The sequence below is a fragment of the Cellulomonas sp. genome (assembly GCF_017744555.1).
Classification (GTDB): Bacteria; Actinomycetota; Actinomycetes; order Actinomycetales; family Cellulomonadaceae; genus Cellulomonas.
Genome location: NZ_JAGIBD010000002.1, coordinates 202045 through 258324, shown reverse-complemented (window position 1 = coordinate 258324; position 56280 = coordinate 202045). Strand labels below are relative to the sequence as shown.

53 protein-coding genes (2 of these 53 cut by a window edge) are annotated in these 56280 nt (G+C 74.0%); 18 read left to right on the top strand and 35 right to left on the bottom strand.

The features are described 5' to 3' along the window. From J7523_RS03395 to J7523_RS03320, 16 genes are all read right to left on the bottom strand, one after another. Positions 1–355, bottom strand: partial view of a TIGR00725 family protein gene (locus tag J7523_RS03395; RefSeq protein ID WP_291882250.1) — the 5' portion only. The gene continues 140 nt to the left of window position 1, outside the view; only the first 355 of its 495 coding nucleotides appear in the window; the start codon lies at positions 353–355; its stop codon lies beyond the left edge, outside the window. 5 nt (positions 356–360) lie between these two features. Further along, a complete protein-coding gene (locus J7523_RS03390) occupies positions 361–978 on the bottom strand; it encodes an L-threonylcarbamoyladenylate synthase (RefSeq protein WP_291882247.1) in 618 nt (205 codons plus the stop codon). 28 nt (positions 979–1006) lie between these two features. Then, the gene (locus J7523_RS03385) at positions 1007–3055 is read right to left on the bottom strand and encodes an elongation factor G (RefSeq protein WP_291882245.1); all 2049 of its coding nucleotides are present in this window, start codon (positions 3053–3055) and stop codon (positions 1007–1009) included. Positions 3056–3212: 157 nt separating this feature from the next. Beyond that, entirely contained in the window at positions 3213–4163 is a 951-nt protein-coding gene (locus tag J7523_RS03380; RefSeq protein ID WP_291882243.1) for an FKBP-type peptidyl-prolyl cis-trans isomerase, read from the bottom strand. A 128-nt stretch (positions 4164–4291) separates the two neighbouring features. Continuing rightward, positions 4292–5986: an alpha-amylase family protein gene (locus J7523_RS03375; protein WP_291882240.1), complete on the bottom strand. Its 1695-nt coding sequence runs from the start codon at positions 5984–5986 to the stop codon at positions 4292–4294. A 99-nt stretch (positions 5987–6085) separates the two neighbouring features. Then, positions 6086–9616: a TM0106 family RecB-like putative nuclease gene (locus tag J7523_RS03370; RefSeq protein WP_291882237.1), complete on the bottom strand. Its 3531-nt coding sequence runs from the start codon at positions 9614–9616 to the stop codon at positions 6086–6088. Positions 9617–9692: 76 nt separating this feature from the next. Continuing rightward, entirely contained in the window at positions 9693–10361 is a 669-nt protein-coding gene (locus J7523_RS03365; protein WP_291882235.1) for a hypothetical protein, read from the bottom strand. Between the two features lie 5 nt (positions 10362–10366). Continuing rightward, complete coding sequence (locus J7523_RS03360) at positions 10367–10618, bottom strand: hypothetical protein (protein WP_291882233.1); 252 nt, start codon at positions 10616–10618, stop codon at positions 10367–10369. Continuing rightward, positions 10615–11283, bottom strand: coding sequence for a hypothetical protein (locus J7523_RS03355; RefSeq protein WP_291882231.1), 669 nt, complete (start codon positions 11281–11283; stop codon positions 10615–10617). The genes J7523_RS03360 and J7523_RS03355 overlap by 4 nt, the downstream gene beginning before the upstream one ends. Further along, positions 11280–11894 (bottom strand): hypothetical protein, encoded by a 615-nt coding sequence (locus tag J7523_RS03350; protein WP_291882228.1) that lies wholly within the window; start codon positions 11892–11894, stop codon positions 11280–11282. Before J7523_RS03350 ends, J7523_RS03355 begins: the two co-directional genes overlap by 4 nt. Positions 11895–11924: 30 nt before the next feature. Further along, a complete protein-coding gene (locus J7523_RS03345; RefSeq protein WP_291882225.1) occupies positions 11925–13328 on the bottom strand; it encodes a hypothetical protein in 1404 nt (467 codons plus the stop codon). Next, positions 13325–13615 carry a hypothetical protein gene (locus J7523_RS03340; RefSeq protein ID WP_291882222.1) on the bottom strand — a complete coding sequence of 97 codons (291 nt, stop codon included), beginning with the start codon at positions 13613–13615 and terminating at the stop codon, positions 13325–13327. The genes J7523_RS03345 and J7523_RS03340 overlap by 4 nt, the downstream gene beginning before the upstream one ends. A 70-nt stretch (positions 13616–13685) precedes the next feature. Next, the gene (locus J7523_RS03335) at positions 13686–13982 is read right to left on the bottom strand and encodes a WXG100 family type VII secretion target (protein WP_291882219.1); all 297 of its coding nucleotides are present in this window, start codon (positions 13980–13982) and stop codon (positions 13686–13688) included. Positions 13983–14178: 196 nt separating this feature from the next. Then, a complete protein-coding gene (locus tag J7523_RS03330; protein ID WP_291882216.1) occupies positions 14179–15459 on the bottom strand; it encodes a glycosyltransferase in 1281 nt (426 codons plus the stop codon). Continuing rightward, the gene (locus J7523_RS03325) at positions 15456–17660 is read right to left on the bottom strand and encodes a glycoside hydrolase domain-containing protein (protein WP_291882213.1); all 2205 of its coding nucleotides are present in this window, start codon (positions 17658–17660) and stop codon (positions 15456–15458) included. The genes J7523_RS03330 and J7523_RS03325 overlap by 4 nt, the downstream gene beginning before the upstream one ends. Positions 17661–17817: 157 nt before the next feature. After that, positions 17818–18636: a hypothetical protein gene (locus J7523_RS03320; RefSeq protein ID WP_291882211.1), complete on the bottom strand. Its 819-nt coding sequence runs from the start codon at positions 18634–18636 to the stop codon at positions 17818–17820. 196 nt (positions 18637–18832) lie between these two features. Here J7523_RS03320 and J7523_RS03315 point away from each other — a divergent pair, with 196 nt between their 5' ends. The 4 genes from J7523_RS03315 (at position 18833) to J7523_RS03300 (ending at position 22606) form a co-directional block, all read left to right on the top strand. Then, positions 18833–19939, top strand: coding sequence for a Gfo/Idh/MocA family oxidoreductase (locus tag J7523_RS03315; protein ID WP_291882210.1), 1107 nt, complete (start codon positions 18833–18835; stop codon positions 19937–19939). 51 nt (positions 19940–19990) lie between these two features. Then, positions 19991–21148, top strand: coding sequence for an FAD-dependent monooxygenase (locus J7523_RS03310; RefSeq protein ID WP_291882207.1), 1158 nt, complete (start codon positions 19991–19993; stop codon positions 21146–21148). Between the two features lie 44 nt (positions 21149–21192). After that, positions 21193–22167 (top strand): TIGR03557 family F420-dependent LLM class oxidoreductase, encoded by a 975-nt coding sequence (locus J7523_RS03305; RefSeq protein WP_291882204.1) that lies wholly within the window; start codon positions 21193–21195, stop codon positions 22165–22167. Between the two features lie 73 nt (positions 22168–22240). Then, positions 22241–22606, top strand: coding sequence for a hypothetical protein (locus J7523_RS03300; RefSeq protein ID WP_291882202.1), 366 nt, complete (start codon positions 22241–22243; stop codon positions 22604–22606). Between the two features lie 252 nt (positions 22607–22858). On the opposite strand, the gene J7523_RS03295 is transcribed toward J7523_RS03300, so the two are convergent. Then, the gene (locus J7523_RS03295) at positions 22859–23269 is read right to left on the bottom strand and encodes an ATP-binding protein (RefSeq protein WP_291882200.1); all 411 of its coding nucleotides are present in this window, start codon (positions 23267–23269) and stop codon (positions 22859–22861) included. 151 nt (positions 23270–23420) lie between these two features. On the opposite strand from J7523_RS03295, the gene J7523_RS03290 reads away from it, so the two are divergent. From J7523_RS03290 to J7523_RS03270, 5 genes are all read left to right on the top strand, one after another. Continuing rightward, positions 23421–24539: a VIT1/CCC1 family protein gene (locus J7523_RS03290; RefSeq protein ID WP_291882198.1), complete on the top strand. Its 1119-nt coding sequence runs from the start codon at positions 23421–23423 to the stop codon at positions 24537–24539. Between the two features lie 153 nt (positions 24540–24692). Further along, positions 24693–25436 carry a hypothetical protein gene (locus J7523_RS03285; protein WP_291882196.1) on the top strand — a complete coding sequence of 248 codons (744 nt, stop codon included), beginning with the start codon at positions 24693–24695 and terminating at the stop codon, positions 25434–25436. A 76-nt stretch (positions 25437–25512) separates the two neighbouring features. Continuing rightward, on the top strand, positions 25513–26403 hold the full coding sequence (locus tag J7523_RS03280) for an ABC transporter ATP-binding protein (RefSeq protein WP_291882194.1): 891 nt from the start codon (positions 25513–25515) through the stop codon (positions 26401–26403). Between the two features lie 92 nt (positions 26404–26495). Next, complete coding sequence (locus J7523_RS03275; protein ID WP_291882191.1) at positions 26496–27488, top strand: iron-siderophore ABC transporter substrate-binding protein; 993 nt, start codon at positions 26496–26498, stop codon at positions 27486–27488. After that, entirely contained in the window at positions 27485–29587 is a 2103-nt protein-coding gene (locus tag J7523_RS03270; protein WP_291882188.1) for an iron ABC transporter permease, read from the top strand. The genes J7523_RS03275 and J7523_RS03270 overlap by 4 nt, the downstream gene beginning before the upstream one ends. A 4-nt stretch (positions 29588–29591) precedes the next feature. Here J7523_RS03270 and J7523_RS03265 read toward each other — a convergent pair whose 3' ends face one another. Continuing rightward, positions 29592–29972, bottom strand: a complete 381-nt coding sequence (locus tag J7523_RS03265; protein WP_291882184.1) for a hypothetical protein — start codon at positions 29970–29972, stop codon at positions 29592–29594. Between the two features lie 180 nt (positions 29973–30152). Here J7523_RS03265 and J7523_RS03260 point away from each other — a divergent pair, with 180 nt between their 5' ends. Next, positions 30153–31052 carry a siderophore-interacting protein gene (locus J7523_RS03260; RefSeq protein WP_291882318.1) on the top strand — a complete coding sequence of 300 codons (900 nt, stop codon included), beginning with the start codon at positions 30153–30155 and terminating at the stop codon, positions 31050–31052. A gap of 21 nt (positions 31053–31073) precedes the next feature. Here the strand turns inward: J7523_RS03260 and J7523_RS03255 are convergent, their stop codons facing one another. The 4 genes from J7523_RS03255 to J7523_RS03240 all read right to left on the bottom strand — a co-directional run bounded on the left by J7523_RS03255 (position 31074) and on the right by J7523_RS03240 (position 34792). After that, a complete protein-coding gene (locus tag J7523_RS03255) occupies positions 31074–31850 on the bottom strand; it encodes a hypothetical protein (protein WP_291882181.1) in 777 nt (258 codons plus the stop codon). Then, positions 31847–33355, bottom strand: a complete 1509-nt coding sequence (locus J7523_RS03250; protein WP_291882179.1) for a hypothetical protein — start codon at positions 33353–33355, stop codon at positions 31847–31849. Before J7523_RS03250 ends, J7523_RS03255 begins: the two co-directional genes overlap by 4 nt. Positions 33356–33452: 97 nt before the next feature. Further along, positions 33453–34373 (bottom strand): permease prefix domain 1-containing protein, encoded by a 921-nt coding sequence (locus J7523_RS03245; protein ID WP_291882176.1) that lies wholly within the window; start codon positions 34371–34373, stop codon positions 33453–33455. 26 nt (positions 34374–34399) lie between these two features. Then, the gene (locus J7523_RS03240) at positions 34400–34792 is read right to left on the bottom strand and encodes a PadR family transcriptional regulator (protein ID WP_291882316.1); all 393 of its coding nucleotides are present in this window, start codon (positions 34790–34792) and stop codon (positions 34400–34402) included. Positions 34793–35018: 226 nt separating this feature from the next. Between J7523_RS03240 and J7523_RS03235 the strand changes: the two genes are divergently transcribed. Next, positions 35019–35516 (top strand): VanZ family protein, encoded by a 498-nt coding sequence (locus tag J7523_RS03235; protein ID WP_291882173.1) that lies wholly within the window; start codon positions 35019–35021, stop codon positions 35514–35516. Between the two features lie 27 nt (positions 35517–35543). Here the strand turns inward: J7523_RS03235 and J7523_RS03230 are convergent, their stop codons facing one another. Beyond that, positions 35544–36029, bottom strand: coding sequence for a nitroreductase/quinone reductase family protein (locus J7523_RS03230; protein ID WP_291882169.1), 486 nt, complete (start codon positions 36027–36029; stop codon positions 35544–35546). Further along, positions 36026–36502 (bottom strand): hypothetical protein, encoded by a 477-nt coding sequence (locus J7523_RS03225; RefSeq protein WP_291882166.1) that lies wholly within the window; start codon positions 36500–36502, stop codon positions 36026–36028. Before J7523_RS03225 ends, J7523_RS03230 begins: the two co-directional genes overlap by 4 nt. 126 nt (positions 36503–36628) lie before the next feature. Between J7523_RS03225 and J7523_RS03220 the strand changes: the two genes are divergently transcribed. Further along, a complete protein-coding gene (locus J7523_RS03220; RefSeq protein ID WP_291882163.1) occupies positions 36629–37426 on the top strand; it encodes a TetR family transcriptional regulator in 798 nt (265 codons plus the stop codon). 11 nt (positions 37427–37437) lie between these two features. Here the strand turns inward: J7523_RS03220 and J7523_RS03215 are convergent, their stop codons facing one another. From J7523_RS03215 to J7523_RS03195, 5 genes are all read right to left on the bottom strand, one after another. Continuing rightward, the gene (locus J7523_RS03215; protein ID WP_291882160.1) at positions 37438–38055 is read right to left on the bottom strand and encodes a LysE family transporter; all 618 of its coding nucleotides are present in this window, start codon (positions 38053–38055) and stop codon (positions 37438–37440) included. 80 nt (positions 38056–38135) lie between these two features. Continuing rightward, positions 38136–38768, bottom strand: coding sequence for a response regulator transcription factor (locus tag J7523_RS03210; RefSeq protein ID WP_291882155.1), 633 nt, complete (start codon positions 38766–38768; stop codon positions 38136–38138). Next, complete coding sequence (locus J7523_RS03205) at positions 38761–40164, bottom strand: histidine kinase (protein ID WP_291882152.1); 1404 nt, start codon at positions 40162–40164, stop codon at positions 38761–38763. Before J7523_RS03205 ends, J7523_RS03210 begins: the two co-directional genes overlap by 8 nt. A gap of 43 nt (positions 40165–40207) precedes the next feature. Next, on the bottom strand, positions 40208–40612 hold the full coding sequence (locus J7523_RS03200; protein ID WP_291882150.1) for a hypothetical protein: 405 nt from the start codon (positions 40610–40612) through the stop codon (positions 40208–40210). A gap of 133 nt (positions 40613–40745) precedes the next feature. After that, positions 40746–41201 (bottom strand): MarR family transcriptional regulator, encoded by a 456-nt coding sequence (locus J7523_RS03195; protein ID WP_291882148.1) that lies wholly within the window; start codon positions 41199–41201, stop codon positions 40746–40748. Between the two features lie 85 nt (positions 41202–41286). On the opposite strand from J7523_RS03195, the gene J7523_RS03190 reads away from it, so the two are divergent. From J7523_RS03190 to J7523_RS03165, 6 genes are all read left to right on the top strand, one after another. Continuing rightward, the gene (locus J7523_RS03190; RefSeq protein WP_291882145.1) at positions 41287–41973 is read left to right on the top strand and encodes a hypothetical protein; all 687 of its coding nucleotides are present in this window, start codon (positions 41287–41289) and stop codon (positions 41971–41973) included. Beyond that, positions 41970–42443 carry a nitroreductase/quinone reductase family protein gene (locus J7523_RS03185; protein WP_291882143.1) on the top strand — a complete coding sequence of 158 codons (474 nt, stop codon included), beginning with the start codon at positions 41970–41972 and terminating at the stop codon, positions 42441–42443. The genes J7523_RS03190 and J7523_RS03185 overlap by 4 nt, the downstream gene beginning before the upstream one ends. 129 nt (positions 42444–42572) lie before the next feature. Then, positions 42573–43889 (top strand): sensor domain-containing protein, encoded by a 1317-nt coding sequence (locus J7523_RS03180; protein WP_291882140.1) that lies wholly within the window; start codon positions 42573–42575, stop codon positions 43887–43889. 29 nt (positions 43890–43918) lie between these two features. Then, a complete protein-coding gene (locus J7523_RS03175; protein WP_291882314.1) occupies positions 43919–44566 on the top strand; it encodes a response regulator transcription factor in 648 nt (215 codons plus the stop codon). A gap of 101 nt (positions 44567–44667) precedes the next feature. Further along, positions 44668–46380 carry a GMC family oxidoreductase gene (locus J7523_RS03170; protein ID WP_291882137.1) on the top strand — a complete coding sequence of 571 codons (1713 nt, stop codon included), beginning with the start codon at positions 44668–44670 and terminating at the stop codon, positions 46378–46380. 103 nt (positions 46381–46483) lie between these two features. Then, complete coding sequence (locus J7523_RS03165; RefSeq protein ID WP_291882135.1) at positions 46484–47317, top strand: hypothetical protein; 834 nt, start codon at positions 46484–46486, stop codon at positions 47315–47317. A gap of 6 nt (positions 47318–47323) precedes the next feature. Here the strand turns inward: J7523_RS03165 and J7523_RS03160 are convergent, their stop codons facing one another. The 6 genes in view from J7523_RS03160 to J7523_RS03135 are tightly spaced (at most 42 nt apart) and all read right to left on the bottom strand, a layout consistent with a single transcriptional unit that may run on beyond the window. Continuing rightward, on the bottom strand, positions 47324–48505 hold the full coding sequence (locus tag J7523_RS03160; RefSeq protein WP_291882133.1) for a winged helix DNA-binding domain-containing protein: 1182 nt from the start codon (positions 48503–48505) through the stop codon (positions 47324–47326). Between the two features lie 42 nt (positions 48506–48547). After that, complete coding sequence (locus tag J7523_RS03155; protein WP_291882131.1) at positions 48548–49186, bottom strand: VTT domain-containing protein; 639 nt, start codon at positions 49184–49186, stop codon at positions 48548–48550. Then, complete coding sequence (locus J7523_RS03150) at positions 49183–51459, bottom strand: PQQ-binding-like beta-propeller repeat protein (protein ID WP_291882127.1); 2277 nt, start codon at positions 51457–51459, stop codon at positions 49183–49185. The genes J7523_RS03155 and J7523_RS03150 overlap by 4 nt, the downstream gene beginning before the upstream one ends. Then, a complete protein-coding gene (locus J7523_RS03145) occupies positions 51456–52730 on the bottom strand; it encodes a PQQ-dependent sugar dehydrogenase (protein ID WP_291882125.1) in 1275 nt (424 codons plus the stop codon). Before J7523_RS03145 ends, J7523_RS03150 begins: the two co-directional genes overlap by 4 nt. Continuing rightward, positions 52727–56020 carry an amino acid adenylation domain-containing protein gene (locus J7523_RS03140; RefSeq protein WP_291882123.1) on the bottom strand — a complete coding sequence of 1098 codons (3294 nt, stop codon included), beginning with the start codon at positions 56018–56020 and terminating at the stop codon, positions 52727–52729. The genes J7523_RS03145 and J7523_RS03140 overlap by 4 nt, the downstream gene beginning before the upstream one ends. Further along, positions 56017–56280: the 3' end of an amino acid adenylation domain-containing protein gene (locus J7523_RS03135; protein ID WP_291882120.1), read on the bottom strand. The gene runs 4173 nt beyond the window's last position; the window shows 264 of its 4437 coding nt (coding positions 4174–4437); its start codon lies beyond the right edge, outside the window; it ends in the stop codon at positions 56017–56019. Before J7523_RS03135 ends, J7523_RS03140 begins: the two co-directional genes overlap by 4 nt.

Genomic DNA, 56280 nt, shown 5'->3' with positions numbered 1-56280 from the left:
CCGGCACGCCCGTCCGCAGGGCGAGCGCGACCTCGGACAACGTCCCCCACGACCCGCCGACGCTCACGACCACGTCGCTCGACCGCACGAGCAGCGCGTTGCGCATCTCGCCCATGCCCGTCGGCAGGGCGACGGTCAAGGACGAGGACCCGTCGGCACGGTCGGTCCCCGGCAGGAGCCCGACGACGACGCCGCCGAGCTCCCGGGCCCCGTCCGCGACCGCGGCCATGACGCCACCGAGCCCGCCGCACAGCACCACGTGCCCGCGCGCGGCGAGCCCACGGCCGAGGTCACGGGCGAGCGTCGTCCCTCGCTGGTCCGCCGCACCGGGCCCGACGACGCCGACGTACGCCACGGGCGTCAGAACCGGTCCGGGTCTCCGGCGCCCACCCGGACGACCTCGGGCGCGCCCTCGGTCCAGTCGACGACCGTCGTCGGCTCGCGCCCGCAGTCGCCCGCGTCGAGCACGGCGTCGAGCTGGTGGTCGAGCTCCTCCTTGATCTCCCAGCCCTCGGTCATCGGGTCCTCCTGCCCGGGGAGCAGCAAGGTCGAGGACAGCAGCGGCTCGCCGAGCTCGCGCAGCAGGGCGGTGACGACCGGGTGGTCCGGGATCCGCACGCCGACGGAGCGCTTCTTCGGGTGGGCCAGCCGGCGGGGGACCTCGGGGGTCGCGGGGAGGATGAACGTGTACGGGCCGGGAGTCGCGGCCTTGATCGCGCGGAACGCGCTGTTGCTGAGCTGCACGAGGTGGCCGAGCTGGGCGAAGTCGGCGCACACGAGCGTGAAGTGGTGCCGGTCGTCGAGGTGCCGGATGCGGCGGATGCGGTCGGCGCCGTCGTGGTTGTCGATCCGCGAGCCGAGCGCGTAGCAGGAGTCGGTGGGGTACGCGATGACCCCGTCGTTGCGCAGGATGTCGACGACCTGGGAGATCGACCGCGGCTGCGGGTTGTCGGGGTGCACGTCGAAGTAGCGCGCCATGGGTCAAAGCCTAGGCAGGACGCGCTCGTCACGCCGGGACGAGGTGGTCCGGGCAGATCTCGTAGTGGTCGGGCGCCATGGTCAGCTCGGCGCGGCCGCCGGTGATCGAGCGCAGGTCGAGCACGTACCGGGCGAGCTCCGCCTCGGGCACGGTCGCCTCGATGCGGACCGAGCCGTCGTCGAGCGACGTGGTCGCGCTGATCCGGCCGCGGCGGGCGGACAGGTCGCTCATCACGTCGCCCTGTGCGCTGCTGGGGACGACGACCTCGACGTGGCTGATCGGCTCGAGCACGAGCGTGCCGGCCGCCTGCAGCGCCTCCCGGACACCGGTCGCGGCCGCCGTGCGGAACGCCATGTCGGACGAGTCGACGGAGTGCGACTTGCCGTCGTACACCTCGACGCGCAGGTCGACGACGGGGTACCCGTGCGGGCCGCCCGACGCCATCGCCTCGGTGATGCCGCGCTGCACGGCCGGCAGGTACCCGCGCGGGATCGCGCCGCCCACGACCTTGTCGACGAACTCGAAGCCCGACCCGTGCGGCAGCGGCGACACCCGCAGCTGCACCACGGCGTACTGCCCGTGCCCGCCGGACTGCTTCTTCACCTTGCCTTCGGCCTCGACCTCCTTGCGGATCGTCTCCCGGTACCCGACGGGTACGGGCGACGTCGTCACGTGCACGCCGAACACGCGCGCGAGCCGTTCGAGCGCGACGGTGAGGTGCGTGTCGCCGAGGCCGCGCAGCACCGTGCGGTCGGTGCTCCGGTCGACGCTGAGCGTCGGGTCCTCGGCCGTCAGGCGGGCGAGGGCCGCGGACAGGCGGTCGTCGTCGGACTGCGTGACCGGTTCGAGCACGAGCGCGTAGACGGCCGGACGGTCGCGAGGCGGCACGGCTGTCATGGACGCGCCCGGGCCGGTGCGGTCGGCCAGCAGGCTGCCCGACGGCGTCCCGGTGAGCTTCGCGACGGCCGCGACGTGGCCGGCGGGCACCGAGTCGACGGGCAGGTGCTCCTTGCCGCGCAGGCGGAACAGGCCCGGGATGCGCTCCTCGGTCTTCGTGGTCGTGTTGACGAGCTTGTCGCCCGGGCGGACGGTGCCGGACAGCACGCGCAGCATCGTCACCTGCCCGACGAACGGGTCGGCGAGCGTCCGGAACGCGTGCACGAGCACCGGGCCCGTCGGGTCGGGGGCGACCTCGACGTCCGTCGAGCCGGCGCGCACCTTCTTCGGGCGCTCGTCGGCCGACGGCCCGAGCTCGCACAGCAGGTCGGCCAACCGGTCGACACCGACCCCGGTCACGCCCGAGACCGCCAGCACGGGGAACGCCTCGCAGTCGCGGACCTCGTGCGCGAGCGTCCGTTCGAGCTCCGCGGTGGTCGGCACCTCGCCCGACAGGTACCGCTCGAGCTGGTCGTCGTCGTGCGCGACGATCTCCTCGGTCACCTCGTCGTGCAGCCGGTGCTCCTCGTCGGCCAGACCCGCCGGCAGGGCCTCCGTGTGGTGGCGACCGTCCGGGTCGTACGCGAGACCCTCCTCGCTGAGCACGTCCGCGACCCCGGTGAACGCCTGCTCCTCGCCGAGCGGCAGCTCGAGCGGCACGAGCCCGTCGCCGAACGCGGCCCGGAGGTCGTCGAGCACGTGCCGGAAGTCGGCGCGCGCCTTGTCCTCCTTGGTGATCACCACGAGCCGCGGCAGCCCGAGGTCGGCCACCTGCCGCCAGGCGCTCAGGGTTCCGGCCTGCACGCCGTCGACGGCACTCACCACCACGAGCGCGAAGTCCGCCGCCGCGAGCGCGGCGTCCAGCGCACCCGCGAAGTCGGCCGACCCCGGGGCGTCGAGCAGCGTGACGTCGTACGTCAGCCCGTCCGGTGCCGTCCACGGAAAGGGGGCGACGCCGAGGGACAGGGAGATGCCGCGCGCGATCTCCTCGGGCTCGTGGTCGCTGACCGTCGACCCCTCCTCCACGCGACCGGGCCGGGAGATCGCCCCGGCCCGATGGAGGAGTGCCTCGACGAGGGTGGTCTTGCCCGCACCCGCGGCGCCGACCAGGGCCACCGTTCGGGTCGTCGCCTGGTCCATGCTCGCTCGCTTCGTCGCTCGCTGCTCCCACTGAATGGGACCTTGGCTCACAGTAGCCAGCAGTCCCGGGGGACGGCAGGTCGGAAGACCTAGGAAGGCCCGGGGTCGCTCGTCCCTGCGCGGGACGGCGACCCCGGGCCTCCGGGGATGGTGCTGGTTACGCGGCGTCGAGGATGTCGATGACGAACACGAGCGTCGAGTTCGGCGGGATCGTGCCCTTGTCCTCGTCGCCGTAGCCCTCGCTCGGCGGGACGACGAGGAGCACCTGGCTGCCGACCGTCTGGCCGACGAGGCCCTTGTTCCAGCCGGAGATGACCTGCCCCTGGCCCACGTTCTCGACGGGGAACGTCGACCCGCGGTCCCACGACGAGTCGAACTTGGTGCCGTCCCAGAGCCAGCCCGTGTACTTGACCGTGACGGTCTGACCCGCCTCGACGGCCGGGCCGGCGCCCTTGACCAGCGGCTGGACGACCAGGTCGGCGGGCGCGGCGCCGGCCACCGGCGCGATCGACGGGGCGCCCGTGTCGTCGAGCGTGATCGTCGGGAGGCCCGCGACCGGCGGGACGGCCTCGCCCTCGGCCCGCGCCGGGATCGTCTTGGCGTCGACGATGTCGAGCGAGTACACCTGCGTGGTGTCCTGCGCGGCGAGCGCGAGCAGGATCCGGGCACCGACGTGCGAACCCTTGATGACGTCGTCGAGCTCGGTGATCGTCGTGGCCCCGGCGGTCAGCGTCTGAGGCTTGCCCTCGGTGTACGTCGAGCCCTGGACGGAGCCGTCCTTGCCGTCGACGACGACCATGTGGACCGAGAGGTTCTGGCCGTCCTTGATCGCGTCGCCGTCGCCGTCCTCCACCATCCGCGCGACGAAGCCCGTCACGTTGAACGGCTTGCTCGGCAGCGTGATCGTCGGCTCCTTGCCGGCCTCGCCCTCGAGCTTGACCTTGGCGAGCGCGGCCTTGTCGGCGGCGGCGTCGACTCCCGCGGAGGCGGACGCGGACGCCGTCGGCTTGTCGCCGCCGGAGTCGCCCGAGCACGCGGCGAGCGAGAAGGACAGGGCGAGGGCGAGCGTGGCGGCGGCGAGGCCGCGGGCGGTGGTCGTGCGGCGCACGAAGGTCCTCCGTCGGATGGGGGTCCCGCCCGTGTGGGGCGGCGGACCCACGCACGGTACGCGAGATTCCTGGGGATCTGCTGAGCAGATCGTGAGGGGTTCCCGCCGAAACGATTCGGTGCCCGTGGTCAGAGCAGACGGCGGTCGCCGTCCCGCACCACGCGCAGCCACCGGTAGCCGTAGCCGCCGAGCTCGACCTCCGTGCGTCCGTCCTTCGCGACCGCGCACGACCCGTCGCGCAGCAGGTCGACGAGCTCGACGGTGTCGTCGCAGTCCTCGAACCGCAGCGGCACCATGACCGGCTGGTCGGACAGGTTGTGCAGCGTGATCGTCGAGCCGTCGCCCCACGTGCTGCGGTGCGCCAGGACCGACGGGTGCGGCTGCGCCAGGACCTTCGCCTCGCGCGCCCAGCCGAGCTCGGGGCTCTCGCGGTAGCGGCGGATCAGCAGCTGCACGAAGTTGAGCAGCGAGTCGGGGTCGCGGCGCTGGTCCGCGACGTTCACGTGCTCAGGCCCGTACCCGCCGTCGGTGAGCTGCCGGACCAGCTTCCGCTTCGGAGCCCGCGACCAGCCGCCGTTCTCGCCCGACGACCACTGCATGGGCGTCCGCACCGCGAGCCGATCCTCGGCGGACAGGTTCTCGCCCATGCCGATCTCCTCGCCGTAGTACAGGACCGGCGTGCCGGGCAGCGAGAAGAGCAGCGAGTAGACCATCCGGAGCCGCCGCGGGTCGCCGCCGAGCATCGTCGGCAAGCGGCGGCGCAGGCCACGGCCGTAGAGCTGCATGTCGGGGTCGGGGCCGAACGCGGCGAAGACCTCCTTGCGCTCGTCGTCGGACAGCTTGTCGAGCGTGAGCTCGTCGTGGTTCCGCACGAAGGTCGCCCACTGCGCGTCCCGCGGGATGGTCGGCCGCTGCTCGAGCGCGTCCGCCAGCGGTGTCGCGTCCTGGCGGGCCATCGCCAGGTACAGGTGCTGCATGCCGATGAAGTCGAACTGCAGGTTGAGCTCGTCGCCGTCGGACGTGCCGTCGCCGTCGCTGTCCCCGAAGAACAGCGCCTGCTGGTCGTACGGCAGGTTCACCTCGCCCATGAGGATCGCGTCGCCGGCCCGTCTCGTGAGGAACGTCCGCAGCGACTTGAGGTAGTCGTGCGGCTTCGCGACGTCGTCGTACGGCGTCTTGGCGGTGTCTGCGAGGAAGAAGGGGACGGCGTCGACCCGGAACCCCGACAGGCCGAGCTCCGCCCAGTACCCGATGTTCTTCGCGATCGCCTCCCTGACCAGCGGGTTCGCGGTGTTGAGGTCGGGCTGCTGGCGGTAGAAGTGGTGCCGGTACCACTCGCCCGTGCGATCGTCCTTCGTCCAGATGCCCTCCTCCTTGTCAGGGAAGACGGCCTCGTTCTTCGTCGACGGCGGCTTGTCCGACCGCCACACGTAGAAGTCGCGGAACCGGTTGTCCTTGCTCTTGCGCGCCTCCTGGAACCACGGGTGCTTCTCCGAGGTGTGGTTGACGACGAGGTCGGCGATCACCCGGATGCCGCGGTCGCGGGCCGTCCGGATCAGCTCGACCAGGTCGCCCGGCGTGCCCAGCCGCGGGTCCACCGCCGAGAAGTCCACGATGTCGTAGCCGTCGTCCACGCTCCCCGTCGGGTAGAACGGCATGAGCCACAAGCACGTGACGCCCAGGTCGGCCAGGTGGTCGATGCGCTGCACGAGGCCCGGCAGGTCGCCGATGCCGTCGTCGTCCCAGTCCATGTACGTCTCGATGTCCAGGCAGTAGATGACGGCGTTCTTCCACCACAGGTCGCCGGTGTCGGTGATCCTCACGGGGGCGCTCCTCGTCGATCGGGGGTCGGCTTGGCAGGTCGCGGGCGTGACGACCGTGTCTACCGGCTCCGGGCGCGCTTCGCCCGGTGAGTGCGCTCGTCAGTGGATCGTCAGGCCCAGGAACGCGCCGAGCTCGGCGAGCTGGGTCGGGCCGGTCGGGAGGTAGTCCGTCAGGGCGCGCGAGCGGATGACGACCGCGCACCACTGGGCTCGGGAGATCGCGACGTTCACGCGGTTGCGGTTGAGCAGGAACTCCATCCCGCGGGGCACGTCGTCGGCGGACGAGGCGGTCGTCGTCACGATCACGACGGGAGCCTCCTGCCCCTGGAACCTGTCGACCGTGCCGACCCGGACGTCACCGAGGCCCGCCTTCTCGAGCGCACGGCGGACCGTCCACACCTGCGCGTTGTACGGGGCGACGACGAGCACGTCACGCGGCGCGAGCGGCCGGTCGACGCCCGCGCGCGGGTCCTGCCAGCGGCGACCCACCAGGTCCCGGACCGTCCCAAGCACGGCCGCCGCCTCCGTGGGCGAGGCGACGGAGTGACCCTCGTGGTCGACGAGCACCGTCCGGACGCCCGGCGCCACGCCCTCGAGGGACCGTCGGGCCGTGTGCTCGACCGACGTCAGCCGGTCCTCGTACGACAGGCGCGACACCGCCTCCGTGAGGGCCGGGTGCATGCGCCACGTGCGGTCGAGGAAGTAGCCGAGCTCGTCAGGCAGCGTGTCGTGGCCGTCCGCGAGCCAGCCGAGCGCCGACCGGTCGACCGGGACCGGGTGGCTGCCCTTGCTGACCTGCGGGAGCTGCTGCGGGTCGCCGAGCAGCAGGAGGTTGCGGCCCGCGACGGACACCGCGACGGTGTTCGCGAGCGCGAACTGGCCGGCCTCGTCGACGACCACGAGGTCGAGGCTGCCGCGGGGGATGCGGTTCTCGTTCGTGAAGTCCCAGGTGGTGCCCCCGACGACGAACCCGCCGGCCTGCCGGCCGTAGAACGCGCCGAAGTCGCGGTCGTTCTTGAGCGGCTGCCACACGGGGTCCGTCGGCGGGTGCGTCGTGTACTTCTTCGCGATGCGGGCCGGGTCGAGGCCGGCGCCCGCGACCGACCGCAGCATGTTCTCCACGACGGCGTGCGACTGCGCGACGACCCCGACCTTCCACCCCTGCGCCGCGAGCGCCGCGATGACGTGCCCGCCGGTGTACGTCTTGCCCGTGCCGGGCGGGCCCTGGACGGCGACGTACGACCGGTCGAGGTCGAGCACCGCGGACGTGATCGCCTCGGGGGTGCCGATCGTGCCGATCGTGCTCGCCGTGTCGCCCGGGGTGTCGGGCCGGGGGAGAGGCAGGCCGCTGCGGGTGCGCGGCGGGACCCGGCGCAGGATGTCGACCGCGGGGTGGGTCGGGAACGCGGGCAGACCGTCGGCGACCGACTGGGCGACGGACCGGATGGCGGCCGCGATGCCGTCGGTCCGCGGCGGCTCGGCGGGACCCAGCGCCATCGGCAGCGCCGGGGTCGGGGTGTCGGTCGTGGCGAGCGCCTCGGACACGAGCACCACGTCCCGCGTGCCCGACGGCGACTGCGGGTCGGGCTCGGTGCGCGTGCCGAGCACCGTGACGTTCGACGTCCAGCCGCGGTGGCCGCCCGACGACGTCTTCGCGAACGGTGGTGCCGGGTCGTACAGGGCGTACGCCTTCTCGCCCTCGCGCAGGTCGCTGCCGGGTTCCAGGTGCCCGACGAACCGCAGCTCACGGCGGTTCGCCCGGCCGCGTGGCGGCACGTACCAGTCGCGGACCACCGTCGGCGGCTCGTCGGCGAGCAGGGTCGACCGGGGGTCGAGCCAGTCCGCCGGGTCCGACTGCAGGCGGTCGAAGTGCGCCCACCAGAAGGGCTTGTCCTCCCGCCGGTGGTAGCCGAGCGCGGCGGCCAGCAGCCCGAGGGCCGTGCCGTCGGGGCCCTCCGTCTCCTCGGCGGACTTGGTGAGCCGCACGACGAGCTCGTCGGTCTCGTGCTCGTCGACCTCGTCCCGCTCCGTGACCGGCCGGGCCGCCGGGACGACCCCCCGCTCGGCGCCGCGCGCCACCAGCCAGTCCCGCAGCCGCAACGTCGACACGCAGTCGTACCGGTTGTAGTCCGCGATGGCGTCGAGCCGCTCCTGCCACGCCTGCTCGTCGCCGCGCTCGCGCTCGGCGCAGGCCTCGGCGTACTCGACGATCGAGTCGCCCGCCGTCGTCACCTCGCCGTCGCGGCCCTCGTCGCCCATGTACAGCGGTTCGAGCTTCTTCAACGAGTACGAGCTGCTGCCCACGCGCAGCCCGCGGCGGACCGTCGCGTACAGGTCGACGAGCACGCCCTCGCGCAGCAGCTGGTCGACGGCCTCCTCGCCGACGCCGTGCCGTGCGGCAAGGCGCAGCAGCGCCGACCTCTCGTACGGGGCGTAGTGGTAGACGTGCATCGCCGGGTGCTCGCGGCGCCGCTCGGCGACGTACGCGAGGAACTCGACGAGCGCCTGCTTCTCCTGCGCCCGGTCGTGCGCCCAGAACGGCCGGAACGTGCCGTCGGCCTCGACGACCCCGAACAGGTACTCCAGACCCCACTGCGCGGGCTCGTCGGGCGGCGTCGAGTCGTCCGTCCAGAGCGGGTCACCTTCGAAGTCGAAGAAGATGTCGCCCGCGTCCGGGGCCGGCAGGTCCGCGACGGCACCCGGGTCGACCAGGTCGAACACCAACGGCTCGTCGTGCGGCTCGCCCTGCCTGACCTGCAGCGCTGCCTGGGCGCGCAGCCCTGCGAGCGTCGCTGTGCCGATGCCGTCGACCGCGGCCGTGCTCGTCGCGAGCGCGTCGATCGTCGTCACCCCGGCCGTGTGCAGCCGGGCCCGTTGTGTCGAGCGCATGCCCGCGACGAGCAGCAGGTCGCGGTGCCGCTCGACCTCCGGCGCACACACGTCGCACCGGCCGCACGCGCGATAGCGCGCGTCGCCCCAGTGCGCTGCGGTTCCGCGGGCCACGTGCGCGTCGAGCAGGCGCTCGAGGCGGCGCCGCCGGTCCCGGTAGACGGGCAGCAGGTCCGCGAGCCGGTGCCGCGACGTCGTGCGGTCGCCCAGCACCAGGTGGACGGCATCGTCCGTCGGGACCCCCGCGGCATGGAGCTGGTCCGCGTAGGCCGCGAGCTGCAGGAGCGCCGTGACCTTGACCGTGCGGGCGAGCTTGGTGTCGTGCACCTCGTACCGGCCGTCGTCCGTGCGGACCAGGAAGTCGGCGTACCCGGTGAACCGGCCGTCGAAGAACCCCGCCTGGTAGACGACGTCCGCCCCGGCGGCCAGGACGGCCATCGTCCGCTCGTGGGTCGCCGTCAGCGACTCGCGGTCGGCGCGCGCTCGGCGGAGCGTGACGACGCCGCGTCCGGTCGCCTCGTCCCACGGCCCGAACCGGTCGAGGTAGCTGCGCAGGATCGTCCGCTCGTGCTCGGTGCCCAGGGCGGCGACCCGCTCCAGCATCGCGTCCGCCGCCGGGACGACCGGCGGACCCCAGCCGAGCCGCCCGTCGAGCGACCGGACCACCGCGAGCTCGCAGGTCGCGGCGTGCGACAGGTCACTCGGGCTGAGCACCAGCGCGCCGTCATCGAGCAGCAGCATGGGCCGAGGGTAGGCCCGGGCGGGGACACCGCGCTGGGCGAGCGGACCACCGCTCCGGCACGGCTCGGGCGGCCGCCTACCGCTGTGCCACGGGTCGCGTCCGCAGCGCCGGCCACGGCAGGTCCGCCGGACGGACGAGACGGATGGCGTCGGCGATGCGCCGGCTGCCCGTGAACGAGAAGGACGCGAGGTCGAAGCCCGTGTCGAACGAGTAGAACGTGAGCCGCCGCCCGCCTCTGAGCTGCAGGTACAGCTCCTGGGTCAGGGTGGAACCGATGGAGCCCATGCCGCCCGAGATCTCCGCGAGACCGGTCCAGGGCAGTCGCACGACCAGTCGCCGCGACGGCCAGCCGCTCAGGTCGAGGCCCGTGTCGGTCACGGCGAGCACGAGTGCGACCTCCTTCGACGGGAGACCCAGGAGGATCGCGGACTCCTTGTTCATCGTCACGGTCGTCGCGAACGGTGTGGCCGGGTAGGTGGCGCGGATCCATGCGTGCCGCCTGCGCTGGTCGTAGGCGCCGATCCGCATCAGGGTCACGGACAGCGCCAGCATCCCGAGGACGCCCCACGCGTACGGCCTCGCCCGGTCGGGATTGACGTGCAAGCCCACGCCGATCGGGATCGACAAGACCGCCAGGCAGAACGCGTGCCAGCGGAACTCCCTGCTGCGGAAGAACTTGGTGAGGAGGGAGGCTTCGATCCCCGTCGGATGCGCGTCCCACGCCGGTCGACCGTCGCCGAGCATCACCATCACCGGGTTCCGCCGATCCACATGACGAGGAAACCGACGAGCATCGTGACGACGCTGGCGCCGAACCAGCGCAGAGGGCGGTGCCCCCTGCGGATGAGAGCACTCGCTCCCAGCGAGACGGAGACCAGCAGGAGCACCCCGAGGATCGCGACACCCGTGCCGACAGCGCTCAGTGCAGACGGAGCGTCAGCGTCGGCCGCATACGTGCTGGTGGTCGGGGCGGTGGACAAGACCGTGGCCAGGTTCTTCATGCCGGTGTGGATCGCTTTCTGGTGGGGGTCGCGCTGCCGGTCACCGGGGTGACCGACGCGACGACGGTGTCGAACAGAGGCAGGAGGGCTTCCCGGGCCTCGACGAGGGGGCTCGAGAACGTGAGGGAGACGAGACCGGCGCCGTCGCCGAGGTCCAGCCAGTAGTCGGCCAGCAGCATCGGGACGTCCTGCGCGCCGATTTCCGCCGCACCCGACGCCGTCCTTGTCCGGCGGAGCACCGGGCCGTGCGGCCCCTGAGCGGCGTCGACCGTGTCGGAGGTGGCCGGTTCGGCACGCAGCGCCGCCTCGACGTTCGCGAGCGTCTCCCTCGCTCGGTCGCCGGCGAGGGCCCGGTAGACCGCCACGGACGCAGGGATCGGGACCGGCCCGGCCCGCGTCAGCGAGATCGCCAAGAGCTGCCCGCCGAGGGCGGCCGCGTCGATGGCGACGACCTCCAGGTGCCGCCGCAGATCTGCACGCAGTGCGGCCAGCTCGTCGCCGCGGCCCAGCTGCTGCCCGACGAGCGTCGCGATCGACCGGCGTCGTGCCGCCTCGTCTCGCAGGTCGACTGCCCACCAGGTCGCGGGCAGGACGACCCTGACCCCGGCGACCTCCTGCGGCCGCGCGAGTGGAGCATCCGGATCGACGACGTACTGGGCGGTCACCGCTCGCTCAGTCTCAGGACGACGCCCTTGGCGATGCTGCCGACCTGCGCAGATGCGGCACCCGCCAGGTCGAGGTCGTCGACGACGGCCTCGATGCGAAAGACCTCATCGCATCCTTCGGGAAAGATCGTGCAGCGGATCTGAGCGACCATCGGGTCGGCGGTTCGGAGAAGTCCGCCAAAGCGACGACGCGGAGCGCTGCTCGTCACGAGCCCCTCAACTGCGACGGGGCCGGCGTCGACCTCGAGCGTCGTGAAGGTGCTCGCCTCAATCGTCACGCCAGGTGCTGGATCGAGTTTGCGCGCCTCGGCGAGGTACTCGTCGCGCGTTGGGCGTGTTCCCTCGGGCCAGCCGATACGCCAGCAACCGCCCAAAGCCTGGACGGCGCCCGTGGTTCGATCAGGCACCCAGGCCAACAGCGCTACCAGGGTCCCGACGCCCTCAATCTTCGACTCGGCGCCAAGGATCGCGCGACGGACGAGCTGCTGTCCCTCGCGTGTGTCTGCGAGCTGTGCGGGCGCGGTCCTCGCCTTCGCCTCGTGCTCTCCGGCTCCCCACAGTGCCCAGGTGCTCGGTACTGCTACTCCGCTCCACGTGATCCAGGTACCCATGGCTCTACCGCCCGTCCTTCTCGTGCGCATTCACTTCGCGAGCTCGAGACCCGCGACGGGGTCGGAGCCGACCAGAACGTACGCGGCGCTCGCGCCGAGCACGGCCTCGTCCAGCGCGATAGCAGTGCCAACCGTGCCAAGGGCCCGCTGAGTTGCCGAGTACGCGCTGCTGAACGCTTCGTTCCCGGACAGAGTGTTCGCCGACTTGTTCAGGTTCGTGAGGGCCTCGGCCGAGTCGGCGTCCCCGATCACGGCGCCCAGCATCTCGGTCCTGTCCGGGGTGAAGGTCTTGGGCTCCACCTTGCCGACCTTGGCGAACGTCTCTCCCAGATCGGAGGTGATGGCCGACGGCTTGAGCGTGCTGAGCATCTCGCGGAAGCCGGCCGCGCTGAGTGCCTTGGTCACAGGCCCGTCGGCCATCGCGGCTGGCCCGACTGCCGTGAAGCCTTCGATCGCCTCGGTCGGCTTCCCCAGTGCATCGACGTTCGCCCCGAGATCCCCCGCTACCTCTGCTGCGCGTTCCGCCTTCGCCGTTGCCTCGGCAGCCCTGGCGCCTCGGATGGTGATCTTGAGCCCGGCCCCGACCACGCGCCCCAGCCCGAAGGTCATGAGGCCGAGCGCGCCGAAGGTCACGTCGAGCCAGTCGCCCTCTCCGGAGAACAGCAGGACGATGTCGGCGACCAACGCGATCGCACCAGCGATCAGCGCGACGGCGCCGAGGACTTCACCGACGATCGGTATCCAGCAGGTCGCCAGGGCGAGCACACCGGCCCACATCGAGATCGCCCCGAACACGTCGGAGACCCAGTGGGTCACGTGCAGGGTGTTCCGCCAGAAGCTGTCGCGCAGCCCGTCGTCGCCGGTGACCCCCTGGATCGCCGCGACGGCGCGAGCCGCCGCGACGTCCCGGTCATGCACTGCATCGGCGAGGCGCTGCCGTGCGCGGTCCAGGCGCCGGTCGGCGGCGGACAGCCCCGCGCGCAGGGCGGCGAGCCCAGGGTTGTCGACCGGGACGAGGGACGTGCCGCCGGCCGAGGTGGCGGCGCCAGAGCCGTCCCAGTCGGTGGTGCGCATCGTGTGGTGCGCCTCGTCGATGGCCCGCTGCGCGGCCTTGGCCTCGGCGAGCGCGGCGAGTGACTCCGTCTGGGCGCGGTCGAGGGGGTTGGCGAACGCGGCGAGGGCGTCGGCGACGGCCCGGTACCGCTCGTAGGCCTTCTCGATGTCCGCCGCGACAGCCTTGGCCTGCGTGTGGACCTCGTCGAGGGCCTGTGACTCGTGGCCGTCGCTGTCGAAGGTGGACTTGAGGCCCGCTGCAGCGCCGGCAATGGCCTCGGCGATCGTGGCGTACGCACGGCTGGCCTCGAGCACCTCCGCCGGGTCGCCGGGCACCGGGTCGAAGCCGGCGAGCGGGTACCAGGACAGCGGCCGGCTCACGCGTCACCGCGCAGCACGGTGGCGAACTGGGCGTCGAGGCCGTCGAACCCGACGGCGATCTGCTCGCACACTTCGGCGAGCGCAGCGATCTGCTCGACCATTCGGGCCCGGGCGTCGTCCCACTCGTGCGCGAAGTCGTGCAGGCAGTCCCCCAGCGGTCCGCCGCCGACGGCGTCCGCGACCCGGTCGCTGTGCGCGTTCGCGTCGTCGAACTCCGCGGCCACCGTGCGCAGGCTGACGCCTGCCATCCGCACCGCTCGGGTGTCGACCCTCAGGTGTTCGCTCACCGCTCCACTCCTCGCATGGTCGAGGTGTCGCGCCCGCGACAGGGGGACGGGCGCGACACCGGTCGGTGGGTCAGCCGCGCAGGCCGGAGGCGAGCTGGGTGTCGGCGTCCTCGAGGGTGGTGGCGGCCTTGCGCAGGTAGTCGCCGAGGCTGCTCAGGGCGGCGACGGTGTCGGTGGCGCCCTGGGTGAACTGGCGGTAGGACTCGCCGAACGCGACGGAGGCCTGGTCGGTGACGAACCCCGACGAGATGAGCGACTCGATGAACGCCTTGAGCTCGTTGAGCTTGGTGGTGATCTCGTCCTGGCCGTTGGTCAGGCGCGTCGCCGCGTCCCGCATCTCCTGGTACGACACGTTCAGGTTGGCCATGGCCGGTTCCTCCGCCTGTGGGGGTGGCCCCGGGCCGTCCCGGAACCCGGCGGACCCGCTCCGCCGTCCCCGGACAGTAGGGCAAACCGGACAACCGACGACCAGGGTTGTCCACAGGCTCCCGAGGTTCACTCGCGCGAGCGGGTCGCCCCGGTCACGGGCGACGACGCACCAGCCACGACGCCCCGGACGGCCGTCAGCCGATCGACGACCCCGCCAACGAACGCACCGCGTCCACGGCCGTGAGGATCCCGTCGAGCACCACGCCCCGGTCGAACTGCAGCGCGAACTCCCGCCCCCGCGCCTCCCAGTCGGCGCGCTCGACCGCAGACATGCCGAGCGCCCGGTCCAGAGCGGCGGCGATCGCGTCGGGAGCGGACACCGGCACGATGAGCGCGGTGTCCCCGACGGCCTCGAGGATCCCCCCGGTGTCGGTCGTGATGACGGGCCCACCCCCGGCGAGCATCTTCTCCGCGAGCGCGATGCCGAACGTCTCGACGAACTCGGGCCGCGGCTTGCTGGGCAGCACGAACGCGGCGCAGCCGGCCATGAGGTGGGGCTTCTCGTCGTCGGACACGTCGTCGAGGAACCGGATGCGGTCGGCCGCGGGGGAGTCGGCCGCGAGCGCGCGCAGCCGGGTCGCGTCCGGCCCGTTGCCCGCGATCACCAGCGTGAGCCCGGCGCAGGCCGGAGACCGTGAGAACCCGGAGATGAGGTCGTCGACCCCCTTCGCGTGGGCGAGCCGCGACAGGAACAGCACGTACCCGTCGCGCTCCAGCCCCCGCGCGGCCAGCACCGGACCGTCGTCGGGCCGGTTCAGGTACAGCCCGACGTCGATCGCCGGGTACGAGACGGCGACGCGCGACCGGAGGCGCGACGCGAACGTCGTGCCGTGCCGGGCGTCGACCGCCTCGGCCTCCGCGACCACGAGGTCGCGCGTGTACCGGGAGACCGCGAGGCACACGTCGTGGTCGAGGTACCCGGCGAGCACGTGCGCGGCGGCGCCGAACCGGTCGGCCTCGACGCACGCGCGGACGACGTTCGTGACGTCCGACCCGACGGCCTCGGCGACGGTCACGACGTTCACCGGCAGGCCGGTCCGCCGAGCGACGTGCACCGCGTCCGCGACGGCCGTGGCGTGCGGTGACAGGTACAGCGACATCGCGACGGTCGGCACCCCGTCGGTGAACAGCTCGACGAGCCGGCCCGTCAAGCCCGCGAGCCAGCGCCCGTCCGGCACCTTGTAGTCGCCCACCGGGTCGGGCCGCTCCACGTGGATGCCGTCGGAGTAGGGCAGCACGCGATCGAGCGGCTTGAGGGGCAGGCCCGTCTGCTGCAGCCGGTCGATCGGCCACGTGACGATGCGGACCTCGTCGAACCCGCGGCGCAGCGCCGCCTCAGCGAGGTTGCGGGCCTCGCCCGAGTGGCCGCAGATCACCGGGTCGGCGCGGACCACGATGACGAGCCGGCGGGTCACCACGACGCACCGTCCGTCGCGGACGACGACGGCGGACGCGTCCCCCAGAGCACGGGCTCGGGTCCGAGTTCGACGAGCAGCCGTCCGCCCCGGTGCACCTCGGCGGCCGTCAGCCACGTGCGGTCGAGCCGCGTCCCGTCGAGGAACACCTCCTGCACGTGCTGTGCGGGTCCTCCGGGTTCGGGCTCGACGAACCCGGTCGTCTCGATGCTGAGCGCCCGCCCGCCCACGTCGAGCCGCGACTCCCGCCAGGCCGGCGCGTTGAGCAGGAACAGCCCCTGCCCCGCGACGGGGAACAGCCCGAGCGACGCCCACACGTACCAGGAGCTCAGCCCGCCGGAGTCGTCGTTGCCGGGCAGCCCGCCGCGGCCGGTGCCGAACTGCTGCTGGACCACGTCGTGCACCACCTCGGCGGTCCGGTCGGGCCGACCGGCGTACATGTAGGCCCACGGCGCCTCCATGTCGGGCTCGTTGTTGAGCCCCTCGAACCGGTTCAGGGCGTATCCGGCGGCCATCTCCTCGACCGACGGCCGTACGCCCGGCTGCTTGACGGCGTCCGCGCCGAACCCGAAGAACCGGTCGAGCATCGCCGTGAACGCGTCGTCCCCGCCGGCCAGGTCGATGCGGCCCGCCATGTCGTGGAGCAGCCGGAACGAGTAGTTCCAGACGCCGCCCTCGTAGAAGGTCGAGTCGCGCAGCAGCCCGGAGCCGGGGTCGAACGCGTTCCGCCACTGCGCGGCGAGCGGGGCGAACTGGTCGACGAGCGTCCGGTCCCCGACGGCCGCCGCGACCACGGACGTGCACCAGTAGCCGTACGCGAGGTCGAGCGTGTGGCTGATCGGGTGGGCCAGTCCGCGCAGCAGGAAGTCCTCGCCGTACGTGCGCCGCAGGTCGTTGTGCATGTGCACGAGCGCCCAGTCCCAGTCCATGCCCGGCAGCCCGAGCCGGCACAGGTCGGCGAGGAACGTGTGCGCCAGGGCGCTGCCCTGCCGGGAGAACTGGTCGGCGCCGCGGGCCATCCGGTAGCCGATCGGGAGGTTGCCCTCCTCCTCGCTGATGTGCAGCAGGGCCGTCGCGAGCTCCACGGCGCGGTCGGGCATCAAGGCCGTGAGCAGCGGGAGCTGCGTCCGGTAGATGTCCCACATCGTCGCGATGTCGAACGCGAACGGGGTGTCCGTCGGCCAGAACGGGCTCTCGTCGGGGGCGAGGCACGGCTTGACGAGCGAGTGGTACACGGCCGTCGAGAGGACGGTCTGCTTGTCGGCGGACGGGGTGTCGACCTGGACCTTGTCGAGCTGCTCGCGCCAGACGGCCGCGGTGGCCGCCCGTCGGGCAGCGAAGCTCGTCGGGCCGTCGCCGCAGTCGCGGTACAGGTTGCGGCGGGCCTGCTCGACGCCGCGCAGCGAGAACCCGATGCGCAGCTCGACGACCTCGCCGGGCTCCGACGGGCCTGCCCACATGAGGCCGAACGGCCGCAGGGTGGTCGGTCGGATGCGGTCGAAGTCCAGCCGCGTGCCGCCCGGCATGAGCCGACGGTCGTACCAGAGCATCTGCCGCCAGTGCCGCGCGTCGCACTCGACGTGCACCGCGAGCGGAGCGCCCTCGACGACCACCTCGCCCTGCGCGACCCCAGGGGCCGCCGTCTCGAGGTGCGCCCGCAGCGGCACGGTCCGGCCGTGCGGGATCGTCAGGCCGCCCTGCGACAGGTCGACGACGAGGCGGGCGTCGCGGTGCGCCGGGAACGTGTACCGGTGCACGGCGCTCTTCGGGCCGACCGTGAGCTCGCACCGGATGCCGCTGTCGAGCGTGGCCGCGTACCAGCCGGGCTCGGCCTCCTCCTGGTCGATGCCGAACAGGCGCCCCAGGTCGTCGAGCGGCTGCAGCATCGGCGTCACGCGCACGTAGTTGTAGTACTTGCGGATCGCACCGGTCCCCGACTGCTGGAAGTGCGTGAACCCGCTGGCCACCGCGCTGTCGTACAGCTCGACGGGCAACCCCTCGGTGCCGAGCTCGTACCGGCCGTACCCCGTCGGGTACGCGCCGCTGTACGCGCACGCGCTCACCATGCCGAGCGGGTGCTGCGCTCCGGGGTGGGTGTTGCCGACCTGCGGCTTGGGCCACCACCACGTCGACGCGAGGCCCTGCTGCTGCGGCAGGTCCGTCGCCTCCGTGCCGATGAACGGGTCGACGTGCTCGAACATCGGCACCGCTCCTCTCCGCGTCCGGCCGGGTGCCCGGTTTGCCGGAACGTACGGCAGGAGTGTGTCGAGGAGATTGCGCGGCGGTGAAGGTTCCCCGGAACGAGCGACGCGCGCCGCCACCCGAGGTGACGGCGCGCGTGCGCGGTGCTGCCGGAAGTCAGGCCCCGAAGGGGTTCTCCGTCGTGATCTGGTCGGGCGTCGGCGCGGTGACCGCTGCGCCGTCGGCCCAGTTCGAGAACGTCATCTCGGTCTGCGTGCCGAGCAGGTCGAACGACATCTTGCGCATGAGCCCGTCCGGCCCGATCCAGAACGTGTACACGAGCGTGTCCGGCAGCGTGACGCCCGCCGCGGCGGCCTGGGTCAGCGAGTCGGCCTCCGGGCCGGTGAGCTTCGACGGGTCGATGACGACCTCGTACGGCTGCGCCTCGACGCCGTCGAGCTGCTCCGGCTCGCCCTTCTTCGTCACGCTCGTGATCGCGGCCTGCTGGCCCGTGATGCCCTTGGTCGGGTCCAGCTCGCCCGTGAGGTCGCCGACGCTGCCCGCGAGCGGGTTCGACGTGTCCGACGGGTCGATCTGCAGGAACTTGCCGCCCGTCATCTCGCCCATGTTCATGTACATGAGGCCGCCGACGAGGCGGATCTCCATGTCGCCCGCACCGGGGACCGTCATGGTCATGGCGAGCTCCTGGGTGTCGCCCGTGACGACGGCGGAGCCGCGCGCCTCGATCGACTGGCCCTCGGCCGACGTCGACATCGTGAAGTCGTAGCTGCCGGCGCTCTTCTGCGCGATGGCCAGCGTCTCCAGCAGGTTGGCGGCGGTGATCTCCCCGGTCCCCGACTGCGTCGCCTCGGGCGCGGCCACCGTCTCGGTGGGACCGGCTTCCTCACTGGCCGGGGCGCCGCCGGCACAGGCCGCGAGGGCCCACACGAGGGCGACCGTGGCGGGCACGGCGAGCAGACGACGGGACGAACGCATGAGAAGGCTCCCTGAGCGTGGCCGCCGACAGGGTGTCGGCCCGCGGGCGGCTCGGCGCGGACCGGTCATCCAGCCTGCCAGGCTGTGTGGCCCCTGTGCGCCGTACGGCAGGTGAACGTCGTCACCGCGGCGGGTGATTCGCCGAGCCGCGCGGCTAGGCTCGGACCGTTTCGATCCGCGACGGCGAGGACGGTTCATGGCCGAGCAGCAGCCCATCCGGTTCGGTGTGGTCGGCAGCGGGTGGAGGGCCGAGTTCTTCGTGCGGGTCGCACGGCTCATGCCCGACCGGTTCCGCTGCGTCGGCGTGGTGACGCGGACCGCGGAGCGGGGTGCCGAGGTCGAGGCCGCGTGGGGCGTCCCGACGGTCCGGACGGTCGAGGAGCTCGTCGCCGCCACGGGCCCGACGACGGACCGGCCCGAGCTCGTCGTCGTCTCCGTGCCGTGGCCCGTGACGCCCGAGGTCACGACCGAGCTCGTCGCGCTGGGGATCCCGGTGCTCGCCGAGACGCCGCCCGCGCCGGACGCCGACGGCCTGCGTGAGCTGTGGGCGGAGGTCGGCTCGTCGGGCCTCGTCCAGGTCGCCGAGCCCAGCCCGTCCATGCCCGCCCACGCCGCCCGGATCGCCGCGGTCGACGCCGGGATCGTCGGCACGCCGACCCAGGTCCAGGTCTCGTCGACGCACCTGTACCACGCGGTCGGGCTCGTCAGGCGGCTGCTGCGGACCGGCCGCGGCGAGGTCACGGTCCGCGCGACGACGTTCGACGCACCCCTCCTCGAGCCACGCGGCCGTGACGGCTGGACGGGCGAGACCGAGGCGCGGGAGCGATGGAACATCCTCGCGACGCTCGACTTCGGCGGCGGTCGCAGCGCGCTGTACGACTTCAGCGACAACCAGTGGCACAACCCGCTGCGCACCAACCGGATCGTGGTCCGCGGCTCGCACGGCGAGATCGTCGACGACGCGGTGACCCGCTGGGTCGACGAGCGGACCGTGCTGACGTCGACGTTCCAGCGGCGCGTGTCCGGGCTGGAGCAGAACCTCGACGGGTTCGACCTCGAGCACATCTCCCTCGACGGTCGGGTGCTGTACCGGAACGTGTACGACGGCGCGCGCCTCGCCGACGACGACATCGCTGTCGCCGCCCTGCTCGCCGCGACCGGCGCGTGGGTGCGCGGCGACGGACCGCCGCCGTACCCGCTGGCCGACGGCTGCCAGGACCACCTGCTCGGCCTGGCCATCGAGGAGGCGTCCCGCACGGGCGCCCCGGTCCGCACCGCCCGGGAGGCGTGGGCGGACGCCTGACGCACCTCGGTCCCGGGTCGGCGGGCGGGTTCGCAGGGCAGACTGCTGGGCATGACGTCCGCCGTGGTGGTCGGTGCCGGGATCGGTGGCCTCGCGGCCGCCGTCGCGCTCGCGCGTCGGGGCTGGTCTGTCACGGTGCTCGAACGGGCGGCCGCGCTCGAGCCCGTCGGTGCCGGCATCGCGCTCGCGCCGAACGCCCTGCGCGCGCTCGACGCGCTCGGTGTCGGTGACGGCGTCCGGGGGCGGGCCCGGCTCAGCGGCGAGGTCGGACTGCGCCGGCCCGACGGCCGCTGGGTGGTGCGGACCGACGCGAGCGCCGCCGTCGAACGGCTGGGCGACACCGCCGTCGTGCTGCACCGGTCGCAGCTCGTCGACCTCCTCGCCGCCGCGCTGCCCGAGGGAGCGCTGCGGCTGGGCGTGGGCGTCACGTCGGTCGCGCCGGGTGAGCCCGGCGGGTCGCAGGCGCTGGTGACGACCACGCGTGACGGCGAGCTCGCCGCCGACCTCGTCGTCGCGGCCGACGGCATCGACTCCGCCGTGCGCCGCGCGCTGTTCCCGTCCCACCCCGCGCCGACGTACACGGGCGTGACCGCATGGCGGTTCGTCGCGCCGGCGCCCGCCGACGGGGTCGCGCCGGCCGAGACGTGGGGCCGCGGGTCGATCGTCGGCCTGACGCCGCTCGCCGACGGGCGCGTCTACTGCTACCTCACGGCCGTGCTGCCCGAGGGCACGCGGTTCGACGACGACCCCGCCGAGCTGCGCCGCCGCTTCGCCGACTGGCACGCGCCGATCCCCGAGCTGCTCGCGCGCGTCGAGCCCGGTGCCGTGCTGCACCACGACCTGCGCTGGCTCGCGACGCCGCTGCCGCGGTTCGACGTCGGGCGGGTCGCGCTCGTGGGGGACGCCGCGCACGCGATGCCGCCGAACCTCGGGCAGGGCGGATGCCAGGCGCTCGAGGACGCCGTGGTGCTGGCCGCGAGCCTCGGCGACACCGTCTCGGCCGCCGGGCTCGCCGCCTACACGACCGCCCGTCTGCCGCGGACCACACGGATCGCCCGGATGTCCGCGCAGGTCGGCGCACCGTCGGCCTGGACGTCGCCCGCAGCGGTCGCCCTCCGGGGGCTCGGGGTGCGGCTGGCCGGGCGGTTCGCGGGCCCGCTCATGGAGCGGCGGCTGCGCGACGTCGTCGGGTGGCAGCCGCCCGTCTGACGGCGTCCGGATGCGGGTCCGCCGGACTGTGGAACGGTCGAACGATGACCCGGTTCGGATACACCCTCATGACCGAGCAGTCCGGCCCGCGCGAGCTCGTGCGCTACGCGGCCGCCGCCGAGGAGATCGGCTTCGACTTCGAGGTGTCGAGCGACCACTACTTCCCGTGGCTCGACGCCCAGGGCCACGCGCCGCACGCGTGGACGCTGCTCGGCGCGGTCGCGCAGGCGACGTCCCGCGTCGAGCTCATGACGTACGTGACGTGCCCGATCCTGCGGTACCACCCGGCCGTCGTCGCCCAGCAGGCCGCGACGCTGGGCGTGCTGTCCGAGGGCCGGTTCCAGCTCAACGTCGGCGCGGGCGAGAACCTCAACGAGCACGTGGTCGGCGAGCGGTGGCCCGCGGTCGGCGAGCGGCACGACATGCTCGAGGAGGCGATCGAGATCGTCCGCGGCCTGCTCACGGGCGAGCGGTACTCGTTCGACGGCGTCTACTTCCGCGTCGACTCCGCACGCGTGTGGGACGTGCCCGACGAGCCCGTGCAGATCGGCGTCGCCGTCTCGGGCGACCAGTCGGTCGACCGCTTCGCGCCGCTGACCGACCACCTCGTCGCCGTCGAGCCCGACGCCGACCTCGTCCGGTCCTGGGACGCCGCCCACGACGGCGCGTCGCGCAAGATCGGGCAGATCCCGATCAGCTGGGACCGCGACCGGGACGCCGCCGTGGCTCGCGCGCACGAGCAGTTCCGCTGGTTCGCGGGCGGGTGGAAGGTCAACGCCGACCTGCCCACCACCGAGGCGTTCGACGCGGCGAGCCAGTTCGTGCGGCCCGACGACGTGGCCGAGCAGATCCCGTGCGGCCCGGACCTCGACGCGGTCGTGGAGGCGGCCTCCGCCTACTGGGAGGCCGGGTTCACCGACCTCGCGATCGTGCAGGTCGCCGACGAGCGGCAGGACGAGTTCCTCGCCGAGGCCGCCGGACCGCTCCTCGACAAGCTCCGCGCCGCATCCCCGTCCTGAGCCCGCGTCGCCGACGCTCCGCCCCCGACGCGGCGTCCCCCGACGCTCCACCCCGACCCCGAAGGAGACACCGATGGCAGTGACCGCGTTCCAGGACCTCCCGCTCGCCGACCGTGACCGCGAGTGGGACGGCGACGCCGCCGAGAAGCGCGTCCGCGCGTGGGCCGACGCGCAGGACGAGCCCAACGCGAAGTACCGCGACGCGCACGTCTGGTACGACGCCGACTCCAAGGAGAACTTCACCGCGTACAAGCTGCTCATCGCGGACGTGGTCGACGGGCGGCTCAAGGCCGTCCCGCGCGGCGTGTTCGCGGCCGCGGCCGTCATGCAGGGCTCCCGCGGCGGCGTCGACCTCCCCGACAAGGACCGCGACCGCGTGAAGAGCCACCTGGCGAAGTACTACAAGAAGCTCGACGACACCCCGCCCTGGGACGACTGAGCCGCCCCGGGCGGCCGGTCGGCCGGTCGCCGAGTTCGTGGCTTCCCGCCGAGTTCGTGCCCTACAACCCACGAACTCGCCCACAACCCACGAACTCGCCGCTGTGAGCTGGCGGCCGGGTGCAGGGGTGGGGCGGAGCCGGCGGCCGGGGCGGGACTGGCGGCCGGGGCGGGACTGGCGGCCGGGCGGGACGGACGGGCGCCCGGGCGGGACCGGAGGGACTGGCGGCCGGGGCGGGACTGGCGGCCCGGGTCAGCGGGCAAAGCGGGCCAGGTCGGCGGGGATGTCGTCGTGGCGCAGCTCGAACCAGACGGCCTTCACCGCGGCGCCGCTTTCGGGGGCCGTGCCCCACGCGCTCGCGAGCCGGTCGACGAACATCACGCCGCGCCCGCCGAGTGCGGTCGGCGGCGGGTCCTTGAGCACGGGCACGTCGCGCGCGCCGTCCGTGACCTCGACCCGGGTGCGCTCGTCGTCGACGTCGACGCGTAGCAGCACGGGCGGGTCGGCGTGCGCGACGGCGTTCGTGACGAGCTCGCTGACCAGCAGGACGAGCAGGTCGAGGCGGTCCTGCTCGACGCCGGCCTCGTTGAGCCGCTCGCGCGCCCACCGTCGTGCCGGCGCGATGGCCGACAGGTCAGCGGCGACGGGCGTCTCGGCTCGCATGGGGACCCTCCCGGGGTTGGTGCGGGTGGTGGCTGCCGGCGCCGACGGGTGCCCGGCGGTCGTCGCCACGGTTGTTCACATCCGATGATTCGGCAAGTCGAACACCTGGCTCGGGGCGGATTCCGCGCGGATCGGCTGCGACCATGGACGGGTGCAGTCCACGAACACCGCCGCCTCCGGTGGCATCTCCGCAGGTCAGGCGCCCTCCAAGAGCCAGGTCCGCCGCTGGCGGCAGTACCTCGCCGACGAGCGGGCCGAGGCCGCCGTCTACCGGGACCTCGCGTCGCGCCGGACGGGCGAGGAGCGCGCGATCCTGCTGGCGCTCGCGGACGCCGAGGGCCGGCACGAGCAGCACTGGCTGGACCTGCTGGGTGACGACGTGGGCAAGCCGCTGCGCGGCGACCTGCGGACCCGGGTGCTCGGGTTCCTCGCGCGCAGGTTCGGGTCGGTGTTCGTGCTCGCGCTCGCGCAGCGGGCCGAGGCGCGCTCGACGTACGGCGAGGACGACGACGCGACGGCGACCATGGCGGCGGACGAGCGGATCCACGAGGAGGTCGTCCGAGGCCTGGCGCTGCGGGGTCGCAACCGGATCTCGGGCACGTTCCGGGCGGCGGTGTTCGGGGCGAACGACGGCCTCGTGAGCAACCTGGCGCTCGTGCTCGGCATCGGCGCGAGCGGGGCGTCGAACCAGGCGGTGCTGCTCACGGGCCTCGCCGGTCTGCTCGCGGGCGCCCTGTCGATGGGCGCGGGCGAGTACGTGTCGGTGCGGTCGCAGCGCGAGCTGCTGGAGGCGTCGCGCCCCAGCGAGCACGCCCGGGCGGCGCTGCCGCACCTGGACGTCGACGCGAACGAGCTCGCGCTCGTCTACCGGGCGCGCGGCATGACGCTCGAGGAGGCGCAGGAGCGGGCGGACGCGGTGCTGGGGTCGCCCGGCACGTCGTCGCTGACGCTGCCGCCGGCGGAGGGCGTCGAGGAGGTCGACGAGCACGAGGCGATCGGCACCGCGTGGGGCGCGGCGGGCGCGAGCTTCTGCTTCTTCGCGTCGGGTGCGCTCATCCCGGTGGTGCCGTACCTCCTGGGTGCCGAGGGTCTGACGGCGGTGCTGTGGGCGGCCGTGCTCGTCGGTGTCGCGCTGCTCGGCACGGGCGCGACGGTCGGGGTGCTGTCGGGCGCGTCGCCGGCCAAGCGGGCGCTGCGTCAGCTCGCCATCGGGTACGGCGCGGCAGGGGCGACGTACCTGCTCGGGCTGGCGTTCGGCTCGACGGTCTGACGCCGGCGTCGTTCACGAGCCGGCCCGCCGCGCTCGCTCCCCTGGCGCTCGTGCGGGCGCAGGAAGGGTCGTCGAAGAAGCTGCGCCGGGCGGCTCGGGATCGTGGTCGAGATGCGAGCGGTCGGGCCGGACGACCCTCGCCAGCAGCACGACGTGACCGACACCCCACCCGCCACGCCGCAGGTGCGCCACCATGAGCAGGTGCTGCTCGAACCGAACCACGGCCGGTACGACCCCACAGGTGTGCGGCGGCAGTACGAAGGGTCGTCCGTGCAGCTCGGGCCGGACGTCGTGACCTGGACGCCACCCAGCCACCGGTTCTACGACCGGGGCGGTTTCAGCTGCCCCATCGGGGACCACGCAGGGCAGGCGCACAGGATCACCAGGCTGCGGGCAGCGTTCCCGTCCCGGTACAGCCCCGGGATCGTCGACCGGTACGTCATCACCGACACCGCCGGGACGGTCCTCGGGTCGTTCCCGTCTGGTGAAGGTGTCACTGGGTCCAGCCTCCCCGAGCACCAAGCTGGTTGGTACCCCGCCACCGTGGTCCGGGAAGCCGCCGGGCGAGCCGGGCTGGTGTGGGACGAGCGTGACTTCACCGGGAACGCGACCGAGCTCCAGGCTGCGTTCCCGGGGGTCGTGCCGCATGCGCGCGCCATGGAGATCAACCAGTGGGTGCAGACCACCGTGTACACGACCTACGGGCTCCTCGCGTTCGCCGGCGGCGTCGCGTGGGTCGTGTTCGGTGGGTACGGCAGGTTCGTGTTCCCGCCCATCCTGCTGTGCCTCGGAGCGCTGCTCGCGTGGGCCGGGACGACCAGCTCGCCACCGATGCTGAGACGTCAACGCGAACGCCCTGCTGCCCCGACCGTGGAGGACAGCTCCTCTCCCCGATAGGCGCATCCCGAGGTGCACGTCCCGATCTGCGAGCAAGGTTTGGCAAACCTTACTTAGGTACGGCTAATGTCAGCCCGTGCCCACGACACCGGCCCCCGAACCAGCGCTCCGCGGTGAGGACCTGCGCCTCGCCTACCACGGCAAGGTCGTCGTGCAGCGTGCCGGCCTGCGCCTGCTGTCCGGGCAGGTGACCGCGCTCGTCGGCCCCAACGGCTCCGGCAAGTCCACGCTGCTGCGCGCGCTGGCCCGGCTGCACACGCCCGACGACGGCACGGTCAGCCTGGTCGACGTGCCCGACGCGCTCGCGCTGTCCGCCAAGCACTTCGCCCGACGGGTCACGCTCCTGTCGCAGTCGCGGCCCACGCCGTCGGGCATGAGCGTGCGGGACGTCGTCGGCTACGGCCGGCACCCGCACCGCGGCCGCTGGCGCCAGTCCGACCCGGACGGTCCGCGCGCGATCCGGTGGGCGATGACCGTGACGGGCGTCGAGCCCATGGCCGAGCGCGGCGTGGACGAGCTGTCCGGCGGTGAGCTGCAGCGCGTGTGGCTCGCGACGTGCCTGGCGCAGGACACGGGCGTGCTGCTGCTCGACGAGCCGACGAACCACCTCGACCTGCGCTACCAGGTGGAGATCCTCGACCTGGTCCGCGACCTCGCCGACGAGCACGGCGTGGCCGTCGGCGTGGTGCTGCACGACCTCGACCAGGCGGCTGCCGTCGCGGACCACGTGGTGCTGCTGCGCGGCGGCAATGTGGTCGGCGCGGGCCTGCCGCACGAGGTGCTCACCGCCGACGCGCTCTCGGACACGTACGGCATCCGGATCGACGTGAGCGTCGACGAGCACACGGGCCGGGTCCGCACGCACCCCGTCGGCCGGCACACGCACCGGCCCGCAGCCCGCGGCACCGCGCGGGGCACGAGCACCCCCGAGACCACTCCCGAGACCCGCGACCTCGCCGTCGTCTGATCCCCCGAAGGAACCCGGTCCGGTGAGACGTTCGCCGGGCCGGTCCGGGCCGCCCCCGCCCGGGAAGACCGACCCGACCCCGAGGAACCCTGATGCGCTCCCTGCCCGTCGCCGCCGTCACCGGCGCGCTCGCGACCGCCCTGCTGCTCTCCGCGTGCGGCACCACCGAGGACGCCGCCGCGTCCGAGCCGACCGGCTCGGCGAACCCCGCCGGCGGCCCGGTCACCGTGACCGACGAGCGCGGCGAGGTCACGCTCGACCACCCCGCGACCAAGGTCGTCTCGCTCGAGTGGGGACTCACCGAGAACCTGCTCACGCTCGGCGTGACCCCGGTCGGCGAGGCCGACGTCAAGGGCTACAACGTGTGGGACACCGTGGTGCCGCTCGACCCGTCGACGCCTGACGTCGGCATGCGCGGCGAGCCGAGCCTCGACGCGATCGCGGCGCTCGACCCCGACCTCGTCGTCACCACCACCGACCTGCCCGAGGAGGTCATCACGCAGATCGAGGCGCAGGTGCCGGTCATCGCGCTGCGCGGCTCGGACGGCGAGGACCCGATCGGCTACATGAAGCACACGCTCGAGGTGCTCGGCGACGCGACGGGCACGGCCGACGAGGCCGACGCCGCGATCGAGGCGTTCGACCAGGCCGTCGCGGACGGCAAGGCGAAGCTGGAGGCCGCCGGCAAGGCGGGTGCGCTCTACACGATGGCCGACGGCTGGGAGTCCGACGGCGCGGTGTCGATCCGGATGTACACCGAGGGTTCGTTCCTCGGCGGCGTCGCGTCGCTGCTCGGGCTGAAGAACGCGTGGACCGGCGAGGGCGACCCCGACTACGGTCTCGCGTCGACCGACGTCGAGGGCCTGACCGGCCTCGGCGACGGCGTCACGTTCATCTACGGCGCGAGCGACACCGACGGCGGCGACGCGTTCCGCGACGTGCTCAAGGACAACGCGATCTGGCAGCAGCTGCCGTTCGTCGTGGCCGGCGACGTCGTGCGCCAGCCCGACGGCATCTGGCCGTTCGGCGGTCCGCAGTCGGCCGCCGCGTGGATCGACTCCACGGTCGACGCCGTCACGAAGTGACGCTCGAGCTCGAGGCCGCGCAGGGGTCCGTCGCCGCACAGGCGACGGGCCCCTCGCACGAGCGTCCGCGCATCGCTGCCGTCACGGCAGTGTTCGTCGTCGGCGTCGCGCTCGTCGTCCTGCTCGGCGCGTGGGACCTCACGCTCGGCACCTCGCACGTCGGGCTCGGGGACCTGCTGTCGCTGCTCACGGGCGACGGGGACGACGAGACCCTCGCGGTGCTCGTCGCGTCCCGCGCACCGCGCGTGCTCGCCGGCCTGCTCGTCGGCACCGCGCTCGGCGTCTCCGGGGCGGTCCTGCAGTCGGTGGCCCGCAACCCGCTCGCGTCGCCTGACACGCTCGCCGTCAACGCGGGCGCGTACCTGGCCGTGGTGCTCGCCGCCGTCGTCGGCTTCACGCTGCCGCTCGCGGTGTCCGGGGCGCTCGCGTTCACGGGCGGGCTGCTCGCGGCGGGGCTCGTGCTGCTCGTCGCCCGTGCGGGCGCCGCCGGTCCGACCCGCCTGGTGCTCGCGGGGTCGGCCACGATGCTCGCGCTGTCGTCCGTGACGATGCTGCTGATGATCCTGTTCGCGCAGGAGACCCAGGGGATGTTCGCCTGGGGCGAGGGCTCGATCGTGCAGTCCGGCACCGCCAAGGTGACGCAGGCCGCGCCCGTCGTCGTGCTCGCCGCCGTCGTCTGCATGCTGTGGGCGCGCAGGCTCGACGTGCTCGCGCTGGGCGACGACACCGCGTCCGTGCTGGGGCTCGACGTGCGACGGACCCGCGTGGTCGGGGTGCTGCTCGCGGTGCTGCTCGCCGCCGTCGCGGTGACTGTCGCCGGGCCCGTCGGGTTCGTCGGGCTGTCCGCGCCGGTGATCGCGCGGCTCGTCGCCGGGCGGGTCCGCGGGCTGCACCGGCACCGGCTGCTGCTTCCCCTCGCCGCGCTCGCGGGCTGCGTCGTGGTGCTGGCCGCGGACGTGCTGCTGCGGCTGCTCGTGCCCGGGCGCACCGGGGCGGGAATCCCGACCGGCGTCGTGACGACGCTGCTCGGGGCCGTCCTCATGGTGTGGCTCGCGCGGCGGCTGCGGGACAGCGGGTCGGCGCAGGTCGCGGCCGTGGGTGCCCGTCCGGCGTCCCGGCGGCGGGTGCTCGTCGTGGTCGCGGCGCTGGTGACCGCGATCGCCGTCGCGCTCGTCGCCGCCGTGCTGCTCGGCGACCGGCTGCTGCTGCTCGGCGACGTGGCGCACTGGTTCGCGGGCACGAGCGGCCGTCAGGTGAGCTTCGTGCTCGACCAGCGGATGCCGCGCGTGATGGCCGCCGTGCTCGCCGGAGCCGCGCTCGGTCTGGCCGGGACGAGCGTGCAGGGCGTCGCCCGCAACCCGCTCGCCGAGCCGGGGCTGCTCGGCATCACCGGCGGCGCCGGGGTCGCGGCGGTGCTCGCGATCGTGCTCATGCCCGCGGCGTCCGTGTGGGTCGTGTCGGCCGCCGCGTGCGTCGGGGCCGTGCTCACGTTCGCGCTCGTCTACGGGCTGTCGTCGCGCCGCGGGCTGAGCTCGGACCGGCTCGTGCTCGTCGGGATCGGGGTGTCGGCGGCGGCGACGTCGCTCATCACGCTGCTCGTCGTCGTCACGAGCCCCTGGAACACGACGATGGCGCTCACGTGGCTGTCCGGGTCGACGTACGGGCGGACGGCCGCACAGGTGTGGCCCGTCGCCGTCGCGCTCGTGGTGCTCGTGCCGGTGCTCGTGCGGCACCGGCGGGACCTCGACCTGCTCGCGCTCGACGACGACCTGCCCCGCGTGCTCGGCGTCCGGCTCGAACGGACCCGGTTCCTGCTGCTGGCCGTGACCGCGCTGCTGACGGCCGTGTCGGTGTCGGCGGTCGGCGTCGTGGGGTTCGTCGGGCTCGTCGCGCCGCACCTGGCACGGTCGCTCGTCGGGTCGTCGCACGCGCGCGTCATCCCGGTCGCAGCCCTGCTCGGGGCGGTGCTGCTGAGCGTGGCCGACACGGTCGGGCGGACGCTGCTCGCACCCGTGCAGATCCCTGCGGGCTTGGTGACCGCGGTGATCGGCGCGCCCTACTTCGTGTCGCTGCTCTGGCGGACCCGCCGGTCGCTGTGAGACCTCACGACCGGGTGAGCAGCCACAGGATCGTGTCGTGCACGTGCTTCGCCTTGGCGTCGCCGCGGAACGTCGCCTCGTGGACCGTCGACCCCGCCGTGAGCGCGATCGTCGCGGACGCGATGTGGCGGCCGAACACCGACTTGTCGGAGACGAACGAGACCGCCTGGATCGAGCGGATCGGCAGCGACGTCACAGCCGACTTCCCGCCCGCGAACGACTTGTCCTGCAGGATCACCCGGAAGTTCGTGACGCCGACGAAGCCGGTGCCGACGCCCGTGCAGTCGTAGACCGCGTAGATCGTCTCGCCGTCGATCAGCCCTTCCTGGACCTGCTCGAGCTGGTCGGCCTTGTCGTGCGGGATGGGGGTGGCCTGCTGCGTCATCGTCGCCTCGCGTGATCGTCGGGGTGGTGCGGCCATGATGGAGCACCCGCGGGTGTGACGAACACCCTGGTGAGGCAAGCCTCACCTTCCTCTATGCTGACGGGCGTGACGACGACCGAGGCGACGACCGTGGCGCCCACCGTGGCGACGGCCGTGGAGGCCCCGGCCCTGCCGTTCCGGATGTTCGCGGTGCAGGTCGCGGGCGTGCAGCGGCTGTGCCCGAGCGTCCTCCGCCTGACGTTCACGGGCGACGACCTCGACCGGTTCGCGGACAACGGCTTCGACCAGCGCATCAAGTTCTTCCTGCCGCTCGACTGTGGCTACACCGAGCTGCTCGACCTGCGCGCGAGCGACGACTGGTACGGCCGCTGGCGCTCGCTGCCCGACGAGCGGCGCCACCCGATCCGCACGTACACAGCCCGCGGCGTGCGCCCCGCGCGTCGTGAGGTGGACGTCGACGTCGTCCTGCACGGCGACCTCGGCCCGGCCTCCCGGTGGGCCCTCGGCGCGACCGTCGGCGACGAGCTCGTCATCCTCGGCCCCAACGCCGACGCGGTCGGCCCGCACGGCGGCGTCGACTTCGTCCCGCCCGCCCGCACCGACCGCCTGCTCATCGCCGGCGACGAGACGGCCCTGCCCGCGATCGCCGGCATCCTCGAGCGGCTCCCCGCGGACGCCCGCGGCGAGGCGCTCATCGAGATGCCGTCCTCGGAGGACCGGCTGCCCCTCGTCGCCCCGTCCGGTGTGACCGTGCGCTGGTACGGCCGCGACGGGCGCGCGCACGGCTCGCTCCTCGTCCCCGCCGTCCAGGCCGCCGCCGCCCGGATGCTGCCCGGTCAGGCGCCCGCGCCGGACGTCGACCTGGAGGACGTCGACATCGACGCCGGGCTGCTGTGGGAGGTCCCGGTCGACGCCACCGGCGCACCCCTGCGGACCGAGGCCGCCATGTACGCGTGGCTCGCGGGCGAGGCCGCCGTCATCAAGACGCTCCGGCGCCACCTCGTCGGGGAGTGCGGCGTCGACCGCAAGGCCGTCGCGTTCATGGGGTACTGGCGCGAGGGTCGCGCCGAGCCGAACTGAGCCCGGTCCGACGGGTCGGCGTCAGGCGGTCGCGCTGAGCTCCGCGGCGAAGAAGTCGAGCGCCGTCTTCGTCTTGGTCTGCTGCTCCCCCTCGAGCGGGATGCCCTTCGACTCGAGGAACGCGCGCGCCTCCACGGCGACCCGCAGCCCTTCGCGGGGGCTGGCCTTGGTGGAGAGCTCGACGACGCGCGAGCCGTCGGGGTAGCGCCACTCCTCGACGACCAGGCCGGACGACAGCTCGCGCGGCTTGAGCTTGAGCTTGAGGACGAGGATCGGGCCCAGCACCGACAACGAGTCGAGCGCGAGCCCGGCGGGGGCGTGGGTCTCGAAGAACGCGCGCTGCTCCTTCGAGAACAGCTTGCGGATCGGCAGCTCGCCCGCCGCGGCCCGCAGCGCGGCGTCGGAGGGCACGCCGTCGTGCTTCATCGACCCCGAGCACACGTAGCCGCCGGGCATGGCGTCGACCTCGACGACGAACTGCGGCGAGGTGCGGAACGACTTCGCGACCTCCGCGGGGACCAGCGGGCGGAGCTTGACGGTCGTGTCGCCGTCGCGCCCCTGGATGCGCCGGGCCCGGACGACGACCCCGGCTCGGTTGAGGGCGAGGTCGGGCGTGTCGAAGAAGTACACCTGCCGGATCTGCGCGTCGAGCGGGTCGATCGCGAGGGCCTTCGCCGCCGACCGGTACGAGCTCGCGGGCAACGTCAGCTTGAGCTCCATGCTGTCCGACTGGTCAGCGAGCGCGAGCAGCCGCAGGACCTCGTCGGACGGGAGCGTGGGGCTGGCCACCGAGTTCATCGGGTTCCTCTCCTCGGGTCGAACCGGTCGGCGAGGACGCCGTACCGCAGGCCGCGGTCGCTGACGGTCAACGAGTCCTGGCCGAGCTTGTCGAGCACGGTCCGCACGATGCAGGCGCCGGCGAGGACCACCTCCGCGCGGGCCGGCTGCAGGCCGACGACCGACCGCCGCTCCTCGGCGTCCCGCGTGCGGAACAGCTCGATCAGGCGGTCGAGCTCGGCGCGGTCGAGGACCGTGCCCTGGACGACGTCGGGGTCGTACTCGGCGAGCCCGTGCGAGACCGCGGCCAGGTTGGTGACGGCCCCACCCATCGCGAGCACCGAGTCGGGCCGGGGCCGCCCGTCGAGCCGGTCGAGGTCGGCGGCGATCGCCGCGACCGCGTCGTCGAGCCGTGACTGCGGGACGGCCGCGTCGAGGCCGAACTGCTCGGTGAACCGCACCGCGCCGACGTCGACGCTGAACCGTTCGTCCACCCGGTCGCCCTCGCCGAACGTGAACTGCGAGCTGCCTCCGCCGGTGTCGAACACGACCCGCGGCCCGGCGGCCGGCAGAGCGGCGGTGGCCGCGAGGTAGGCGAGGCGGGCCTCGTCCGCACCGCTGATGACCTCGACCTCGACGCCGCAGGCGTCCCGGACGGCCCGGACGAACTCGTCCGCGTTGCTCGCGATGCGCAGCCCGGCGGTGCCCACGGCGACGATCTCGGCGACCCCGGCGGCCCGCGCCTCGTCAGCCATGCCGGCGATCGCCTCGACCGTGCGCGCCATCGGCTCGGTGCCGAGCGCACCGCTCTCCCGCAGCCCCTCGCCGAGCCGGGTCACGACCGCGCGGTCGGCGACCGTGCTCCACCGGCCGTCCGCGCCCCGCTCGCCGACGTGGAACTTCACGGAGTTCGTGCCGACGTCGATCACGGCGAACCGGTCGACGCCGAACCGCCCGAGCGCCTTCAGTCCCCGCCCGTAGTTCACGTTCGCGTGCGACGACAGACCGAGCCGCTCGACCAGGGCGAGCACCGCCGCCGGGTCCTCGGACTCGACCGCGACCGTCCGGACGGGGACGTCGTCGGCGTGCACGTCGGTGAGCTCGGCCATGCACCCGTCGACCACGTACCGGACCCGGTGCTTGTGCACCCGCACCGCGCGCAGCTCCGGGTGGGGGCGGACCACAGCGTCCAGGAAGGTGCCCAGCGTCGTGCCCGCCGCGGCGGCGTCGGCCGGCGCGTCGACGCCCAGCGCGGCGGCGAGCGCGGCCACGTCGGCAGCAGTCAGCGGGAACGGCGCCTTCAGCACCGGGCGCCACTGCTCGAGGCCCTCGTCGCTCACCTGCTGGAGCTGCTTGACGTCCATGAGCCCGTCGCGGAGCTTGACGAGGTCCGTGCCGCCCGCCGCGAGCACGTAGAGCTCCTCGCTGTGCACGACCATGCCGGGCGGCAGCGCGGCGAACGCCGACTCGGCCTCGTCGAAGGCGTCCCCGAAGCTCCGCCACTCCCAGCGAGGGATCACGACCACCGTTGCGCCTCCGACCACCCGGTCCGACCTCGTGCCACCGGACGCTAACCGCGGCCTGCGAGGTCGGACACACCCGCGTCGGGTGACTGTGCGCGCGTCAGGCGCGACGGTCGCCGGCGCCGAACAGCATCCGCGCGAGCATGAACAGCCACAGCCCCGACGCGGCGACGAACACGAGCCACGCCCACGCCCAGCCGCCCGCGAACCCGATGGCCAGGAACACGGCGGCGGCGACGGTCCAGGTCGCGGCCGTGTAGATGCCGAACCGGGCGGCGGCGGCCGGGTCCTGCTCGAACCGGTTGTCCGCCACGTACGCCTGCTCGGCGTCCCGGGCCCAGGCCTTCTTGCGGTTGGTCTGGGTCGCGCCGAGTCCCGACAGCAGGCAGACCCCGGCGACGAGCAGCAGCCCGGCGGGCACGTACCAGCCGGTGGCGAGCGGCACGAGAGCGGTTGCGCCGGTGAGTGCGGCACCGGCGACCGTCAGGCCGGCACCGAGGCCGTAGCCGGCGGCGCGGCGGGTGGGCAGCGGGTGGTTCGTCGTCGTCTCCTGGGCGAGCGAGGCACCCGTGATCCAGCCGACCGAGAGGGCGGTCACGGCGACGGCGGCCAGGACGACCGCGTCGGCGACGTCGACCGTGCCGAGCGCCCCGAGGGTCGCGACGACGAGCGCGCCGGCGCCGACGAGCGACGCGAGGACCACGCCGACGACGAACGCCGGACGGGGGCGGACCTTCTGCAGCCGTGCGGCCTGGGCGGCGCGCTGCACCGGGGTGGGCCGCGGCTGCGCGGTCGATCCGCCGGTGGCGTCCGCTCCGGTGGCGTCCGCGACGAGCGCCCGGACGTCGCCGAGCTCGTCGAACGCGCGGCGCGCGGCCTCGTCGGGCGAGACCCCGGCCAGCTGGAGCTCGCGCGCGCGGGCCTCGAGGTTGGTGCGGATCTCCTCCTTGAGGTCCTGGACCTCGGGCGTGAGGTCGACCCCGGCGAAGGCGTCGTCGAGCAGGCGGTGGACGGTCGTCATGGGTCGAATTCCTTCGTGGACGGTGCTCATCGGTCGGAGCCCTTCGTGGCGAGGGAGGTGCGGGGGTCGGGCTGGTCGAGCAGCGAGTCGATGACGTCGCGCGTCGCGACCCAGGCCGCGACGTTGCGCCGGTAGACGGCCCGGCCGGCGTCCGTGATCCGGTAGTACTTGCGGCGGCCGCCCTGGGACTCATCGCCCCAGTACGCCTCGACGAGACCGTCGGCGGTGAGGCGCCGGTACGTGGCGTACAGCGTCGCCTCCTTGATCTCGTGGGCGCCGCCCGTGGCGTCGCGGATCGCCTTGTAGATCTCGAAGCCGTACCGGTCCCCGTGTCGCAGGGTGCCGAGCACGATCGTGTCGGTGTGGCCGCGCAGCAGGTCGGCCGAGAAGGCGTCGCCGGCGGGGTCGGGTCGTTGCATCACAGCGGGTACTGTATCTGATCAACTACCTGACGACAACGAACCGTCCGAGGCGAGCCCGAGAACACGCCGGTCGCGGTCGGCGCGGCGGTGCTCGCTCGGGTCGGTGCTCTGACCAGCTGAACTCCTCGGTGCACGGCGGCGCACGTCCCGCCTCGTAGGCTGCACCGACCACCCGACCGGACGCGCGCAGCATCTGGGTTCGCCCCCTGGAGCCTTCAGCACCGTGATCTCGACCCTGCTCGTCCTCCACCCCTGGTTCGGGCCGGCCGCGTTCGCGCTACTCGTCGTCGGCGGACCGCTGCTCGGCCGCTGGCTCCTGGGTCGCCCGCTGCGTGTGTCGTGGGTCCTGTTCGGGCTGTCACTGGTCCCCGTCGTCGCGCTGACGCTCGTGCCGGTCCAGCGTGAGCTGTATGCGCGGTGCGTCGTCCAGTGGGCGCTGCCGACGTTCGGCCGCGTCGAGCTCATGGCGAACGTCCTGCTGTTCGTCCCGCCCGTCCTGCTCGCGGCCGTCGCGGTCCGGCGGCCCCTGGTCGCCCTGGCGGGCGGCGTCGTCGGGTCCGCGGTCGTCGAGGCATTGCAGGCGCTCGTTCCCGCGCTGGGGCGGTCCTGCGACACGAACGACTGGCTCTCCAACACCGTCGGGGCGCTGCTCGGCGCGGGCCTCGCACTCGTCGCGCTCCGTCTCGCACGGCGGGCGAGCGGTGACCCAGGCGGTGCCTGACGCCGGACGAGGTTCGTCCGCTCCGCGTCAGTCCGTCTGGACGCGGAGCACGGGGTAGTCGGCCGCGACCTGCTCGAACCGCTCGACCGGTTCGTGCCGGTCGACCGGGATGTGCGGGCGGGCGCCGGGGGCCAGCTCGAGGTAGCGCTTGAGGATGGGCGCGCGCTGCGCGACGGGGACCTCGACGAGCCGCACGTGCTCCGGTCGGGGGGAGTGGAGCACGGCCCGGCCGTCGTCGGCCTGCACGTTGCGCAGCCACTGGGCCGAGGTGCCGAGCATCGAGACGACGTACCGGTGGCCGCCCTGGCGCACGAGCACGAGCGGCAGACGGATCTGCTTGCCGGAGCCGCGTCCCCGCGTCTCGAGGGTGACGCCGCGCCCACCGAGGGTCAGGATCCCGTGGCGGTACTGCCACTCGCTCAGTGCGTTGAGCCAGCGCGCAAGACGGTTCGGCCGGCCGTCGGCGTACATCCAGCGCTTCGTGGAGTGCCAGGGTCGGAGACGGGTGCTCACGCCGGCCACAGCCCGTGCGTCGCCCAGACCGCCTCCATCGCCTGGGCCAGGACCGTGCCCGTGGTGACCAGCACGGTGACCGCGGCGACCACCAGCACGGCGCCCGCGACGCGTGCACCGGTCGTCGACGGTCGGCCTGGCCGCAGGAGGCCCCACACGACGGACAGGACGACGACGCCGAGCACGAAGATCGCGACGGCGAGCGCGTCCGACCCCTTGGCGTGGTGCTGGACCGCGGCCGGGAGCTCCTGGCCGGCGGACTGTGCCGACCTCGTGAGCTCGTCGAGCAGGTCACCGCCGACCTCACCGGCCCAGACGACGAGCGCCGCCGTCACGGCACCGACGACGACCAGGGGCCATCGCAGGGCGCGGCGGGTCGACGGACGCAGGGCGTAGACGAGCGCGAGGATCGAGGTCAGCGGTGCCACGATGATGACCAGATGGCCCGCGACGGCGTGAGGTGGCATGCTCATCTCCACGACTTTGGTACTTGGAGTTCCATGTCTCCTTCTGACCGTAGGGCCGTCGTCAGCGACGGTCAAGGCCGCCCGGCCCGCACCCGACGACCCCGCCGCAGCGACGCGGAGACGGGCCGGCTGATGCTGGACGCCGCGCTGGACCTCCTCGCGGCCGACGGCGTCACGGTCGCGCTCGACGGGCTGCAGCTCGAGGACGTCATCCGCCACGCCGACGTCTCGCGCACGTCGGCCTACCGGCGCTGGCCGACGCGCGAGGCGTTCCTCGAGGACGTGCTCGTCGAGCTCGCGCACGGGATCGAGCTCGCCGACGTCGGCCCGCGGATCGCCGCGGCTGCGGCTCCGCTGCTGGAGCACCGAGAGTCGCTGCACACCGAGCAGGGGCGGCGGGAGCTGTTCGTCGACCTGCTGCGCGTGTCGTTCCAGACGGACCTCGAGGCGATCTACGCGTCGCCGCAGTTCCAGACCTACCTCGCGCTGCGGGCCGCCTTCGTCGGCGTCCCGTCCGACGAGTTGCGCGGCAGGCTCGCCGCCGCCCTCGTGCACAGCGAACGACGCGCCGTCGCCCGAGGCTCGGTCATCCTGCTGGGTGCGTGCCGGCTCCTGGGGCTCCGACTCACCGGGCCGCTCGGCGCCGGTCCCGACGGGGCGGTCACCCTGGCGCGCGCGATCGCCGCCACCACCACGGGCTTCGTCGTCACCGCGCTGGCCGACCCCGACGTGCTGCGCGAGTCGCGGCGCGAGGCGCCGTTCGGGTCGACGCGCACGGCCGCATGGTCGCTGCCGGCGCTGACCCTCACCGGCCTCGTCCTCGCACACGTCGAACCCGACCCCCGCGGGCCGGACCTGGACGCCGGCACGCTCGAGGAGGCGCTGCAGGGCCTGGTCGCTGCCGGCGCGGCCGCGGCGGCCGGTGCCTGAGCGGAGGGTCGTCAGTGCACCGCGGCGAGCAGCACGCCGACCCCGACGAACAGGCCGCCGAACACCCGGTTGAGCGTCCGCCGCCCGGACTCGCTCGCAGTGAGCCGCACGAGCCCGCGGGCCGCGCTCGCGAACAGGAACCACATGACGACGACGTCGACCACGACGACGGTGGTCCCGATGAGCGTGTACTGCGGCACGAGCGGACGGTCGAGCCGCACGAACTGCGGCAGGAACGCGAGGAAGAAGACGATCGCCTTCGGGTTGGTGAGGTTCACGAGCAGACCGCGGCGGAGCATCGACCACGCCGGCTCACGCACCTCGTGGGCGACGGCACCGACGGTCGTCGACGCCCTGAACTGCCGGATCCCCAGGTAGATGAGGTAGGCCGCGCCGGCGTACCGGATCGCCTCGAACGCGACGTGCGAGCGGCTGACCAGCGCACCGACCCCGGCGGCGACGATCGCGATGTGCACCACGAGCGCGAGCTGCTGGCCGAGGATCCCCCAGATCGACCGCGTCCACCCCGACCCGAGCGAGTTCGACATCGTGTTGACGGCCCCGGCACCGGGCGTGCACGAGATGACGACGCAGGCGCCGAGCAGGGCGAGCCACAGGGACAGGCTCACGCGGGGCGCTCCGGGACGATCACGGGCGGCATCATCTCCCGCCGGCCGCGGCACGCGGAAACCGAATCGCGCCGGTCCGGTCACGCGTCGCCGAGGTGCTCCTTGGCCCACAGCGCGGCGCTCGTCCGGTCCGTCACGCCGAGCTGGCGGAAGACGTGCCCGACGTGCACCTTGACGGTCCGCTCCGCGATCCCGAGGGCGCGGGCGATCTGCTTGTTCGCCATGCCCTGCCCGAGCAGGCGCAGGACCTCGCGCTCCCGGGCGCTCAGCCGCTCGGCCGGAGAGACGGTCCGCGACGGCAGCAGCGCCCGCGCGACCCGCGGGTCGAGGGGTGCGTGGCCGAGCGCGGCCGATCGGACCGCCGCGACGAGGTCACGCGGGTCGCAGTCCTTGAGCAGGTAGCCGATCGCGCCCGCGGCCAGCGCGTCGGCGACGCGGGCGTGGTCGGAGAACGACGTGAGCACCACGACCTGCGCGTCGGGGCGCTGCGCGACGATCCTGCGGGTGGCCTCCACGCCGTCCAGCACGGGCATCGACAGGTCCATGAGCACGACGTCCGGCCGGAGCTCGGTGTCGAGCGCGACCGCCTGCTCACCGTCGGCCGCCTCCGCGACGACCCGCAGCCCCGGCGCCCCGTCGAGGAGCGTCGCGAGCCCGGAGCGCACCAGGTGGTGGTCGTCCGCGAGCAGCACCGTCACCTCGGCGTCAGTCATCGGTCTCCTTCGGCAGCGTGAGCCTCCAGCGGCAGCCGGCGCCCGGTGCCGTGGCCACCTCGAGGCGCGCACCGCCGGCGACGGCGACGTCCCGCAGGAGGCGCAGGCCGAAGTGTCCCTCGGCCGGGGCCGCGAGGACGGTCGGCGCGTCGAAGCCGAGCCCGTCGTCGACGACCTCCAGGACGGCGACACCCGCGTGCCGCGCGAGCCGCACCACGACGGTGCGGGCCTGCGCGTGCGTGACCGCGTTCCGGAGCGTCTCCTGCGCGACGCGGTAGACGAGGCGCTCCTGCTCGGGCGGCAGCCGCACCTCGTCGTCCGCGGGCAGGTCCAGCCGGACGTCGACGCCGCGCGAGGCGAGCCCGCCGACGAGGTCGCCCAGGGCGGCGCGGAGGCCGGAGTCCCGCAGGCTCGCCGGGTAGATGTCGACGAGCAGCGACCGCAGACCCCGGATGCTGGCCCGGACGGTCGCGGCCGCCTCGCGGACCGGCTCGGCCAGCTCGGGTGCCGCGGAACGCTCGACCCGGTCGGCGGTGCCGGCCAGCGCGAACGACGAGGCGGCGAGCTCCTGCACCACCCCGTCGTGCAGCGTCGCCGCGATCCGCCGGCGTTCCTGGTCCGACGCGTCGATCGCGCGCTGCAGCAGGACCTCGCGTTGCTGCTGCCCGCGCCGCAGCCGGTCCAGGAGCGTCCACAGCACGGGGAGCATGAGCACGACGAGCAGCAGGAGGCTGGTCAGGGTGATGCCCGCGAAGCCGCGCCAGATCGCGGTGGACCGTTCGGTGACCGCGTCGTACCGGCTGTACGTCTCGAGGAGCAGGACCGTGCCGTCGGGCGTCCACACCGGCCGGTAGACCTCGAGCAGCTTGCCCTGGCCGCGCTCGAACTCGTTCTCGGGCTCGTCGAGGTCGCTGACGTCGGCCTCCGTGGTGGGACGGACGAGCACGGCACGCTCGTCGGCGCCGAGGCCGAACGTGCGGCCGACGAGGCGGGGCTCGTCGGAGTACACGATCCGCCCGTCGGCGTCCCACAGCTTCACCCGGACGACGTCGTCGTCGAGCACGTGCTCGCGGACCACGGTGTCGAGCGCCGCCACCGCGGCCGGGTCGGACGTGACGATGCCGTCGAGCAGGACGGGCTGCACGACGGCGTCGGCGACGAGGTCCGTGCGCCGCGCGGCGTCGTTGACCGACTCCTGCTCCGCGATCCGGCGGCTCGCCGCCACGCCGAGCAGCGCGACCAGCACCAGGACGACCGTCGCGGCGGCGACCACCTGGCCGAACACGCGCCAGGTCCGGACCGGTCGCTGCGCGCCCACCGCGCCGTCCTCGCCGCCCTGGCTCAGCACGGTCCACGGGACGTCGGGACGCTCGTCGGCCGGGAGCACGACGCTCACCCTAGGTCCGTGCGGTCCGGTTCCCGGACGGGGCGCGGGTGCGTCAGTCGTCGCTGCCACGGCCACCGTGGTCGTCGCCGGCGTCGTGCCCGGAGCCGTCGTCGGAGCCGTGGGAGCCGGTGCCGTCGTCCGACCCGCTGCCGTCGTCCGACCCGCTGCCGTCGTCCGACCCGCCGGAGCCGCTGCCGGAGCCGCCGCCGTGGTGGCCCGAGCCGTCGGCCGTCGGGGCGGGAGCGGGAGCAGGGGTGCCGGTGCCGTTCGCGTCGCGGTCGTCGCCCGGCTCGGTGCGCAGGTCCCGGTCGAGCCGGCCGCCGTGGTCGTCGATCACGGCCTGGCTCGGCGGGGAGACGGGGACGGACGGCTGCAGGCTGCTGTTGCCGGCCAGGCCCGCGGCGGCGGGGATCGCGGCGAACATCGCGGCTCCGGTGAAGATGAGCAGGCGCTTCATGGGGACTCCTCGGTCGGGCTCGTGCGGTCAGGAGTCCTTTCTCCCGCCCGCGCGGTCGGCCTCGCCATCGGACCTTGGTACTAGTACCTGCGGGCGCGCGCCCCCTTGGGCGGCTGGGTCGCGCCGTCGGCCCTCAGCCCTCCGCGACCCGCGCGAGCAGCGCGACGAGCTGGCGCTGCTCGGCCGCGGAGAGCGGCGCGAGGACCTCCCGCTGGATGCCGTCGAGCACGTCGTCGAGCGCCCGGAGCGCGTCCTGACCGGCCGTCGTCAGCGTGACGATGTTGCGCCGCTTGTGGTCGGGGTCGACGCGGCGCTCGACCAGGCCGCGCCCCTCGAGCAGGAGCAGGGCGGCGGTCACGTCGCTGCGGTCGATGCCGGTGTCGCGCCCGAGGTCGGCCTGGCTCGCGGGCCCGAACTGCTCGAGCGCGGCGAGCAGCCGGTAGTGGTAGCCGCGCAGGCCGTTGCCGCCGGCCTCGAATCCGGCGTGGAGGATCGCGACCGAGCGGGCGTGCGCGCGGCTGAGGAGCCACGTCGGTCGGTCCTTGAGGCGGTCGGGGGTGCGGCGGACCTGGTCGTGACGGAGGGGCACGGACTGAGCCTACCCATTGTTGGACGCGCCAACATCGTCTATGTTGGCGGCATCAACATTGGCGACGCCAACAAAGGAGTCCACGATGACCAGCACGGTGCAGCCCACTCGTCCCCGCGTCCTCGTCGTCGGCCGCAGCCCCGGCGTGCTGGAGGACGCCGTCGACCTCCTGCGGTCGAAGGGCTACCGCGCGGACGCGACGAACGTGTACGGCCGCCTGCTCGACGACTACGACGTCGCCCGGCTCGACCTCCTGGTCTTCGGCGGCATGGTCCCTCCCGACGCCAAGCAGCAGCTGCGCGACGAGATCTCCCGCCGCAACGAGCGCGTGCGGTTCGTCCAGGGCCTCGCCGGCATCCCCGGGGTGATCGCAGCGCAGGTCGAGCAGGCCGTCGCCGGCGAACCCGACGACCGGTGCCGCGTGACGTACGACGCGCAAGAGCGCTCGTTCGTCCTCGACCTCGACGTCGACAAGCCGGTCACCGTCGTCCTCGACGCGTTCTGGGCGACGGGCTTCACGCCGCCCGAGCCGACGAGCACGCAGGCGCAGGTGTTCGCCGGGCAGCTCGGTCGCGGGCGGCACGTGATCCCGCTGCCCGACGCGGTGCCGACCCGGGCGGCCTTCGCGGCGGTCACCGTCGGTCCCCACGTCGAGGTGCTCACCGTCGGCGCGACACCGTCGGGCGTCGCGCAGCTCGTCGCACCGCCGTCGCCGGACGGCCGGTTCCCCGACGTGCGCGCCGTCACGACCCGCGGTGGGCTGGACGCATGAGCGGCACCGCCCCGTCGCCGAGCACGCTCCCCGCGCAGCGGCTGGTGAACAGGCTGGTGCGCGGCCTGCTGCACGTCCCCGGGGTCTCGCGGGTCGTCGGCCGCCGGCTGGTGACGCTGTACGTCGTCGGGCGCAGCAGCGGGCGCACGTACACGATCCCGGTCGCCTACGAGCCGGACGGCGACGACCTGCTGGTCGGCTCGTCGTTCGCGTGGGCGCGCAACCTGCGCACCGGCGACCGGGTCGCCGTCCTGCTGCGCGGGCGCCGCCGGTGGTGCGACGTCGACGTGCAGGTCGGCCAGGACGAGGTCGTGACGGCGTACGCGCAGATGGCGCGCGCGAACCCGGCGTTCGCGTCGTTCAACCACATCCGTCGCGGCGAGCACGGCGAGCCGGACCGGGACGACCTCGTGACGGCCTGGCGCGGGGGCGCCCGGGTGCTGCGCCTGACGCCACGGCGGGGCGGCTGACGTCGCGAGGTGAGCGAGCGCGCGTCGCAGTGCGCACCACGCTCTGGATGGTGGACGGGGGACAACCCCCGTCCGTCCGGCGGTGAGCCCCGTGTCCGTCGGGTCGCCGGACCCGCGACGCTTGTCCCCATGAGCACCACGATCTTCTCCGGCCGCACCTGGCGCGAGTACGTCTTCCACTGGGCCGCCCTGTTCCTGGCGCCGTTCGGGCTCGCGTACGTGCTGCTCGTCCCGTCGCTCGCCGCCGGGCTGGTGGTCACGGTCGTCGGCCTGTTCCTCGTCGGCGGCCTCGTGCTCGGTGCGCGGGGCTGGGGTGCGGCCTGGCGCGGACTGGCGGGAGGGCTGCTCGACGAGCACGTCGCGGCACCGCCGGCGTTCGTCCGCCCGCGCGGGTTCTGGCGCTCGCTCGGCGCGATGCTGTTCGACAGCACCGGATGGCGTGCGCTGCTGTTCATGTTCGTGACGTCCCCGCTGGCGATCTTCTCGTTCGTCGTCTCGACGACGTTCCTCGCGATCGGCCTGGGCGGCGTGACGTACTGGCTGTGGTGGAGGTGGCTGCCGGAGCAGACCATGGCGGACGGCACCGTGCACCGCGGCTTCTCGATCATGTTCGGCGACGACCGGTACTGGTTCGCCGACAGCCCGTCGCGCGTCCTGGTCGTGGCGCTCGGCGGTGTCGCGTTCCTCGCGCTCTGGCCGTTCCTCAACCACGGCCTCGCGAGCCTCTTCCGGATGCTGACCCGCGGCCTGCTCGGCCCGACGTCGGGTGCGATCCGGGTCGCCCAGCTCCGGGCGTCGCGCGCCGCGGCCGTCGAGGACGCCGACGCGCGTCTGCGCCGCATCGAGCGCGACCTGCACGACGGCACCCAGGCGCGACTCGTCGCCGTCGCGATGCAGCTCGGCGAGGCGCAGGACCTCCTCGCGACCGGCGGGGACACCGCGCTCGCGGCCGACCTGCTCGACACCGCGCACACGTCGACCAAGGAGGCGCTCGTCGAGCTCCGGGAGATCGCGCGCGGCATCCACCCGCCCGCGCTCGACGACGGCCTCGCCGTCGCGCTCGAGACGTTCGCGGCGCGTGTGCCGCTGCCCGTCTCCGTGCACGTCGACCCGGCCCTGGAGCACGACGGCGGGATCTCGCCGGCCGTCCGCTCGATCGCGTACTTCACGGCCGCCGAGCTGCTGACGAACGCGGCCAAGCACGCCGGTGCGACCCGCGCGTCGTTGACGGTCGACCGTCCGGACGCCGACACCCTGCACCTGCGCGTGCACGACGACGGCCGCGGCGGGGCCGTCGTGGTGCACGGCGGTCAGGACGGGCAGCGCACCGGACTGGCGGGACTGACCGAGCGGATCGCGACCGTCGACGGCGCCTTCGCGCTGACCAGCCCGGTCGGTGGGCCTACGGTCGTCGACGTGACGCTGCCGACCTCCACGCGCCCGTGACGCCCGACCCTGGCCCGGACACGACGCCGCTGCGCATCGTGGTCGCCGAGGACTCGGTCATCCTCCGCGACGGGCTCGTCGCGCTCCTGGCCCGGCGCGGGCACGACGTCGTCGCGGTCGGTGACGGCGACGCGCTCGTCCGCTCGGTCACGGAAGCCGGCGCCCTCCCCGACGTCGTGATCGCCGACATCCGGATGCCGCCGACGTTCACCGACGAGGGCATGCGAGCGGCCACCACGCTCCGCGCCCAGTTCCCGACGCTCCCCGTGCTGGTGTTCTCGCAGTACGTCGAGACCCGGTACGCCACGCAGCTGCTCGCGGGCGGGGCGGGCGGCGTGGGGTACCTGCTCAAGGACCGGGTCGCCGAGGTGCGCGACTTCCTCGACGCCGTCCGGCGGGTCGCCGCCGGCCAGACCGTGCTCGACCCCGAGGTGGTGACACAGCTGATGGGCACGACCACCACCGACCCGGGGATCGCGCGGCTGACCCCGCGCGAGCGCGAGGTCCTCGAGCTCATGGCCGAGGGCCGGTCCAACGGGGCGATCGCCGAGCGGCTGTTCCTCTCCTACGGGGCGGTCGAGAAGAACGTGGCCCAGATCTTCACGAAGCTCGGCCTGGAGGCCGACGCCGCCGACCACCGCCGCGTGCTCGCGGTCCTGCGCTACCTGGGCGCCTAAGGGGGCAACGAGCGCGCCCGACGACGGGTCGGGCGCGCGGGTCCTATCATCACCGCGCAGGTCAGGACGGCCTGTCGCGGCGACGAGGCCGGAGGTGCCCCATGGCGCAGGACGCACGGCCGCACGTGGTCGTCGTCGGGTCGGGGTTCGGCGGGTCCGTCGCGGCGCTGCGGCTGTCCGAGAAGGGCTACCGCGTCACCGTCCTGGAGGCCGGTCGGCGGTTCACACCCGAGACGCTGCCGCGCACGTCGTGGGACGTCCGCCGCTTCCTGTGGGCTCCCCGGCTCGGCTGCCGCGGCATCCAGCGCATCCACCTGCTGCCCGACGTCGTGGTGCTCGCCGGGGCCGGGGTGGGCGGCGGGTCGCTCGTCTACGCGAACACCCTCTACGAGCCGCAGTCCGACGCGTTCTACGCCGACCCGCAGTGGGCCGGCCTCACCGACTGGCGTGACGAGCTCGCACCGCACTACGACCAGGCGCGACGCATGCTCGGCGTCGTCGAGAACCCCACGGACTCGCCGGCCGACGAGGTCGTCAAGGCCGCGGCCCGGGAGCTCGGCGTCGCCGCGACGTACCGGCGGGCGCCCGTCGGGGTCGTCTTCGGGGACCCGGGTGAGGCGGTGCCCGACCCGTTCTTCGGGGGCGTCGGGCCGGAGCGGCGCGCGTGCCTGCAGTGCGGCGAGTGCATGACCGGGTGCCGGCACGGCGCGAAGAACACGCTCGAGACGAACTACCTGTGGCTCGCCGAGCGGGCGGGCGCGCGCATCGTCCCCGACACCACCGTGGACGCGGTCCGGCCGCGCGACGACGGCCGCTATGAGGTCGTGACACGGCAGACCGGTGGCCGGCGGCACGCGCGACCGCTCGTCGCGGACCAGGTCGTCATGGCCGCGGGGGCGTGGGGGACGCAGGCGCTGCTGCACCGGATGCGGGCGTCAGGTGTCCTGCCCGGGTTGTCGTCCACGCTCGGCCGGCTGACCAGGACGAACTCCGAGGCGCTCGGCGGTGCCGTCCGGCGGGCGCGCGCGGCCCGGGGCGCCACCCCGCTGAACAGCGGCGTCGCGATCACGTCCTCCGTGTGGCTCGACGAGCGCACCCACCTGGAGCCCGTGCGGTACGGGCGCGGGTCGAACCTCATGGGTCTGCTCGGGACGGTGCTGACCGACGGCGGCGGGCGGGTGCCGCGGCCGGTGCGGTGGCTCGGGCAGGTCGTCCGGCACCCGGGTCAGGTGGTCTCGTTCCTGGTCGGGATGGGGTCGTGGTCCGAGCGGACGGTCATCGGGCTCGTCATGCAGACCGGCGACTCGTCGATCACCGTGGCGCCCCGGCGGACGTGGCGGGGTCGCTGGCGGCTGACGTCCCGGCCCGGCGACGGCGAGCCCACCCCGACCTGGATCCCGCAGGCCAACGAGGCGTACCGGGCGATGGCGCGGCAGGTCGGCGGGTTCCCGATGAGCAGCGTGGGCGAGGTCGTCGACATCCCCATGACGGCCCACTTCATCGGCGGCTGCGTGATCGGTGCGTCACCGGCGGACGGTGTGGTCGACGCCTACCACCGAGTGTTCGGCTACCCCGGGCTGCACGTCATGGACGGGTCGACGGTCTCCGCGAACCTCGGCGTCAACCCGTCGCTCACCATCACCGCGCAGGCCGAGCGGGCGTGCGCGCTCTGGCCGAACGCGGGCGAGGCCGACCCTCGACCGCCCCTGGGTGAGCCGTACCGGCGGATCTCGGCCGTGGCACCGCGCCGGCCCGTGGTCCCGGCCACGGCCCTCGGGGCGCTGAGGCTGACGGTCCTGCGCCGGGAGCGGTGAGGGGGCAGACCCCACCACCGACCGGTCGGTCCACCCCACCGACGAGCGTGCCGTCGGCGGGAGACGATGACGGCCCCCGTCCGACCGACCGCTGGGATACTCTGTGCCGAACCCCGTCACCTCATCTCCCGCCCGCGTGCCCGTCGCGCTGACCGCGCTCACCGCGGCGCTCGCCGTCGCGTTCGTCGTGGCGCCGCGCACGCTCGCCGCGAGCGGTGCACAGGCCTACGCCGGCAGCGCGGAGCTCACCGCGTCCGCCCGCTCGGCGTTCGTCGAGTACTGGACGGCCGGCGTCGCCGGCTTCACGCCGGCGCTGGACGGCGTCGTCGGCTACTGGTCCCGGTACCACCTGGCCAAGGCGGCCATCGCGGCGGGGCTGCTCGCCGTGCTCGTGGCACTGGGTGCCCGGACGTGGCAGGCGTTCGCCCGCCCAGGACGACGGGCGGCCGCGCGGTGGGCGCTCGCCGCGGCTGGGGTCGCCGTCACGGTGCTCGGGGTGTTCTCCGGGGCGGTCGTGCTGGCGAACGTGCAGGGTGCCGTGGTGCCGTTCGCGTCGCTGCTGCCGATGGCGGTGTCGGACGGTGGGGTGTCGGACGGTGGGGTGGCGGACGGCGGGTTGGCCGAGACGGTGCGGACCTCGCTCGCCGACGGGCGGACGTCGCCCGCGCTCGACGCGATGATCGGCGACTTCGCACGCTTCCACCTCGTGCTCGCCGTGCTGGCTGCCGTCGTGGTGGCCGTCCTCGTCGTGAGCAGCGTCGTGCTCTGGCGGAGGCGCGCGGCGACACTCGACGTGCGGGCGCGACGCGTGCTGGCCACGTTCGGTGTCCTCTGGGCCGTGCTGGCCGCGGGGGTGGGGGTCCTGGCGCTCGCGAACGCGAGCACGGCCGCGGACCCGGCGCCCGCGTTCCAGGCGTTCGTCGACGGCGGGTGGTGACGACCGTCAGCGACGGGGCTCGCGGACGAGCGGGGCGGGGAACCGGACGCCGACGGTGGTCCCGTCGAGCCACGCGGTGAGCCGGTCCGCCTCCGCGTCGATCGCGGCACGGGCGTCCCGGCCGACGTCGTCGAGCAGCACGAGCTGCACGTCCCCGGCCGGCGTCACGGTCCAGCCGCCGACGATGCGCCCGTCGACCCAGATGGTCGCGCCGCCGTTGCCGGTCGAGTCGAAGATCTGGGCCTTGTGCGGGCCGAGGTACCAGTCGCGCTCGAACCAGCCCATCGTGGTCGGGTCGAGCGCGGGCAGCAGGGCGACCCAGGGCTCGACCGGGCCGACGGGGTCGACGTCGTCGGGCAGCACGTAGCCGGTGCCCACGCCGTCGAGGTCCACGGCGACCGCGCCGGCGTCGCGCAGCGACGCCCGCACGGCCGTGAGCGTCGAGCCGAGCCACCACTTGAGGTCCACCTCGGTGGCGGGACCGAACGTCCGCAGCCAGCGGGCGACGAGCGCGGCCCGGGCCTGCGCCTCGGGGACGGGCTCCGGACGTCCGCCGCCGAGCCAGTCGTCCATGAGCGCCCACGTCGGACGGGACGTGCCCCACGCTCCCTGGTTGGTCGCCCGGACCACCGTGCCGGCGGCGGACAGGCACGTCAGCACCCGACCGACCACGGCGACCTTCCCGCCCCACGACTTGCCCACCCCGTACTCGATGGACCCGTCGAGCAGGGGCACGCGGGTGCGCAGCTCGGTGGTCGTCAGCGGCCCGTCAGCGAGCTCCCGCACCACCGCGGCCTCGGCGTCGGCCAGCCAGCGCACGCCGTCGTCCACGAGACCGGCCGCGGCGACCTCCTTGGCGAGCCGCCGCCGCTCGGTGTCGGCGACCCGGTCGCTCGCCGCCGCCTGCACGACGGGCAGCAGGTCGCGCGGGACCGCGAAGAGGGTCCGGCGCATCGCCATGTGCTTGACGAGCGTCCGCTCCTCGTACAGCGCGCGCTCGAGGTCCTTCACGTGGAACCCGTCGACCCGGGCCCACGCCGACAGGAACAGCCCGGCGGGGTCGGTGCCGTGCAGCACGACCATCGCGTCGGCGGCAGCCTCCACCGTCGCGGCCCGTGTCGTGGGGGTGATCGCGTGCCGGCGGGCGAGCCGGGCGCGGCGCTCGTCGTCGTCGAGGTGCGGCGTCACCCCGTGATCGTTCCCGGCGGCGTCGTCGGGTGGCAACCGGTGTCAGCTCGTGCCTGCCGTCCGCCGGCCGAGCAGCCAGGTCGCCGCTGCCAGCGCCACGACCGCGGCGAACACGAGCGGCAGGTTCGCCCCGCCCGCAGCGGAGGCGCCCGCGACCGCGTAGGCGACGGCCGGGGCCGCCGCCCCGACGGCGGCCCACGCAGCCACGCGCGGCACGGACAGCGCGCGGGTGGTGCCGGCGACGATCGCGGTCGTCTCGGCGAGCAGCGGCAGCGGCCGGGTCACGACGATGGCGAGCGGCCCCCACCGGCCGAGCAGCGCCGCCGCGCGATCCTGCTCGGCCACGGGTGCGACGCGGGCGACGAGCGGCGCACCGCCCCGCCCGAGCAGGTACCCGACCACGGTCGCGCCCACGGCCCCGGCGAGCGACAGGAGCGACCCGGCGACCGCGCCGAACAGGGTCCCGTGCAGCACCATGACCACGCTCGACGGCACGGGCAGCACCACGTCGACCACGAGCAACGTGACGCCCAGCGCGGCGGCGACCGCGAGGGGCACCCGGCCCATGGCAGGCGTCGGGTCCGTGAGCAGCGCGAACCCGGCGGCCTCGACGGCCACGAACATGGCGGTCAGCGCGACGAGCAGCCCGACCGTGAGCAGCACGTAGTGGCGGACGCTCACAGCGAGTACGCCAGCAGCCCGAGGTTGGCGCTCCCGACGGCCACGAAGTCCCCGTACACGGCCGGGCCGAGGGTGAAGCTGTTCGGCACCTGCGGTCCGAAGCCGGGCGCCTGCCACACGGGCATCCCGGTCGCGGAGTCGAACGCGTACGTCGCCGGGCGGGACGTCGACATGAGCACGACGTCGTTGACGAGCACGGGCGAGCTGAAGCCGGCCTCGCCCTGCGTCGTGTAGAGCGGCGGCGACGGGACGACGTACCGGCTCACCCGGTCGGGTCCGACGCGCGTGAGCCACGCGTCCGTGAGGTCGGTCCAGTCGAGCGCCCGCAGGAACCCGGTGGTCGCGGAGTCGATGCCGGGGTGCTTGCCGCCGAACTCGAACCCGCCGACGCCGACGAACAGCCGACCGAGCCCGGCGTGCACCACCGGGCACGAGAACGTGCCGTAGAAGTTCTCCGTCGACACCTGCCCGTTCTCGACCTCGCGCGGGTCGACCCACCGCAGCCGTCGTCCGCGGTCCCCCGGGAAGCCCCCGTTGCCGCCCGCGCGGGGCAGCAGCTGGCGGCGGGCGAGCGGTTCGAGGGTCGCGGCGTCGAGCAGGAAGAACGAGCCGTTCTTGCTGCCCAGCGCCACGATCCGGCGGCCGCCCGCGGTGTAGATCAAGGGGCTGGCCGCCACGTCGCAGTCGCTGTCGTCGGGCCGGTAGTTGTCCGCGTTCGACGGCTGGAAGAACCGCGGGGAGCCGCCCGTGCGGGCGTCGAGCGACAGCACGCCGAGCGAGTACTTCGGCTGCGGCAGCGCGTGCTGCGGGAGAACGTTGCCCGTGCCGACGACGACCCGGTCGGTCACGGCGTCGTACGCGACGGACGACCAGGGGGAGCCGCCGCGCACGGGTGGGTCGTCGGCGGCGACGAACTGCGGGGGCAGCGGCATCCCGACCACGGACCGGGGCACGACGTTCGGCACGTTGTCGGTGACGCCCGGGAAGAGCGTGGTGCAGAACAGCCAGACGACGTCCCCGGTGGCGGCGTCGAGGCAGTAGAAGAACCCGAACGTGTTGCTCTCGCTCTCACCCCAGCCCACGTACACGCGCCCGTTCACGACGAGCGGCGAGCACCAGCCCTCAGCGTTGACCTGGTGCGTGACGGGCTGCTGGTGGGCGGGGTCGGCATGCCGCATGTCGGTGACCCACACCGGCGCGAGCGTCTGCGCGTCGAGGCAGTAGAGCTTGCCGTCCTGCCCCGAGAAGTAGACGCGCCCGTCGACGACCGACGGTGTGCACGCGATCCCTGCGAGGCCCTGGCGCGAACCGCCGAGGGGCGGGGTGTTGAACGTGAACTGCGTGCGGGTACGGCCGGTGAGCAGGTCGATCGCGTAGAGCGTGCCGCCGCGGCCGGCGAGCGCCCGGCGCGAGTTGCCCACGCCGACGTAGATCGTGTTGTCGACGATCGCCGGGACCGACACGACCGGCCCGTCGAGCGGGAGCCGGTACCTGGGGCGCAGGCGGCCGACGGTCGTGAGGTCGATGTGGCTGTCCGAGACGACGCCGGAGTGCTCGACGTCGCGGTGGTACATCCACCAGCTCGCGCTCGCCGGGACACCGGGCAGGGCACGGGTCAGGCGGGCGACGGTCTCGGCGCTGCCGGCGAGCAGCCGCTGCTCGGGCGTCCGGTCGCGGGTCGTGTCGCGCACCGTCGTGAGCAGCTCCTGCTCGGTGATGCCGCCGGGCAGGGGAGCCGGTGCGATGCCGCCGCCCTCGCCGCGCGGCACCTCGGCGAACAGCCGCCCCTCGGGGTCGGTCGCGACGAGGTCGGCGGCGACGGCCTCGCGCAGCGACGGCACGGTGTCGAGCGCACCGTCGTCGACCACGGGCCCGCCCGCGGCGGCGCCCTCGACGAGCTGCTGCGCGACGGGGTCGAGGGGCAGGCCGAACGCCTCGTACGTGCCCGGCTCGGTGACGACCGCCCACGCATGACCGAGCCCGGGCACGGCACCCGACGCCTCGACGAGGGTCGCGCCGCCGCCCGGCAGCCGGCGCAGCACCCGCACGGACGCGGGGTCGATCCCCTCGAGGTCCTCGTCGGTGATCGGCACCTTGAGCATCACGGGCGCGAACCGCACGAGCCCCGCGACCTCGACGGCAGGCCCGACCCGGCCGAACGGCACGGCGTCGCGGTCCGCCCGGCGGGTCGCGGTGAGCGTCCCGTCCGGGTCCCAGCCGCTCGCGCCGGGGAGCAGCTGGGGGGTGACGTCCTGGTCAGCCGGGGCGCTCATCGTCGGTCCCTCTCCTCGATCCGCAGTCGCCATACACCACCGCTCGACGCGACGGCCTCCACGCCGCCCGCCGGGCCCATCTCGAACCGCCCGAAGTCGACGACGTACGGGGTGCCGTCGACCGGGGAGAACGCCACGTCGATCGGCCGCAGCAGCGGGCCGGTGACGAGCGGGGTCATCGCCCATGTCCGGGTGTCGACGCTCGTCACGGACCGCCCGACGCGTGGCCCTTCGGGGGCGGTCATGGGCCGCTCGTCGCCGAACAGCGTGACCAGCACGGTGCCCTGCCACCGCGGGTCGCCCACCGGTCCGACTGCGAGCTTGGTCGCCGCGGTGTGGGGCGGGAACCGGACGAGGCCGCGCTCGGGCGGCGGCAGGGCCGTGTGGTCGGCGAGCACGAACGTCGGCTTCTCGCCGCGGACCGGGGTGAGCGACGGGTCGGTCACGGGCACGCCGTCGACGTAGTCGGGCCACCCGTACCAGGCGCCGGGTCGGATCTCGAACAGCACGTCGGGGGCGTCGCCGATCGGCCGGCTGCCGCGGTCGTCGGCGCCCTGGTCGACGGCGAGCAGCCGCCCGTCGGGCAGGAACGCGAGCCCGTACGGGTTGCGCGTGCCCCACGCGACGAGCTCGAGCCCGCTGCCGTCGCGCCGGCAGCGCAGGACGGCGGCGGTGCACGGCACCCGGCCGCGCAGCACCGAGCCGGGCGGGAGCCGCGTGCCGAAGGGGGCGAACGCCCCGGTCGTGGCGGTCGCGCCGGGTGCGCCGAGCGGGTCGGGGGTCTCGACGGCGACGTCGTCGAGCACCACGTCGTACCCGGGCACGTCGGCGGGGTGGTCGTGGTTGCGCAGCCAGCCGAGGTCGATCCCGTCGAGCCCGACGACCGCGCTGTTCGTCATGGCCCCCTGGCCGAGGTACAGCCACCCGTCGGGCCCGACCGCGACCATGTTGGTGTGGTAGTTCCCGCCGGCCGGCAGCCCGTCGACCACGGTGGTCACCTCGCCGTCGAGCGTCAGCCGCAGCACCGCGCCCGGCACCGAGACGAGCAGCGTCCCCTCGTCGGACGTCAGCCCGTTCACGGGCGCGGGCAGCCCGTCCACGACGAGCCTGCGCCGGTCGTCGTCGAGGCGCCCGGCCCACACCCGTCCGCCGGGTGCCGCGCCGCCGAACGGCAGCCCAGACTCCGCCACGAACGCGACGCCGTCGTCGTCGAACGCGAGGCTCGTCGGGAACGTGAGCCGCGACCACACCGGCTCGGGCACGACCGTCATGACGCGTCCTCCCGCAGGGCGGCGGCGACCTCGTCGTCCGTCATGCTCAGCAGCCCGACCGCGAGCTCGGCCACGCGCGAGACGCGCACCGGGTCGCCCTCCTCGACGATCACGGCGGCGAGGCTCGCGGCCGTCGGCGCCTCGAAGAAGCGGTGCAGCGGCAGGTCGACGTCGAGGAGCTGGCGCAGCCGGGACACGATCTGCGTGGCGAGCAGCGAGTGGCCGCCGAGCTCGAAGAAGTTGTCGTCGACCCCGGCGTCAGGGGCGTCGAGCACGTCGACCCACACGGCCAGCACGAGCCGCTCGACGGGCGTGCGCGGCTGGACGCCGGTTCCCGCGGCTGCGTCCGGTGCGGGCAGCGCGCGTCGGTCGAGCTTTCCGCTCGACGTGTGCGGCAGCGCGTCGAGGAACGTCACGCGCGTCGGGATCGCGGGCTCGGGGACCCGCTGGGCGAGGTGGCGCCGCACGTCGAGCAGGGTCGGCCGCGGCCCGTCGCCCGTCACGAGGTAGGCGATGAGCCCGCCGTCCCCGGCCGCGACCGCGACGTCGAGCACTCCCGGCAGGTCCGCGAGGGCCGCCTCGACGTCGCCCGGTTCCAGGCGGACGCCACGCACCTTGAGCTGGTCGTCCAGCCGCCCGAGGAACTCGAGCTCGCCGGTCGGCAGCCAACGCGCGCGGTCACCCGTCCGGTAGACGCGCTCGCCCGCGTGCGTGACGAAGCGCGCGGCCGTCAACGCGTCGTCCCCGAGGTACCCGGCGGCCAGCCCGGCTCCGCCGACGCACAGCTCGCCGGGCACCCCGACCCCGGTCGGCGCGCCGTGCCGGTCGAGCACGTGGCAGCGGACGTTCGCGATCGGCCGGCCGAGCGGCACCACCGGCTCGCCCGCGCGGCACACCCGCCACGTCGCGTCCCACACCTCCGACGTGCCGTAGCAGTTGTGCAGCTCGCGGCCGGGCATCGCGGCGTGGAACCGGTCGGCGAGCTCGGCGGCGAGCGGCTCGCCGCTCACCACCCACATCCGCAGGTGCGGGAGCCGGTCGGCGAGCTCGGGGTGGGTCGTCAGCAGCGTGCGCAGGAACGACGGGACGAGCCACAGCCGCGTCACCCGGTGACGTTCGAGCACGTCGACGAGGCGGTCGGTGTCGGCCTGGACGTCGGGCCCGACGACGACGGTCGGCACGCCCTGCAGCAGCGCGCCCCAGATCTCCCACAGCGAGTCGACGAACCCGGTCGGGGTGCGCAGCGCCGCGACCTCGTCGGGTCCGAACGGATACGTGCGCCACATCCAGTGCAGCCGGTTGAGCACCTGCCGGTGCGTGCCTGCGACGCCCTTGGGCCGGCCTGTCGAGCCGGACGTGAACAGCACGTACCCGACGTCGGCCGGGGCAGCGGCGGCGGCCGCCCACGGCGTCACCTCGCCGCCGGCGTCGGTCAGCACGTCGACGTCCGTGCCGGGCCCGCCGACGACGAGCGCCGCCCGGGCCGTCTCGACCATGAGCGCGCGCCGGTCGGCGGGAGAGGCGGGATCGAGCGGCAGGTACGTCGCGCCGAGCAGCTGCAGCGCGACGGCCGTCGCGACGAGCTCGGGCGAACGGTCCAGCAGCACGCCGACGACGGTCCCGTGCCCGACGCCCGCGGCCGCGAGCCGCCCGGCGACCAGCCGCGCCCGCTGGTCGAGGTCGGTGTACGTCCACCGGGTCCCGTCGGCGGCGACGACGGCGGTCGCGCCCGGCGTCGCGGTGACCTGCCGCGCGAACAGCGCCGCGAGGCCGTCCTCCGGCACGTCCGCGTCGGTCGCGTTCCACGCGGCGACCATCGCGTGCTCGGCGTCGGTCGTGAGGTCGATCCGCGACAGCGGTGCATCCGGGGTCGTGGTCGCCCCGTCGAGGAGCACGGTGAACCGCTCGACGAGCCGCTCCATCGTCTCGCGGTCGAACAGCGCCGTGTCGTACTCGAGCGTGCCCTGCGCCCCGATCCCGTCGGCCGTGTCGTCGCGCAGCGTCGCCGACCACACCATGTCGAAGCTCGCCGTCCCGCGCTCGGCCTCGACGGTCCTCGCCGCCAGCCCGGACGTCGTCCCCGCCGGCGCGGTGACCAGCTGGAACGCCACCTGGCACAGCGGGTTACGGCTGAGGTCGCGGGGCGGCGCGAGCACCTCGACGAGCTTCTCGAACGGCACCTCCTGGTGGTCGAGAGCGTCGAGCGTGACCTCCCGAACGGTGCGCAGCGCGTCGCGGAACGTCGGGTCGCCGTCGAGCCGGACCCGCAGCGGCAGCGTGTTGACGAAGAACCCGATGAGCGGTTCGAGCTCGACCCGGGTGCGGCCGGCGACGTACGAGCCGACCACGAGGTCGTCCTGACCGGTCCACCGCGCGAGCAGCGCCGCGAACACCGTGAGCAGGCCCATGAACGGCGTCGCGCCGGTGTCCCCGACGAGGTCGCGCAGCCGGTCGACGGACGCCGCGGGCAGCGTGAACGTGAGCGTCGCACCCGTGAACGTCTGCAGCGCGGGCCGCGGCCGGTCGGTGGGCGGCTCGAGGACGGGCGCGCCGTCCAGCCGGGCGCGCCAGGCGGTCAGCGACCGGTCGAGCGACGCGCCGTCGAGCTGCGCGCGCTGCCACACGGCGTAGTCCGGGTACTGCAGCGTCAGCTCAGGCAACGGCGACCGCCGTCCGGCGGCGAACGCGGTGTAGAGCGTCGCGAGCTCGGAGAAGAACGTCCGTATCGACCACCCGTCGGCCACGATGTGGTGCACGGTGAGCACGAGCACGCTGCGGGCCGCCCCACGGCCCTCCCCCTCGCGGAGCAGCGTCGCCCGCACGAGCGGCCCGGTGGCCAGGTCGAACGGCCGCCGCGCCTCCTGCGTGACGGTCCGCGTCACGGCCGCCTGCACCTCGGCGGGCGACCCGGACAGCGGCACGACGACGAGCGGCACGTGCAGGTGCTCGGCGACGACCTGCTCGGCGGACCCGTCGACCGGCCGGATCGTGGTCCGCAGCGACTCGTGCCGCCGCACCACCTCGTCGAGCGCGCGCTGCAGCACGTCCGCGTCGACCGGGAAGTCGAGGCGCAATGCCACGTCGATGTTCGCGAACGCGCTGCCCGGCACGAGCTGGTCGAGGAACCACAGCCGCTGCTGCTGCGACGACAGCGGCACGACCGCGCCCGGAGCGCGGCGGGGGATCTCGACGCGGGCCTTGACCGCGCCGTTGATCCGGCGGGCCAGCAGCGCCTCGCGCTCCGCCTTGATGCGGGCCGCTGCCGGGCTGTCCACGCGCTCGGTCGTCATGCCGGCTCCTCGTCGTCGAGCGACCTGCCGGCCGGGCCGTCCTCGGCGGCGAGCCGGAGCACCTCGTCGTCCGACAGCCCGGTGATCTCGGCCCGCAGCGCGTCCTCGACGTCCGCCGCGAACGCCCCGAGCGTGCGGTCCTCGAACAGGGTCTGCACGGGCAGCTCGACGTCGAACTGGCTGCGCACCCGGGCGACGACCTGCGTGGCGAGCAGCGAGTGGCCGCCGACCTGGAAGAAGTCGTCGCCGAGGCCGATGCC

What these genes read in the sequence shown, in the direction of transcription:
- J7523_RS03350 (WP_291882228.1), bottom strand. Translation starts at nt 11,894, where the DNA reads ATGGGTACCTGGATCACGTGGAGCGGAGTAGCAGTACCGAGCACCTGG.
- J7523_RS03260 (WP_291882318.1), top strand. Translation starts at nt 30,153, where the DNA reads ATGTTCGCGGTGCAGGTCGCGGGCGTGCAGCGGCTGTGCCCGAGCGTC.
- J7523_RS03390 (WP_291882247.1), bottom strand. Translation starts at nt 978, where the DNA reads ATGGCGCGCTACTTCGACGTGCACCCCGACAACCCGCAGCCGCGGTCG.
- J7523_RS03210 (WP_291882155.1), bottom strand. Translation starts at nt 38,768, where the DNA reads ATGACTGACGCCGAGGTGACGGTGCTGCTCGCGGACGACCACCACCTG.
- J7523_RS03310 (WP_291882207.1), top strand. Translation starts at nt 19,991, where the DNA reads ATGACGTCCGCCGTGGTGGTCGGTGCCGGGATCGGTGGCCTCGCGGCC.
- J7523_RS03335 (WP_291882219.1), bottom strand. Translation starts at nt 13,982, where the DNA reads ATGGCCAACCTGAACGTGTCGTACCAGGAGATGCGGGACGCGGCGACG.
- J7523_RS03295 (WP_291882200.1), bottom strand. Translation starts at nt 23,269, where the DNA reads ATGCGAGCCGAGACGCCCGTCGCCGCTGACCTGTCGGCCATCGCGCCG.
- J7523_RS03325 (WP_291882213.1), bottom strand. Translation starts at nt 17,660, where the DNA reads ATGTTCGAGCACGTCGACCCGTTCATCGGCACGGAGGCGACGGACCTG.
- J7523_RS03220 (WP_291882163.1), top strand. Translation starts at nt 36,629, where the DNA reads ATGCTGGACGCCGCGCTGGACCTCCTCGCGGCCGACGGCGTCACGGTC.
- J7523_RS03315 (WP_291882210.1), top strand. Translation starts at nt 18,833, where the DNA reads ATGGCCGAGCAGCAGCCCATCCGGTTCGGTGTGGTCGGCAGCGGGTGG.
- J7523_RS03145 (WP_291882125.1), bottom strand. Translation starts at nt 52,730, where the DNA reads ATGACGGTCGTGCCCGAGCCGGTGTGGTCGCGGCTCACGTTCCCGACG.
- J7523_RS03255 (WP_291882181.1), bottom strand. Translation starts at nt 31,850, where the DNA reads ATGAACTCGGTGGCCAGCCCCACGCTCCCGTCCGACGAGGTCCTGCGG.
- J7523_RS03245 (WP_291882176.1), bottom strand. Translation starts at nt 34,373, where the DNA reads ATGACGACCGTCCACCGCCTGCTCGACGACGCCTTCGCCGGGGTCGAC.
- J7523_RS03365 (WP_291882235.1), bottom strand. Translation starts at nt 10,361, where the DNA reads ATGCTCGGCGACGGTCGACCGGCGTGGGACGCGCATCCGACGGGGATC.
- J7523_RS03180 (WP_291882140.1), top strand. Translation starts at nt 42,573, where the DNA reads ATGAGCACCACGATCTTCTCCGGCCGCACCTGGCGCGAGTACGTCTTC.
- J7523_RS03300 (WP_291882202.1), top strand. Translation starts at nt 22,241, where the DNA reads ATGGCAGTGACCGCGTTCCAGGACCTCCCGCTCGCCGACCGTGACCGC.
- J7523_RS03185 (WP_291882143.1), top strand. Translation starts at nt 41,970, where the DNA reads ATGAGCGGCACCGCCCCGTCGCCGAGCACGCTCCCCGCGCAGCGGCTG.
- J7523_RS03140 (WP_291882123.1), bottom strand. Translation starts at nt 56,020, where the DNA reads ATGACGACCGAGCGCGTGGACAGCCCGGCAGCGGCCCGCATCAAGGCG.
- J7523_RS03370 (WP_291882237.1), bottom strand. Translation starts at nt 9,616, where the DNA reads ATGCTGCTGCTCGATGACGGCGCGCTGGTGCTCAGCCCGAGTGACCTG.
- J7523_RS03275 (WP_291882191.1), top strand. Translation starts at nt 26,496, where the DNA reads ATGCGCTCCCTGCCCGTCGCCGCCGTCACCGGCGCGCTCGCGACCGCC.
- J7523_RS03190 (WP_291882145.1), top strand. Translation starts at nt 41,287, where the DNA reads ATGACCAGCACGGTGCAGCCCACTCGTCCCCGCGTCCTCGTCGTCGGC.
- J7523_RS03225 (WP_291882166.1), bottom strand. Translation starts at nt 36,502, where the DNA reads ATGAGCATGCCACCTCACGCCGTCGCGGGCCATCTGGTCATCATCGTG.
- J7523_RS03265 (WP_291882184.1), bottom strand. Translation starts at nt 29,972, where the DNA reads ATGACGCAGCAGGCCACCCCCATCCCGCACGACAAGGCCGACCAGCTC.
- J7523_RS03385 (WP_291882245.1), bottom strand. Translation starts at nt 3,055, where the DNA reads ATGGACCAGGCGACGACCCGAACGGTGGCCCTGGTCGGCGCCGCGGGT.
- J7523_RS03305 (WP_291882204.1), top strand. Translation starts at nt 21,193, where the DNA reads ATGACCCGGTTCGGATACACCCTCATGACCGAGCAGTCCGGCCCGCGC.
- J7523_RS03170 (WP_291882137.1), top strand. Translation starts at nt 44,668, where the DNA reads ATGGCGCAGGACGCACGGCCGCACGTGGTCGTCGTCGGGTCGGGGTTC.
- J7523_RS03240 (WP_291882316.1), bottom strand. Translation starts at nt 34,792, where the DNA reads ATGCAACGACCCGACCCCGCCGGCGACGCCTTCTCGGCCGACCTGCTG.
- J7523_RS03360 (WP_291882233.1), bottom strand. Translation starts at nt 10,618, where the DNA reads ATGAAGAACCTGGCCACGGTCTTGTCCACCGCCCCGACCACCAGCACG.
- J7523_RS03200 (WP_291882150.1), bottom strand. Translation starts at nt 40,612, where the DNA reads ATGAAGCGCCTGCTCATCTTCACCGGAGCCGCGATGTTCGCCGCGATC.
- J7523_RS03320 (WP_291882211.1), bottom strand. Translation starts at nt 18,636, where the DNA reads ATGCGTTCGTCCCGTCGTCTGCTCGCCGTGCCCGCCACGGTCGCCCTC.
- J7523_RS03150 (WP_291882127.1), bottom strand. Translation starts at nt 51,459, where the DNA reads ATGAGCGCCCCGGCTGACCAGGACGTCACCCCCCAGCTGCTCCCCGGC.